Below are 46,888 nucleotides of genomic sequence, written 5' to 3'. Positions count from 1 at the left end.
AACACGTGGAATTAAGACTGTGTGACACACTTGCAAGTCTAGAAAATAATCACTTAAGGGTAAAAAGCATTACTGGCTGGGATTGGATTGTATCTAATAATTTATACGCAAATTAGTATAAGATGCATCATGATGAATTTCTTATCGGTTGCTTTTGGTGGCGCTATTGGTGCTGTGGCCCGTTATGGGCTCGGAATGTGGATATCTAACAAATGGACTCATGACTTTCCTTTACACACCTTTATAATTAATATCGCCGGAGCATTCTTATTAGGACTGCTCAACACCTTGTTCCTGGACAAACTAACAATAAGTCCGGAAATTCGATTGGCACTCACTGTCGGTTTTTTAGGCGCTTTTACTACCTTTTCAACCTTTGGCTATGAGACAATTATGCTGATCAAGGATGGTAATATTTTGACCGCTGGCATTTATACACTGGTTAGTATTATCATCGGTTTCTTTGGTGTATTTCTAGGTATGGGCCTCGCCCGCCTTATTTAAGACTGGAGGACAAATCATGTTGGAAAAAGGGAAATTATTGAAGATTTATGTCGGTGAGAGTGAAAAATTTGAAAACAAAACACTCTATCAGTATCTCGTTTATTGGTTAAGAGAAAAAGGAATCGGCGGAGCAACAGTTTCCCGAGGTGTTCTGGGCTATGGTCAGGATAAAGTACTCAAAAGCGCCAAAATACTGGAGCTGTCTTCCGATTTACCCATGGTTATCGAAACAATAGATTGCTCCTCAAAAATTGAAGCTATTATACCGGAGCTGTGCAAAATAGTCCCTAAAGGATTGATTTTTACTGTGGATGTTGACATCCACAAATATGGGAAAGAAGCAATAAATTGTACAAGTGAATACTAATTTTAGTTTATTTAAATTATTAAGAACAAAATTGGCGTATTACTTTGACAAAATTATTTATTTTTTTTGTGTTTAACCAAAAACAATCATCTGTAGTCCAACAAGGCATAAAAGTACACCGACAAACTTGATAAACTTTTCTTTGGGCATATTCTCTATAAATTTTTTACCGGCCCAAGTACCTATGATCATGCCGACTCCCATAAATAAACCTAAGGCCACTTCCTTCATTCCAATACCGATATACTTTTGGTAAACTATTGTTTTTACTATATGCATTGCAGTTGCTGTAACCGCTTCGCTGGCAATATAAGCTACGGGAGGCAGGTTCAAGGATAGAAAAATTGCTGCTCCCATCGGCCCGGCACTGCCAACTAATCCTGACAGTAAGCCGACCAAGACCCCGCCGCAAACCATAGTAATGTTTCCTGACTTGAATTGAATAAGTTTAAAATACTTTAAGACAACAAAAACAATTATCGAACCACCGATAAGACGGGTTATTATATCCGTGGGAACAATGGCAAAGAAGCATGCTCCTACTATTGCCGCAGGTACTGCTCCAACAATAAATATCAGAACCGGCTTCCATTTGATTTGCCTGAATCCTATTGAAACTCTTGAAAGGTTTCCGATAAGCTGAGCTAAGGTTAAAACGGGCACAGCCATTGTTGTTCCAATGGTGTATGTCAGCAAAGGCAATAGAAGCAAAGCTCCTCCAAAACCAGCTGCCCCTGAGATGGCAGCGGCTAAAAAGCTACCACAAAATAAAAAATATAGATTCGAAATACTTATTTCATTAAAGCTATACGTTCCAAAAAACTTTACAACTATCCAAGCGCCAAGGAGAAACCATAATAGGATTATGATTAAGCCTGCCACCCAATTTTTCGGTTTCCCGTTTTTAAAAGTCTCTTCTGCCTGTGACCGACATTCATCTAACTTGTCTTTGGGTATCAGCTTAATTGCTAGGGCAATACCAAGCGGCACAAGGATAAGATCGTAAAGGTAGCCCAATACTGGTATAAAATCAGGGATAAGGTCAATAGGGCTAAGAGCATATCCTACAACCAGAACCGGAATAATCTTGGCATACCAAGGAACATCCTTTCTCTTGCACGCAAGATATATGGCCAATACTTCTTTCTTAAGCTTTCGGGCGTGGTCTTTCGCTTTTTCTAATTGAATTTCGAGTCGGTACTTTAACATTTAAACCCCTTAAAGAAATAAAAATATCGGCATCTAAGCCGTACATAGATTATATTCCTTATCAACCATCTGCACCATATGTTATTCCTACTGCAATATTTAATCAATATTTTTATACAAATTAACCGGCATTTACACCAAATTAATGACGATGCTTTAACATAAATTTGATAATCGTTTCAATTAATGCATCAATATCATTCAGGGTGTTCATCGGCGAAAAACTTACCCGAAGGGCGCTGTCAGCTAAATCTCGACTTAGTCCAAGTGATTCCAGTACCGAAGGCCCTCTGGTATGGTTTTTGCTCTCAACTTAAATATTATCGAATTCGGCAAGGCAGAAATCACCTGTCCGATTACGCTATAAGCTACTTTTTATTTAAATTAAGCGGTGCTTATGTTCCTTATCCATTAAAAAAATCTTATCCTCAGGAAAATAAAGCCATAATTTTTGTTCCTTAGAGTGGGCTAAACAATGAAAATCATTATTCGGTATTTCCACCTGCAAAGTTTTTCCCTGGCAGTCAACAATCAATATCGTGGATACTATACCCTCGATTTTATCTATAGTCTGACATTCAAAGGTGTTGGCGGTTCCGATTTTATTCGGTAATATCCTGAGATCATGAGCGCGTATTCCCGCCATCATATTCTTTGAAAATCGACTATTCCTTTTGGCTGTTCTCAAGCAAAAACTCTCGGATTTTACCTTTAAATATCCTTCTTCTTCGCCAATAACATCCACTTCAAAGAAATTTTTGCAGCCAGTAATTCTGGCAGCCGATACTGTCGCTGGAGAACGAATAATTTCTTCCTTATCCCCGATTTGAATTGATTTCCCTTTATCCACGACCAAGATCCGGTCACACAGACGGTAGGCTTCTTCAATATTATGCGTAACCAAAAGTACAATGCCATGATAATTCTTTTTAATAATACTTAATAATTCCTTTTCCAGGATCTGCTTGACATGACTGTCCAAGGCGGAAAACGGCTCATCCAACAGCAATAGTTCCGGCTCGTTGATCAGGGTCCGGGCTAAAGCCACCCGCTGCTGCTGCCCTCCCGACAGTTGGGACGGGTATTGTTTTTCGTGGCCGCTTAGCTGCATTTTGCCGATCATTTCCGTAACTAATTCATGACGTTTGTTTTTATCCAGGTGCTGGACGCCATAGGCTATATTTTTATAAACGGTAAGATGCGGAAATAAGGCATAATTCTGAAATACATACCCGATATTCCGATGGCGGGGAAGAACATTGACTTTTGTTTCTGTATTGAACAATTCTTTGCCGTTAAGTCTTATTGTGCCTTTGTCCGGCGTATAGAGCCCCGCAACGCATTTTAAAGTCAGACTCTTGCCGCAGCCTGATGAGCCGAGTATCCCCAAAACACCATTGCCGCTGCTAAAAGAGGATTGCAGCGTAAAATTACCCAGTGTTTTTTCTATAGTAACCTCCAACATCTTGCCTCACCCCTTCTTGATCCGTTTTTCCAACCTGTTGACAATATATAAGACCGCGAAGGCCACCGTGGTCATGATCAGCACAAGGAAATTGGCCATATCATAATTTCCGGCCTGCAAAGAGTCATAGATGGCAATCGGCATGGTAAGCGTTTTACCAGGTATACTACCGGCGACCATCAGTGTTGTGCCAAAGTCCCCCAGAGCCCTGGCAAAGGACATGGTAATGCCGGAGATAATGCCCCGCCACGCAATTGGAACCATAATCGTCGCAAATATATTGAGTTCGGATCTTCCCAAAAGCCTGGCAGCGTTTATGTAATCCTCATTGATTTCCGCGAGTGCGGCTCTTGATGATTTGATCATATAAGGGATGGAAACGACAGTGGCGGCAATAACCGCCCCTGTCGTCGTAAATACTATCATGATATTGAACTGTTCTTCCAGAAACCTGCCTATCCAAGAGCTGCGTCCCAATAAGACGAGCAGATAATAGCCCAGAACGGTCGGCGGCAAGACTACAGGAAGATTGGTCAGCGTATCAATAAAATCGGATAATCTCCCTTGACGGCGAACTAATAGATAGGCTAAGGGCAGACCGCAGACAATGCCAATTAAGGTCGCGGTTAATGCCACCCGAAAGGATAAAAAGAGCGGAAAAAGATCGATATTATCCATTGTTTTAGACTTCACCCGGCAGAACAAAACCATACTTTTTCATGATCTCTCTGCCCTGCTCCCCATTCACAAATTTGATAAAATCTCTGGCCTCTTGTTCGTGCTGCGTCGTTTTCACAACAGCGATTGCTTGTTTTAAAGGGTTATGAAGCTTATCATCAAAGAGCAGGAAGTTGACCTCGTCTTTGTTAACCACCGACAAGGAGATAAAACCTGCCTCGACATTGCCTGTTTTAATCATTGTTAACGTGTCCTGAATATCTTTGGCATAAACCAATTTGTCTTTAAGCTGATCCCATAAACCCATGGATTCCAAGGCTTCCTTGGCCGCCACACCATAGGGGGCATGATCCGGATTGGCAATGGCTATTTTCTTGAACTCCGGTTTCAATAAATCGCTGGCTTCCTTAACCTGAAGCGAACTGCTTTTGAGGGTTGCCGCGCCTACCCGGCCTATGGCGTACAATTCTTTGCTGTCGGCAATAATTTTGTCCTGGGCGATCAAGTCATCCACATACTTGACGTTGGCCGAGGCATAGACATCATAAGGCGCGCCGTTGGCAATCTGCTCTCTGGCTGTTCCTGAGGACGAGAAAGTGATTTCCGCTTCATTGCCTGTGGTTTTTTCGTATAAATCGCCAATTTCTTTAAAAGCAAGAGCTAAATCGGCTGCGGCTGCCACTGTGATTTTTACGCCTGTTTTTTTTGCCGCCGTGTTATCCGCCGTATCTTTTGGCGTAGACGCTGTTGAATTACAGCCGGTCAGCGTAGCGATTAAAACAATTAGCATCAAAACACTTGCAATCAATTTTCTGTTCATAGTCTTTCTCCTTTTCATTGGTAAATGCATTGTCGGGTATCCCTACGTTTTCCCATTGTTTAGAGAACACCCTATCTGAAATATAACAGCACCGTTGCCGGTCTGAATGACTTAGATTACCACCTCCTTTTCAGTGGGAAGGCATATCCGTTTCCGGACATACCCCGAGGGCTCAAGGCCCTGGCCGGTAACCATGTATACTTTAGGCCAACCGGCTCGGAGATAATATATAATTTTAGAATAAGCATAGTGGGATGTTACTGAAATTTTCCATATATTCCTACTATTCTTATCTAACATTCTGTTATCAGTCAGCTAAATGATTATCCGGTTAATTTGTTTAATTTCGCTAAATACTTAGTTGTTCTTACCATTTGACTTACAAAAGAGTTTTCATTGTCAAACCAAGCGGCAACTCTGACCTGATACGTATTTTCTCCGGCTTTGCTGACCAATGTCTGAGTGGCATCAAATAGCGAAGCATAGGTCATGCCGACAATATCGGAAGAGACATATTCTTCCTCCGTATAGCCAAACCACTCGGAAGAAGCTTCTTGCATGGCGGTATTGATCTTTTTCTCCGTAATACCGTTCCCTTGAACGACAGCGGCAAGTGTAAGATAACACCCTACGGGAACAGGAACCCTTACAGCTGATCCCGTAAGTTTTCCGTCCAGTTCCGGAATAACTCCACCAACCGCTTTAGCTGCTTCAGCAGTAGTAGGAATAATATTGGTTGATGCCGCACGTGACCTTCGGAAATTTCCCTTTTTCTGCGGCGCATCCAACAGCATCTGGGTATTTGTAAAGCCATGGATAACCGTCATGATGCCGCTTTGGACCGGCGCATAATCATTCAATGCTCTTACCATTGGAGCTAGCGCGTTTGTGGAACAGGATGCTGCGGATATAATTGTGTCTTCCGATGTCAAGATTTGTTCATTGACACCATAGACAACCGTTGGTATGTCATTGCCAGCCGGAGCTGAAATGACTACCCTCTTTGCTCCCGCAACAATATGCGAATGCGCTTTTTCTTTTGATAAGTAAGCACCGGAACATTCAAGCACAATATCTACGCCCAATTGTTTCCAGGGTAGCTTGGAAGCCTCAACCTCACTATAGACATTAATCTTTCTGTCGTTGACAACAAGATGATTTTCATCTGCCTTTACGTTATCCGCATATTGGTATGTGCCCTGCGTCGTATCATATTTTAAAAGGTAGGCCAGCATTTCTGAATCCGTTAAATCATTCACTGCCACAATTTCGTAGCCATCCGCATCAAATAACTGTCGAAACGCCAGCCTTCCCATCCGCCCAAAACCATTAATTGCGATTTTAATAGACATACCGTAACCCTCCTGATCTTAAAAAATTACTTCTTATCCGCCAATTATCCACCGACAAAATACAGGATCAAGTTAATAATTTGCGGGAAGAATGTCATAACAATAACTGCGCGAAGAATCTGTAAGATGATGACATCCGTATTCTCCACGCCCATATCTGAAGAAATTAGAGCCATGTCTGAAGCACCCGCAGGCGTTGTAATAAGCATTGCTTCTTTTCGTGTGAAACCACAGGTCTTACTCAGTATGAAACCTGTAATAAAGCAATTTGCCATATAACCAATTATAATGATGAAAAGCGGAACCAAAAGAAATCGAAGCTCCAGCACATCAGACATAACAATGGTGCTGCCTAAATAACAACCGCTAAGAATCTGGGCAAATTTCTTTAACCATTTGGGCATGTAGGCAAAATCATAACGGAGCTTCAAAATGAGCACGGATAAAATTGAAAAGACAAAAGCGCCTGCCGGTATGCCTGTCTTGTTCCCTATCAACCCAAAGATTGCAGCCACAATCAATGTGCAAACTAAAGCTGTCCAGGATTTTGTTTTAGATTTTTGCCGTTTTTCCTTATAGGCTTCTCTAAAACCGAATTCTTCTGTTTTTTTCCTTCTATTGTCATAAGTACTGATCAATAGAGGAAAGACCCCAATCCCCAGTACTTGACGTACAATCTGCATGACAGCGACCTTTGAACCATCCGCGCCCATGACAGCGGCAATAATTGGCGTATCGCTGATTCCACCGGGAACAACGGACATAAAGGATGTAACTAAATCTAAAGGGCTCGACAAATGAATTAGCACACCCGCTACCAAATTCAAGACAAGCAGTGCTGAAATCATAATAATGGTCGGTTTAATAATGTTAGGAAGTCTTTTCACGTCACTCTTTTCCATAGAACATCCAATGAAAGCACCGGCAATTATTTGCACCAATAACTTTGTCTGGTTTGGCATATACGCAGCGTCAAAACAGATGTTTAATAATGCCGCTCCGGCAATGGCCCCGACCAATAACCCTCCGGGAACCTTTAGTTTGTTAATGAGGAGTCCCGCCAGTGTTCCAATTGCTAAAGTAAGCAGTAAATATAAATAAGTCATAACCATCCCTTTTCTTTATGTGTTGTTTCATATTATTTCGCACTTGCTTTTCGATAAATTGTGCTATATAATACGAAATAAGACAATAATGCATTTCTAAAAGCAATTAATATCTATATTAGTACATTTTCGCACATATGGTCAACGTTTTTTTACGGAATTTTATAATTTAGTTTATTTTTTAGATGCCGACTAAAGTTTAGGAGGATGACTATGAGTGAAAAAAAAGCGCTGTCAACTCAAGAAGTGGCCGACATGCTTCATGTAAGCAAGAGTACAATTTATGACCTGATTAGAAAAGGCGAAATAACTTCTTATAAAGTTGGCAGAAAGGTTCGCTTTACGGAAAGCGATGTACAGGATTATATATCACGTTCCAAGAAAGGACCGTCTGTTATTCATTCATCATCGAATGATAAATCCGATTTTAGTTTATTGGGAATCGAGAAAAAACAGGACGGTTTTATTATCTGCGGTCAGGATTTGATTCTTGATATTCTTTCCAACTATATGCGATTGCATAATATTCCGGCACTCAGGGCGTATATCGGGAGCTATGACAGTTTAGTTTCTTTATATAAAAATAAGATCAATGTTGCTTCCGCCCATTTATGGGACAGCGATACCGATCAGTATAATGTCCCTTATGTTAAAAGACTGCTTCCCGGGATTCCCACAGTAATTATTCATCTGGCCTGCCGTATGCAGGGATTGTATGTGTCTAAAGGAAATCCCAAAGGGATAACCAGTTGGGCAGACTTTGGGCGCGATGACATTACCATGATCAACAGGGAACACGGAGCCGGTTCAAGAGTTCTTCTAGACGAGAATCTAAAGCTTCTCGGAATATACGGGAGCGCAATCAGAGGGTACAAAAAAGAAAACCAGTCTCATTTAGCGGTTGCCAGTGCCGTGAGCAGCGGCGAAGCTGATGTGGCTGTGGGTAACGAAAAGATTGCCAGACAGGTTGATAATATCGAATTTATCCCGCTTAAGAAAGAACGCTATGATCTGGTTGTGAAGAAAGAGGACTTTCAAACTTTTGAAATCCAAACAATGATGAATATCATTCGCTCTACGGCTTTCAAAAATGAATTTGCAAATATTGGCGGGTATGATACAAGCGACATGGGTAAGATTGTAGCGGAAATATAAGTTATATAGAACTGTCAACAATTTAATGGGCACTGAATTACAAGAATGTTATGATAATAAGACATCCAATACCGGATGTCATCTATAAAACAGTCCAAAAAACAGGGGCAAAAAATGCACTTTTTTGCCCCTGTTTTTGCTCAACAAATCTTTTCCAAACTATTCAATAATCAGACAAACTTGGTTTAAGATAATCTGAGAAAGTAAGTCGGGTTACCCTCATTAAGAATTATGGTGCGCCACCACGGGATCGAACCGTGGACCTGCCGATTAAGAGTCGGATGCTCTACCAGCTGAGCTAGTGGCGCAATTACAGCATTTAAAATTATTAAAATACTTTACAATGTTATTCCATTTACTTTATTTGACTTTATTTGCAAGACTTTATTTGCAACTTCCATTACAGCCGCAGCCGCCACAGTCTCCTCCATTATTGGCTTTTGCCGTACGTATTTGAAAACCACCGCCATTTTCTGATTCTATATAGTCTATAATGGCTCCCTCTAAATGATCAGCAAGTTTAATATCTGTGAGTATTGAAACACCATACCCTTCATCCAAAATATCGTCCTCTGTTTTTGATTCATCCAAAACCATACCGAAATTCGGACCGCCACAACCTACACCTACGAGATACAGTCTTATAAATGAATTTTCTTTATTCTGGGCTTTGAGCACTTCTTTGACTTTTTGAGCTGCAAGTTCAGTTATTCCTACCATAATATATCACTCCTTATTGATACTAATTTAATTTAACACGTGTCTTTAGGCCTTCTCTAGTTTTACAGCACACACTTTATACTCTCCGGTCCCTGCAATAGAACATACGAATGGACTTGTAAGTTCATTTGTCGGGGTCTCGGAATAATGAAAAGACATCCAAATCACACCAGGTTGAACGCGATCGGTGACTTTTACATTGGTTATCACTTCACCGCGGCGGGAAGTTACTTTCATCTTGTCGCCGGTAGTTAGGCCCAATGCTTTCGCTTCCTGCGGATGTACCTCTGTCATTTCTTTGTCCCAAACACTTTTAATGCCAATCGTATTTTGCGTGGTGACATTGTAGTGCTGAAGAACCCTGCCGGTACACAGCAGTATCGGGTATTCCGTATCAGGCATTTCTCCAGGCGGAATATGCTCGGAAGGCTGGAACAATCCTTTCCCTCTCGTAAACTGTCCGACATGTAAATAGGGAGTCCCCGGATTCTCCGTATTTGGACACGGCCACTGTAAAGATTCCCTCTCCAGACGGTCGTAATTTATACCGGCAAACAAGGGCGATAAGGAGGACATTTCATCCCAGATCTGACTCGGATCATCATAGTTCATGGGGTAACCCATATGACTCACCATGTGGCAGATCGTTTCCCAGTCAGCCTGCCCGGCTAAGGGTTCGATAGCTTTCCGCACTCTCTGGACACGGCGTTCCGTATTGGTGAAAGTGCCGTCGGTCTCGGCGTAACTGGCACCCGGAAGAACGACATCGGCAAAGGCCGCCGTTTCCGTCATAAACAATTCCTGAACGACAAGGAAATCAAGCTTCGCCAGCGCTTCTTTAATATGGTTGGCATCGGGATCTGTTAATACAGGGTTTTCGCCCAGAATATACATGGCCTTGATACTTCCTTCCTGAGCAGCAGCAAACATTTCAGGAATTTTCAAGCCCATCTTGTTGGACAGGGAAGCACCCCAAGCCTTTTCATGTTTTTCCCGTACGACATCCGAAGTGACTTCCTGGTACCCGGAATACCCATTGGGCAGAGCGCCCATATCGCAAGCACCTTGGACATTGTTCTGCCCCCGTATGGGGCATACGCCTGTTCCCGGCCTTCCCACATGCCCTGTCAGCATAGCCAGATTGGCAATGGTCATGACATTGAAAGTGCCGCAGATGTGTTCGGTAATCCCCAGGGAGTAAAAGATCATCGCTTTATTCGTTGTGGCATAAAGACGCGCCACCCGATACAGATCATCAATACTGACCCCGGTCAGCTCAGACACATATTCCGGAGTGTATCGTTCTACAACCTGCTTCAAATTCTCATAATTTTCAGTGCGTTCCACAATAAACTGCCTGTCTTCCAGCCCTTCTTTAATAATAATATGCATTAAGCCGTTGAGGAGCAGGATGTCCGTGCCATGCTTTTGCTGCAGCCAGATATCCGCTTCCTCCGCCAACTCCGTACGGCGCGGATCACATACCACCATCTTACAGCCATGGCGGACTGCCTGGCGCATCTTATAACCGATAACCGGGTAGGATTCGGTAGGATTTGTGCCGATGAGCAGCAAAAGCTGGGCCTCATCTTGTATTTCATGGATAGGATTGGTCATTGCTCCGCTGCCGAAAGAAATATTCAGCCCCGCTACAGACGGTGCATGACAGGTACGGGCACAGTGATCAATATTGTTTGTGCCCATCACCGCCCGCGTAAACTTTTGCACAAGATAGTTCGTCTCATTCGTACACCGTGCCGAACTTAAGGCCGCAAAGGAATTAGCACCATACTTTGCTTTTATCTCATTAAAACGCTGACTGATGAGATCATAAGCTTCATCCCAGCTTGCTTCTTCAAATTCGCCATTTTTTTTGATCAGCGGTTTGGTTAAGCGTTTCGGACTGTAGATGAAATCCCAGCCAAAACGTCCTTTCACACACAAGGCCCGTTGGTTCACCGGATTATCGGGGCTGGTGAGCACGCCGACAACCTTGCCTTCTCTTACTGCCAGATCATAATTGCAACCGGTGCCGCAGAAGGGGCAAGTCGTCCTGACCCGTTCAAACTCCCAGCGTCGACCTTGTCCGGACATACTCTTTTCAGTCAGAGCTCCGGTCGGACATGCCGTCACACATTGACCGCAAAAAACGCAATTAGATTCCAGATAGGGAACATTATTGGCGGTCGTTGCCATCGCGTCGAATCCCCGGTACATGTAAGAAAGATTATCCTGTCCCGTTATTTCTTCGCATGCTCTGACACAGGAACCACAGAGAATGCACTTATTCAGATCACGAATAATGAATGGGTCACTTTGATCGATAGGATAATTGCGTTTTTCTCCTTTAAATGGGGTATCCTTAATGCCGTACCGATAGGCATATTCAGCCAGCTTGCAATCCCCCATTTTGTCACAGGTCAGACAATCCATTGGATGGTTAGCAAGCATAAGCTCCAGAATTGTTTTGCGTGCTTGGACAACTTCCGGTGATTCAGTACGCACGATCATTCCCGATACTGCCTGAGTCGTGCACGATGTTGGCATGCCGCGCATCCCCTCAATCTCGACGACACAGATCCGGCATGCTCCCAGCAGGCTTAGATCCGGAGAATAACAGAATCTGGGGATATCAATACCAGCATATTCTGCTGCCTGGAGTACTGTACTTCCCGCCGGTGCTTCAACTTCCTGTCCATTGATGTTAAGTTTGATTAACGCCATTAACTTTGCTCCTTTACAAATGAATTTAAGCATAACGAAAAGGACCCTAAATACTTCTTAGGCTCCTAAAATACAATACACCTATAACCGGTTGAACTATTAATTTCAGCACCGGTCGTTGTTATTACACCAACAGCCCCAGTTCGTTAAGAAAGGCTCTCCAGGGTGTAATTCTCTCGTTGCGCTATTGTATTTTAAGATAATATGAACCACCGGTTCATGAGCGATTTCTCATTTCCTGCGCTCTGTGGTTTTTCTAAGCTCTGCTCCTGTAAGCACTTTCTCACCTCCTGCCAAGCTGTTTCGGCACTTCATTCTGTGACAATTTTAGTATATCTATCTTGTAAAAACAGTATTAATGTCTATTGTTAATTTTTAGATATCATTTTATTATTTTAAGATGTCCTTTGTTGGTATCTAAAAATATAACCATCTCTCTATTTCTTGAAAGATGGTCGAATTCTATTTCTTCAATTATTTTTAATAAGGTAATTGATGGTAGCCCCAAGGGGAATCGAACCCCTGTTTCCGCCTTGAGAGGGCAGCGTCTTGGCCGCTTGACTATGGGGCCACAATAAACCTATTATATAGATTTGTTTGAAAAAACACAAGCATTTTAGGGCTGCATCTTCGACCAATTGTCAATTTATAACCCCTCCTACAGCTCTTCAATCAATTTAATCGCTTTTTCAAGACGGTCCAAGCATCTTTCTTTTCCTAACAATACCATAACATCAAATAAGCCGGGACTTGCCGTACGTCCGGTCAAAGCGAGTCTTGTCGGATGAATAAGCTGACCGCTCTTAATATTTAACTCCTCAATCAAATCGCGATAGGCTTTTTCCGTTTTCTCCATAGTAAAGTCCTCCACCCGAGCCAGACATTCTTGGCCTTTAGTCAGTAAAAAAGCTGCATTTTCTATCCTGAAATACTTCTCGATTCCCTTTTCCTCGTAGTTCGCAATATTTTGGAAGAAATACCTGCAAGCTTCAGGGAGTTCTTGTAATGTTCTCACTCTTTCCCGAACAGCCTGGATAACCGCCATGATATAATCCTGCTTATTCTCTGCTTCAATTTCCGAGACAATACCTTCTTTAATCAGAAAAGGCATAGCGCAATCCGTGAGTTTATCAAGGTCATATTTTGTAATATATTGACCGTTAAGCCAATTAAGCTTTGGCAAATCATAGACTGCCGCTGTCTTCGAGACTTTTGCCAGAGAGAAGGTACGTATCGTCTCTTCCGGGGTCAGAATCTCACCTTGTTCTTCTGAGGGAGACCAACCCAAAAGCGTTAAATAATTCGTGAGTGCTTCGGGAAGACAGCCCATCTCTTCAAATTCACTCACGGATGTAGCGCCATGTCGTTTGCTTAATTTACTGCGATCAGGAGCCAAAATCATGGACAGATGCGCAAACTTTGGAACCTTGTATTCCATTGCTCCACAAATAAATTGTTGTTTGGGCGTATTGGGCAAGTGTTCTTCCGCCCTGATCACATGACTGATCTGCATGGCGTGGTCATCAATGACGCAAGCAAAATTATACGCCGGTGAGCCGTTGGATTTTACGATCACAAAATCATCGTACTGGTTAAAATTAAAACTTACTGATCCCCGTATGATATCATCGACGATGATTTGGCCGGACTTAGGCAGCTTCAAACGAATAACCGGCTTTAACCCCTGCTTTAGTCGTTCCTGAACTTCCTCGTCTGATATATTACAGCACTTCCCGCTATAGCCAACCGGTATTCCTTCTTTTCGTTGGCTCTCCCGCTCTGCTTCCAGCTCTTCTTCTGTGCAAAAGCAATAATAGGCCTTCCCACTGTCGATTAAATATTTTGCGGCAGCCGTATAAAATTCTTGCCGTTGTGATTGGTAATAGGGACCATAATCGCCTCCCTGTTCCGGGCCTTCATCCCAATCAATTCCCAGCCATTTGAGGCTATGGAGAATTTGCTCAACAGAATCTTTTTTTAGCCTTGCACTATCCGTATCTTCAATGCGAAGAACAAATTTTCCATTATTTTGCCGTGCAAATAGCCAATTAAATAACGCCGTTCTTGCCCCGCCAATATGCAAATAGCCGGTTGGGCTCGGGGCAAATCGCACTCTTACCTGCTCCATCTGGACACTCCTTAACGATTATTGGAGGGAAGAAGTCGGAATCGAACCGGACTCCCGACTGTTCTGCAGCCAGGCCAACGAGTTTGCAGCTCGCGGGGGGCCCAGCCCCGTTCTTCCCCCGTTATTATACCATAATATAGATAATTGTCCCGTTCCCCGTTTGTTTGACAGTTTCAACACATATTATATGTAAAACGAGCCTCCCTAAAACTCTTAGAAGGCTCGTAATTGAATATATATTGCGTAATTTTTAAATTATGGTGGAGATGATTGGATTTGAACCCACGACCTCTTACATGCGAAGCTGATGTAGATTTCACCGTCTGGTGTTTTGATGGGACGCTGCTCGAGTCCTTCGCCGTAGCCGTCACTGTTTTGTCCAGTCACAAAGTCAAGAAGCTCCGCGGTTTCTTCTCCTGAGAGGGAATCTTTCAGCCCAGCTGTCATGACTCCCCACAGCTCGCCATCGACAACCTCCACTGACGGATACAGGCTATATACCTTTTCGTTGAGAACTTCGTCGTGGATGTACTCGGCAAGTCCTCGGTCGTTTTCAAAGAGACGGTTTTCTTTGGCGATGGCGGCGAGGATAGCATCCTCGTAAGCCACAGCTCTCCGGGAGTAATCTCTAGCGGATTGTCATCCATTCCATACTCGCCTTGAGGGTAAGTGATGATCTTTAGAGGGAAAAAGATACGCATTGTTTCGTTTGCCATTTTGATTTCCTCCATTCTTTTTTCGCTACATCAGGCAGGAGCACAAGAGGCTATGCTTTCAAAAAAGAAAAACATAGCCTCTTGTGCTCCTGCCTGATGGCATCTAAATTATAAAATTTAAAGACACCAGAATATAATGGGCTCTGGCATCTTTAAATTTTCTCGTAGTGCTATTCCAAAGATGATTTTATATAGTCAATTGGAACATCCATTCGAGCGGCCGTTTCCTCAATAGAAAGACCGCTGTCTATAAACGCTTTATAACCATATTAATGTTTTCGCCGACTTCGATGATGTGTTTATTCAGGTCATAGAAGCGAACCACTCTCTGTCCCCATGAATAAACGGATTACCCTCCTTATAGCAGAAATTGTTTTCCTATAGTTTCTTCACCAGATGATATACAGCAACTTCCTATCTTATCTTTCATACATAAAATTTGATTTAACATCGCTTTATCATTGCTGACCTCATGATCATCTTTCAACCAATCAGTCATAAGTTCAAGTATTTGAAGACAATGTAATGTATCATTGTTTTCTTCTATTTTATAATAGATCCACTTACCCTCTCTTCTGTCCTTTGTCAATCTTGCCCGTTTTAATAAAGCTAATTGCCTTGAAACCCTGGGTTGGGACATTTCAAGAGCTTCAGAGATATCACAAACGCACAATTCATGATTTATTAACAATAATAAAATGCGCAGTCTTGTTTTATCAGCGAGTATATTAAATAAGTTTACTATTTCATTCATATAAATCTCCTGTATCAAACAACTTAAAGAAAAAAAACGGACACAGTTTACGATATGTCCGATAAAAACTAAAAATTTAAAAGTCCTATAATCTCGTTTAAATTGTCTTGTTTATCTTGCTGATAGAGTGGTGAGCATTGCTCTATACTCTTTGTTGTAGATATCAGTTTGGCGGCGAAAGCCATACAGGAGAGCTCCCCGCATACCTTGCAATTTGTCTTTGGCAAATACTTATATATATCAATTGCTGATGGCTTTTTTCTCATCTTATACAAAGGAGTGAGCTCGTCTTTCATATCATATGTTTCGTTAATCAGATCCTTTATAGCATCGCTCATTTCATAGGCTTCGGATTCATTGACGATTTTGGCGACAGATAAAATATCTGGCTGGATAGTAATCATCAAAATCCCTTGATTATATGTCAAAGTTTTTGCCTGATCATTGTATTGCCCGGATTTTATTCGTCGGTTTAAATATGGCAATATATCGGCAATATCTCTAGAAAATTTTGCCTTGAACCTCATCTTTTCAATATCCGCAGTACATGGCTCAATAAATGTGATTTGCACATCTTCCAGGTAAATAATAAGCCCCCCTTATTAATTGCTACTAATCATTTTTATTACTGCTGATTATTTTCAGTGCTTCAACCAAATGATCAATATCATTCTTTTCATTAAAGTAACCAATGCCAATTCTGCACGTACCTGTTTTCTCGGTGCCTATTAATTGATGGGCACTTGGAGCGCAATGTAAGCCTGAGCGGATCATTATCCCATAATTTTGGTCCAATTCATAAGCAACTTTTTCACAGGTTTTATTCCTTAAATTAAAAGGGATAACGCCTATGGTCTTACTGCTGTCTTGAGGACCATATATGGTAATATTATCAACTTCTTGCAGTCGGTTCAGGGCATAGTCCATCAGTTCAGTTTCTTTCCTATGTATAATATCCAAACCCTCTTGTTGAACAAATTTTATAGCTTCATGCAGCCCGATAATACCGGGAACATTTAGTGTTCCGGTTTCAAGTTTGTTTGGATAATAATCCGGCTGATACTCATAAGCAGAATCACCGCCGGTACCACCAGATTTTAACGGATGGATATCACCATCCCAGTTGATGACAAGACCTCCGGTACCCATGGGGCCAAGAAGACCTTTGTGCCCGGTAAAAGCCAATAAATCAATATTATTATTGATTATATCTATCGTAAGTACACCCGCAGTTTGAGCAGCATCAACTAGAAATGGAATGTTATTATTTCTGCATATACGGCCAATTTCTGCAATTGGCTGAATCGTTCCCAGAACATTTGAAGCATGGGTCATGACCACCAAAGCTGTATTTTTTCTTATCAGGTTTTTGATATCATCTGCTTTTGTATACCCGTCTTTGGAACAAGGTATCTTAGAAATTGTGATCCCTTTGTCTCTTTCCAGAGTTTTTACGCACCGCCATACGCCATTGTGTTCCACGCTGCTGACAATGACATGGTCGCCTTCTTTTAGGATGCCTTGAATAGCCAGATTTAATGATTCTGTGATATTGGAGGTAAAGATGACTTTTTTAGGATCAGTGAAATGAAATAAACCAGCTATAGCCTTACGGGTTTGATAAACAAACTTGTCGGCTTCTATTGCTTTTTCATAAGCACCGCGGCCCGATGTACAGCCATTCTCGGTCATGAAATCATACACAACTTGAGCAACGGCTTTAGGTTTTGGGAATGATGTTGCGGCATTGTCCAAATACATGCCCAATATAAAACAGCTCCTTATTTGCAGCAGGAATTACCCTCTTCTTTTTTTGCTTGTTCCCCACTTTGTTCATTGTTTTCGGCAGGAATTTCTTCTAATTCAAAGTTGCAGCAGCAAGAGTCCTTTTTGCTTTTATTACTACCTATTATTCGACCAAACAGACCTTTTTTTCCTTCTTCGTTTTTCATAAATGATTACCCCTTTACTTTAAATTATTTTAACATGTTTACGAAAGCATATTGAAAATCAATCCCGATAATACAGCCATTACAAAAACAATCACAACAAAAGCAATAATTATTTTTTTCTTAAACATACTGGCAAGCATAGATAATTCAGGAATAGCAATACCGGCTCCGCTGATAATAAAGGCGACGACTGCACCAATGCTTACACCCTTTCCCAGCAAGGCGATACCTATGGGAATGGCTGATTCAACTCTTATATAGAGGGGCATTCCAATTAAAGCTGCTATTAAGACTGCAAACGGATTGTCCGGGCTGGCGATTCTGGCTAGAAGATCCGTAGGCATATAGCCGTATATAGCTGCTCCAATTGCTACCCCAATGATCATATAGATAAATACAGCTTTATAATCACCCCAGGCTTTTGAAAAAGCTTTTTTTAATCTGACTGAGAATTGCTTTTCTTCTACTTCCGTTTGGTAACCTGACCCCTTAATCCGGACATTTTTCACCTGATCAGCCCATCCCAGTTTTTCAAGGATTATTCCAAAAATTATCGCAAAAGCAGACGTCAAGACAAGAAATCCCACAGCTACTTTCCAACCCATAAAAGCAGTAAGCAGTGAAAACACAAGAGGGTCCATTAGAGGTGAAGCTATAACAAAGGACATTACGGTACCAAAAGGAATACCTGCCTGTAAAAAGCCAAGCGTTATCGGTACTGTGGAACAGGCGCAAAATGGAGTTACAGCACCAAATAGTACTGCCATGAGATTCCCAAGTATGCCTTTACCCGACATCCATTTTTTTAGTTTATCCTGATTGATATACATTAAAGCCAGGGCGATAATCGTACTGATGGCAATAAAAAGAACTGTTAGTTCAGCCATTATTGTAATGAAATACTTTAAGGTTACTATTAGCGAATTCATAGACATCCCCTCCATTTTGAATCCGATACAACAATTTGAATCAAATACAAGATTTAAAAGGTTTTTTCTTTATTGCTTCGACAAGGTCCCCTAATGAATCCCGCATACTTTCGATTTTCTCTGACTCAAATTCTTGGAGTAGATCCTGGATATACTGCGTATACTTCTCGATTATTTCTGTCATGACCTTAGTGCCTTTGGATGTAAGATTTACACAACACACCCGGCCATCAACAGAAGATTGTTCCCGCAAAACATAACCTTTTTGCTCCAGCCGATCAATAATCCGCGTTGCGCCGCTTTTGGTAAAATTCAAAGCACCGCCAATCTCCTGAATAGTAATATCTTTGTTATTAAGAATTTTCTTTAAGGCCATATATTCAACCAAAGACAAATCCCCGCAGCATTCCCCGTTAAATCCATGATCTCCAAATTGCCAAGACATTTCTTGGAGCAAATTATAAATATCGACAATCCTGTCATCCATTTAACCACCACCATACAATAATAGTTGACATCATCAACTATATTATATGTGGATCTAGTTGCTTATGTCAACTATTGTCAGAATATTTATTACTTGTGTTTTAATATAATAAGGCAAAGAATTAACCGGTACATTTTTTCAGCTATTTAGACTCTACGTTATTTAACTTAAAACTTTTTTTGACTAAAAGTACTACTAAAATCAAAAGAATCAACCCTATTCCATAAACGGAAAACAAAGTAAGATAACTACTGTTGCTAACTATATTGCTTCCAATCGCAGTTCCCAGTCCACCTCCACCCATCATGCAAAATGCCACTAGAGACATGGCCACGCCCCTGGATTTTTCCGCGAATCCGGTGGCAATCGTTAAAAATGTTGAATGAGCAAGCATCAGGCCAAAGCCTAATAGGCCAACACCAATGATGAAAATACCTAAGATATTTCCTAAAAAGATAAAGAACAGATTCCCAATAAATGTACAGCTCAGGCCAAGCAAGATCGTCTTTTTGCGGCCAACCTTAGAAGCAATCTTTCCGGAAACTCTTCCGCCTGTAACAGCCAGTAATCCAAAGACAGTCATAATTAAACCAATTAAAAAGTTATTAAAATCATAAGTTGTTTTGATAAATCCTCCCAGGAAAGAGAATATACCCATCAAGAAAAACCCTTCAAAGAGTACCAAAAGATATATTTTAAAACTTAAAGGATTCGTAACAAGTTTGATATATGGGGCTAAGACTTGATTGGTTTCACTTTTACTGGAAGGTATTTTTCTGCCGGTTGTCAACAAAAGCACAGTTACAATAACTGACAATAAAGCATAGACGGCAAAGACACCCCGCCAATTAAGAAAATAGGCGATAGATCCTCCAAGAAGCATGCTCAAACCCTGTCCTAAAAAAGAAATCCCTAAAAATGTTCCAATTGCCGACTGGCGTTCATTCACCGGAAAGATGTCCCCGATTAAAGCCATGGATATTGGCATTACTGACGCTGCGAAGATTCCAGTCAGCGCTCGGTAAATAACTAAATCGGTTAATCCTGACCCTAAGGCGCATAAAGCGGTGGCGACAGTAAAAAACACCATGGAAATACTGATAACCTGCCTCTTGCCAAATTTATCGGCAAGATAACCGAAAATCAATTGAAAAAGACCAAAAGGCACCATGTAAGCAGTTATAATCAGAGCGGAACTAGCAATATCAACTCCAATATCTTTAGAAATAGAAGGCAGGATCGGTGATACAACCCAATTATCTGCCATAACCACAAATCCAGCTAAACCAAGTATTAATAGTATTTTTTTTGTATTCATTGTATTTCCTCCGCCTGTTATTAACAATAGTGACTAATCAAGAATTTGAGTATTAAAATTAGTTTGTTCCCAGAGGCCCTTTCATTCCATGCTGCTTTATTTCTACTTCCTTTAACAACAAATGTTGCATGGGCAGTAATTGAACACCATCCTCAATCACCGGTTCAATATGAAATAGACAAGAAGTTCTATCTTCATCTGCCTTATTTAATGTCCTGTACTTAAAACAGCTTATTTGCCCATCAGTCTGGGGAATTCCCAGCCCGCAGTTAGAACATTTTTTCTCCATCTTTTTAGTCAGCGGACCAGCCGCCTCCTCCTAAACCCCTGTTTCAAATTTTAAGTTGTAATCTCGGTTAATATATTTTTTGCTGTTTCACAGCCTTCTTTATTTAGTGAGTAGTGCGTCCATTTTCCGACGCGACAACTACTGATAAGCCCTGATTCACATAGTATTTTCATATGATGTGACAAGGTTGATTGTCCGATATTAAGATCCTCCAATATTTTGCAAGCACATTTCTCACCACTTTGCAGCATTTCAATAATCATTAATCGATTTGGATCGCAGAACGCTTTAAATACCTTTGCATTATTTTCATACCTGTTTTCCAATTTATCACCTCATATCTATTGATATCGATATGTTATATTATCAGCGACATATCGATGTTTGTCAATGTGTTTTTTATTGTTAAATTGTTTCTATTTGATTTAAAACATTTTAATGAAACATAAGAGGTTGAGAAATGCTCTCAACCTCTTATGTTTCATTAAAAGTATCATCAGGGATTTCTTTTCCGAAGTGATTCTTTTGATGCTTTTATCGTGTCTGCAATAATACTCAACTTCTTTTTAGAAGAGTTCATTAGCAGCAGCTTTTTGAGCCAGAAGAATTGCTTTTCATAGCAGCATAAAACTGTTTTAGATTATCAGGCATAACATAGTCATGTTCAGCGATATTGCTGCTCTTGTCTTCCCCATATACTTCTTTAAGAATTGCTTCCATTATCATTGCTTTTGGAGGCACAGTATACTCCTTACCTTGATAAACCCAAACACGGCATTCTACTTCATTACCGCATAAATCTCCACAAGATTCACAAAGGCTTTCTTTGACATCCATTTGAATATCCTGTCCATTAATACGAATCGTTGGTGAACTGACAAACTTGTGGGCGTTTGCTAATTCTTCGCTGAGAACATTGATCTTATTAACAACAACATTAACCCCCGTCGCCTCAAGTACCTTTGAAACTTCAGTCAAAGCTTCGTCAAGGCTTGAATCAGTGCCCTGACAGCGTGTACACACACTCAAATCCAGATATAAAAAGTCGATAACAATCCTTCTTTTATCAACCATATTTTCCGGTGAGCTTCCGCAACACCCCGAACCACAGGAACAACAGTCTGTATTATTTGTGTTACCAGTCATTCATATCACTTCCTTAGTTTTTTATTGCCTATAGACATTTTACTTATATAGACGAAGGATATGAAAAAAGGATGCAAATTTTTGACCATTCTTAACAAGAATTACGCTAAAGAATTTATTCTGCTTTTAAGATCCAGTATTTTTTCTTCAATAATCTTAGCCGTTTTGATAAATGCAGTTTTTTCTTTCCCGGTCGGGTCTTCAAGACCCCAGTCTTCCCTGTATTTACAGGGCACGAAAGGACAGTTCACATTGCATCCCATGGTAATGACAATATCGACCTGCGGGATATCCGATATAAGTTTCGGTTTTTGCGACATGTTCATGTCCACGTTATATAATTCTTTGATCACAGCTACAGCGTCCGGGTTAATCTCATTCTTAATTTCCGTACCCGCCGAATAAGCTTCAAAGCTCTCCGCTACTGTTATCTTGGCTATAGCCTCTGCCATTTGGGATCGGCAGGAATTGTGAACACAGACAAAAGCCACTTTCATCTTTTCCGTCATTGTTTATACCCCTTCTTTATAACTTCTTGGTAACCCTTGCTGATTATAATATTTGCGTTTTAAGGCAAGCGCGGCATTCACCAGGGCTATCATCACCGGTACTTCCACCAAAGGACCAATCACCGCGGCAAAAGCCACATCGGAAGCAATACCAAAGACAGCTACAGCGACGGCAATCGCTAACTCAAAATTATTGCTGGCCGCTGTAAAGGCTAAGGTCACGGTCTGCTCATATTTGAAACCGCTCTTGTAAGACATATAAAAGCTGATAAAAAACATCAATGCAAAATAGATCAATAAGGGAATAGCAATTCTAACGACCCCTACCGGGTTTGTCACGATTTCTTCCCCTTTGGTAATAAACATGATAACGATCGTATACAGCAGGGCGATTAATGCTAAAGGAGAAATTTTGGGAATAAATACTTTTTCGTACCATTCTCTTGTTTTAGCTCTGATCAGCCCGAATCGGGTAATAAAACCGGCGGCAAAGGGAATTCCCAAATAAATCAGAACACTTTTGGCCACATCCAACATGGATGCGTCGACAATTTGTCCGCCCCAGGAAAGTCCCAGCCATTTTGGAATGAGCGTCACAAAAAGATAGATATACACCGAATATAAAAGTATCTGGAAGATGGAATTGAGAGCAACCAGGGCGGCACAGTATTCATTATCGCCTTTGGCCAGCGTGTTCCAGACGATCACCATGGCGATACAACGGGCTAAGCCAATAATAATCAGACCAATTGCAAAACCAGGCATATCTCTTAAAAATATAATTGCTAAAACAAACATTAAAATCGGTCCGATAATCCAGTTCTGAATCAAGGAAAAGCTAAACACCTTTTTATTTTGTACTACCTTACCAATCTCTTCATATCTTACCTTGGCCAGAGGCGGATACATCATCACAATCAGTCCGATAGCAATTGGCCAGGAAATCGTCCCCGTACTAAACTTCCCCAATGACACGGCCAGGTTGGGGAATAGATTACCCCCTAAAATACCAAGACCCATGGCAATAAATATCCAAAGCGTCAAAAACCTGTCTAAAAATGACAACCTTGCTTTGTTTGGCTTTTCCATTTTGGCAACCTCCTAAATATATATGCTTTTTATTAGTCACAGTCCGTATTTTTTCGTTTCAGCCATTCTGTCAATTTTTCTAAATCCTTTTGAAACTGTTCTAAATTTCTTAAATTGTTAAAGACCAGATTGTCTATAAATATTAATGATTCATCACTTTTTATTGAATAATATATCCATTGCGCAGATTTCCTATCTTCTACAAGTCCGGCATGCTTTAAATACTGCAAGTGCCTCGAAGCTTTCGTCTGGGTTATATTTAATGCTTCGTATAAATCACATACGCAAAGCTCTTTTTCATACAGCAGGTTAATGATCCTTAAGCGGGTATCATCCGCTAATGCTTTGAGAACATCATTAATATTTTTCATCTATTCACTCCTTTCTATTTGCATATTCGTTTATGCGGTTATATGATTATTATATCCTATATTTTTATCATATGTAAACTATTTAAAATTCTTGTACTTACATTTTTTTGCAAGTAAGGCTTATTATTTGTGAAGAAGCTCGGTCTGTATAATTAGTATTTAATAAAACAGGAGGGCTCTCGCCCCCCGAATAATCCATCTTATTTCAATTGGTATCAGCAGCATCCGCTATCACTGCTGCAGCAAGATTTTTTTGCCATAGGTATTTCTAATGTTTTTGCATCCTCCATTCCTAATACTTTCAGAGCTGCCTGTCGGATAGCTTTGGCTGGAATATCTTCATACTCATTGCCTTCATACTTTACCATCCGGCAGTAAGTTTTGGTTCCCAGCAAGGTTGTACAGGAATCACAGTAGTTCTCTGAGACCTCAATATTTAAGATATCCTCAATAGGAACTCCGTTAAAGAGAAGGGTATTCGATTGAGGAATCTGCGTATTGTCAAGTTTGGTTTCTATCCATTCGACCTCAATACCTTTTGGCTGTAAGGCCCTGTTTAATCGCTTCACTTCATTAGCCAGATTCTCTCCGGTATCATAACAGCGGTCACAAGTCTCTCCTTCTACGTCAAGGTGTTTCCATTCAATCTTCAGTGTTTTCATTTTCATGCCTCCTTATGATATTGTTTTAAACATGTTTCAATAGTTAAGACGGCACTCTAAAGAAAAGGGCGCACTATTTTAACACTTTAAACAGGAGAACTCCGTTCCAGGATTGTCTTTATTTCTAAACTCAATGATATTCCCGGCATGGTCTTTTTGAACTTCACAGCAGCCTTGCATCACCGCAGCTAATCTTTTTCGCGCCCGCTGGACACGGCTCTTGCTCCCTGAACTGCTTATTCCCCATTTTTCCGCAAGTATTTTTTGCTTAGTCCCCTTATAATCGCATTCCATAATGGCTTCCTGATCAGTTACCGGCAAATATTCCACCATTTTAAGCAAACACCGCGCCGTTTCCTTATTGTAGTTTTCCTGTCCGATGTCATTTAGCCCAGCTACATTTACTCTATCAGTTATATCGGCTATATCACCAATATCTTCCGTCAAAGTATATTTTCTTGCGGTTCGGTAATAATCCACAATCAGATTATGCGCAGTTCGATATAGCCAAGCTTCTACATTCGTAATCTCTTGGATTTTGGCTGCATTTCTTTGTAACCGCAATGCTGTCTCCTGCAGGATATCTTCCGCACCATACGGATCAGCTACCTTTTTCCCGATATAGTTTTTAATTTGGGGACTATACCTTAGCCACAGTTCTTCCGGAAACATTTATCCTTACCTCACAGTTTCTAAAATCTTGACGATTTCTTTTGGCTTTAGAACCTTTCCGAAAGATACCACCTTTTCATCAATAACCAGGGCTGGCGTGGACATCACACCATAGGCCATGATGTCTTGAATATCGGTAACTTTCATTACTTCGGCAGCAACTCCCGCTTCTGCCAAAGCAGCTCTGGTATTTTCAGTAAGAGTAACGCAATTTTTACAGCCTGATCCTAAAATTTTAATAATCACGATCTAAAAACTCCTTCACTAATTTAATTAAAACCCTAAATAAAACATATAAAACGCAATCAATAGAATTATTGTTCCCATTAAGAGCTTTAATACTTTACTTACGGTACCATAGCCATTAGTGGCTGAAAGCTTTTGGACAAAACCAACGGAAGTTCCGGCTATCAGAACTAAAAAGCTATGTCCGACGGAATACAACAAGAGCAGCAGTACTCCCCATAAAAGATTTCCTTCTTTGGCTACGATAGCAAGCAGGACAATCAAGACCGGGGTTGCGCAAGGAGAAGAGAAAAAGCCGCCTAAGATTCCCGCAATAAATGCCCCAATAAATCCTCGTCTGGTATTTTTGCTCAGCGCATGGGTGGAAGGAATGAAGTTAAAGATTTCCCACGTTTGCAACGCCATCAGCAGCATCAGTACGCCGAGCAGCACGTACCACCAGGAACCTGTTGTCTGCAATATCTTCCCTAAAAGAGAAGCCGCTGTCCCCAACGCAGTAAACGTAACCGCCATGCCAACCGCGAAGGTGACAGACAGGCCAAAGGCTTTTTTCGGATTCTGCTTGGCCGTCCCTCCGACATAGCCGATGACAAGCGGTACACTCGCCAGGGCGCAAGGGGTAAAAGAAGTTAAAATCCCTGCCAACAAAGCAAACAAAGGAGCCATCCACATATTTGAGGCGATAGTCAAAGAAATAACTTCCAGCCATTGATTAATCAGTGCCTGCATCACTTAACCCCCATCTCCCGGATGACGTTGAGCAGCTGTTCATTGGTCATACCGCCTTCATGGGTGGTAAAGACATGTTCTTTAGAATCACGCAAAGTATAGAGGTTCATTTGCATGGCATCCGGATCACTGGGGGTATAGGGTTTTCCCTTGGCGTCAATAAAAACCTGAGTCGGGATAACGCGAATGGGATATCCTTCAGCCAACGCCTGATATTTCCAGACATCAACAAATCTAATAATTACTTTTCCTCGTAATTCTTCGTTTAGTTCTTTTAAGACAGGTGCCATTTCTTTGCACGGCACACAGGAATCCGCTCCAAAGTCGATAATAATCGGTATTCCATAGGATTTTAACTGTTCAATGTCCAACTTATCAGTTACATGAAGTGCAAAGTCGGCATTATCTGCTATACCCGGCTGGACTGTTTTCTGAGAACTCTTGACCATCCAAATGCCTGCAACGATGATTACAATGATCAGCGGCACAACAATTTTAGCTATTTTGCTATTTTTCCGGGCACGATCATTAGAATCATTTCCCGTTTGCCTATCCACAGCAGCCACCATTATCATCCGAACAATCGCAGCCGCAGGAATTATTCTGCTTGTTGTTCTCCCCAACATAACTGATCGCTTCTTCAGGACAAAGTGCTCCACAGCCATGACACCCATGAATGCAATTCTCAGGCTGGACTACAACAGGAGTCGGCGCTTTTTGCTGATTATAGACCCCATGCTGGCACTTATCGGTGCAAGCCCCACATTCTATACATTTTTCATAATCAATAACCGGATACCACGTTTTGGACATATTTTTCTCTCCTTTTTTATCTTTATAATAGGTTATTTACTGAGACTTTCCGCTTTTTGATATATTTCTATGCTTGCTTCCCTACATCAACAAATAACCGAAAGCATTGAAGAAATAACCGATAATCAGGATACCTACGGCCACAACCCCTGTGAATACAACTAGAAGTTTTGTTTTAACCACCTTTTTAAGCATGATCATAGAGGGTAGTGACAATGCGGTTACGGCCATCATGAACGATAATGCTGTTCCCAAACCAACGCCCTTGGCTACCAAAGCCTCGGCAATCGGTAACGTTCCAAAAATATCCGCGTACATCGGGATTCCCACTAACGTCGCTAATAAGACAGAATACCATTTGTCCTGACCCAGCAGCAAGGAAATAACATTCTCTGGAATAAAGTTGTGAATTGCAGCCCCAATACCAACACCTATTAGGATATATATCCACACTTTTCTCACAATATCCCTAACTTGATCTTTAGCAAAATCCATTCTTTCCCGGGTTGTCAACTGCTCCTGTTCAACTTCCAGCATTTTATTATTGAAGACAAACGGTTCTACATACTTTTCCAGCTTCGCTTTACTAATCACGGTTCCGCCGATCACGGCCAGAATCAGACCAACCACGACATAGGCAATGGCAGTGGTCCAATTAAAAATACTTGCTATCAAAATCACGGAAGCCAAATCCACCAGAGGAGAAGATATTAAAAATGAGAAGGTAACTCCGATGGGAAGCCCCGCGCTGGTAAAACCAATAAAGAGCGGAATCGAAGAGCAGGAACAAAAAGGTGTAACCGTGCCAAGCAGAGCACCTAAGATATTGGCTGAAATACCGTTAAAGCGTCCCAGTATTTTTTTGGTTCTTTCAGGAGGAAAAAAACTCTGTATATACGAAATCAAGAAAATCAAAACAGAAAGCAAAATAAATATTTTAATCACGTCATAGATAAAAAAGTGGAGTCCTCCGCCTAAGCGGTCCTGGGTACTTAGACCGAATACGTTCTCAACCAGGAGTTTCACCAAATAAGAAAGCCATTCCATTCTAAGCAATTGGTCGTTTAACCATTCGAATACCATTTAAGTCACCTTCATTCTGTTTACTTGTTTAAATGCAACTATTTTAGTTTTTTACTGATGTTATCAAAGAAACCGGCAATGCCATCAAGGTTGCTTTCATTGATAGAATACCTCATCCATATACCGTCCCGCCTGCTATTGACCAGACCACTATCGCACAAGATCTTCATATGATAGGAAAGAGTGGATTGAGTTATGTTGAACTCTTCGAGAATTTTGCAGGCACATAGTTCCCCATTGGCTAACATATCATATATTTTTACTCTTGTTTCATCAGATAATGCTTTCATGGCTAAAGCAAAGCTTTTATAATCTGTTTCCAAGAAAACCGCCCCATTTCGTTTATATATATCGATAAATATCAATGTGTTTTATATATTATATTATATATTGATAACTGTCAATGTCTTTAAAAGTCCAAATAAAAAAAAGCTCCCTACACATTCCTTTTGTGCACGGGAACTTGTTCGCTTTTATTACCAACATACGGAATAAATGATTATGCTAATTCCCCATAGTTTGATACATAAAAAGTATTTAAACAGAGAAATATTAAATAATAGATTTTAATATTTGGGGGTACCCAAAAATGAAAGACCCTGTTGGCGCTGCTACCGTTGCAGGAATTATTGGCACAATTATTATGGGCTTCTTATCCTATATCCTTATCGCTTCGGGAATTCCTCTGACATCTCCATGGAATATAGCTGCGGATGTTTTTCTAAGTTGGAGCCAAGTTAATTCCCCTATTGGGATATTCTTAGGAATCGTCGGAACAATGGCTTTGGGCATTGGCACAACAATACTATTAGTTATCGTTATAAAAATGACCGGCAAGGATTTTGCCATTTTAAAAGGTGTCATTGCAGCGAATGCAGTTGGGTTTGCTTCCATGGGGTTTTTTATGCCCTTATTGAATATTGCCCCTCAAATACAATCCCAACCTCTTACCAATCTCTTTGCACTCATAATTTTGACGATCTTTGGCATGATAACATCTTTCATCCTTAAAAAATACGGTATATTTATTAAAAGTTAGTATCAAAGCAATTCTACTGAATCCCCAACCAGGATACGCCCTTCTTTTACAACACGGCCAAAACGTCCTTCCCGACTAACTATATATGGCCTTCCATGCTCTTTGTATTGTTCCTTCCCAACATACATGATTTTCACTTCCGCCTCGCCAAGGCGAACGATCCGTCCAACGAGCAGTTTCTCTAAAGGAACACCGGCAATTGTAACATTTTCCGTATATCCATCCTCTAAGACTTCTTTTTGCTTCTCTTCCGGCACCTTGGTCAAAGCTTCTATAGGGAAAATACTGACTTGCCGGTCCCAATCACCGCCATGGGCATCACCCTCTAGGCCCCATCCTTTTATGATCAACGCTTCCTGTACATCCGACTTAACCGTACCTCTTTCTGGGCTGATATGAATTGACAATACTTTTCCCATGACTCTTCCTCCATGAATATTTCTATATTTGACTTTTAGCCTTTTCAAATATCTGCTTCATTTCTTTTTCATTTAAAGCTTTTTGTGTAATATAAGCAATTAAAGCAATTCCCGGAATATCAATAATAAACCTTGTCAGCATAAATTTCCAACCCATCGCTGATGTTTCAAAAAGCAGCATAGGTATTTTGGTTGTTGACCATGCCCCTATGAAGATAAGCACGTTGGAAAATTTGCTTCCCTTTTTCAGAAGAACCCCAGCAATAGGAAACGCTGCATATAATGGACCTGCTGCCGCAGAACCCAGAAAAAAGGCTAAGGCTACGCCGATAAATCCTGATTTTTCTCCCATAAGTTTGATCATTGTTTCTCTTTGGACCCAAACATCCAGAAGTCCAAGAAGAATAAAGATTGGAGGCAGTACGGACAGCATCTCAAGGGTGTTGCTCCAAGTTATACTTAAAGAACTCTGTCCTATGGAAGGATAAATAACAACAAGACCCAAGTTGATAACTGCCAGAAGAGCAAAAAACTTATAACGGCTTAATAGTTGCTTCATCCCAGCACCACCCCTATCACGATTGCTACCACAAAGGAAAATAGAAACGCTAAAGAATTTCTTAATATCGCAGCCTTTTTACCAAAGTATTTTATTTCCAGAGGTATCGTCACAATACCCACCATCATCAATGTGGAAATGAATACGGCAATTTGCATAAAGCCTGCACCGCTTTTCAAAAGTGCCGCCGCCAAAGGAAAAGCAACAAAGCCCGGTATTAATGTAATTGAACCGACAATAGCGGCAACAACCATTCCAAACCAACCGGACTGTTGGCCGATCAGTTTGGATATAGTATTAGGACTTAGCACTGCCAGCATAATACCAATGATAATAAGAATAGATAAAAACTGCGGCAGTATGTTTTCGAAAGACTTCCAGGCTTTCAACAGGGCCATCTTGGTCTTTTTTTTATCTTTGAGAAACGAAAGCAGGAGAAGTCCTGCTGCCAGAACATAAAGAATAATTGTAAACACGCTTAACCACCCTTTAAATTATGAATTGTCAGATAGAAAATATCTTAAAAATCCTGACGAAATTTAGCCTTTAAAAAATGAAAGAGAAAAACCTATTTGACTTGGTCTATTAAAGTAAATTTCCAGATACAGTTATAATCTATATTCGTGATATCCGGGTGACAACTCAACACTTCCGTTTCAAACCGGTCATCTATAGTTTTAGCGAAAAGACTGTATTCGATAACACCTACAGATTTACACGGAAAATCAGGCAACCCTTTTTTTCTTCTTGCATGCTGGACTCTGCAAGTTTTTACCCGATATACCAAAACACTTTCCTCTTCAACAACAATTTCATCTTCATTCAGGGTGGAATAAAGCCTGAATAAAAGGGCCTTTTTCAATCCGGCAATACCGGAATTCTTTCCAAGTCCGAAAAATTCAATTAATCGCCTTGCTTCAATAACTGTGAACCTTCTCCATGTTTCCCGATCCATCTCAATTGCCATGTCCATACCATACTTTTCTTCGATAGATTGGAACCAAAGTCCATCATGTGCGAGCCAGTTTTTAGCATATATTTTGTTTAGTTCCAACAACTCTTCTTTCGTTAAATCGTTAATCTTATCTGCTTTATGCATGAACGCGAACCTCCAAATGTTATTAATGTATCTATTTGCACCTATATTAACGTATGTACTGCTTTAAGAGCCCGCCAAACGGGCAGGCTCCAATAAATAATATCAATTTGTTTTTAGGTTTAAAAGTTGCATGAGTCATATGTTTATATCGCTGTTATCGTTAAATTTCCTGACCGATATTCGGACCGGGTGAGCAATTAAATATTTTTTCGACCTTTAATACTACCGCTGCCTTCGGCTGCAGAGACGGCATTTTCTCTGCGACCCAGGCCTTGGCGTTATCAAATATTTTACCGGAATCCACAAAGGCTGCTTTTCCTTTGATTTGATAGGATTTTCTGCTTTGCATATCCCAAATACTGACTGCTATTACGGGATTTGTTTCAAGATTTTTCCTGGTCTTATTCATGAAATTGTCAACAATTAACACACTGTCCTCATCCAGAACTTTTACAAAACTCATCGGCATAACATTGGGCGTTCCATCCAATGCGGCTGTGGCTACAGGGAAAACATCTTGTTTGCTGAAGATTCCCTGAATCTCAGAATTAAGTTTTGGCATCTCTCATTCTCCTTACTTTTATACTTTTTTCTCCAGCAACATTTCTTTCCTGTTTTAGGAATAACAAATTGATAGTCAAAACTTTGTCTGAAAACAAAATTAATGTCCGCCGCACTCGTCATGATGCTGGTGTTCATGGCAAACAGAACCTGTAGATTTAAGGTTGCCCTGCAGGTATTGCTCCACAACGGTTTCGGCTTCGCCTGAAGCACCGGTTATGACTTCGATACCCTTTTCATTGAAGATTTCAATGGCTCCTCCTCCCATGCCGCCTGAAATGACTACATTGACTCCCATATCGTTTAAAAAGTTCGGCAAGAATCCGGGCCGGTGTCCGGGGTTCGGTATGGTTTCATTCTTGATAATTTGCTGGTTTTCTGTATCAAAGATTATAAAACCCTCACAGTGTCCAAAATGTTCGGTAACCATTTTTCCTTCACTCGCTACTGCAATTTTCATTTTTGTGTTCCTCCTCCTCTTCTTATCCTGTGCATTGGCTGTATCAACGATGTCCACTCCTAAATCTTCCAAAATGTCCGCTGGCCCGTCAAACCAATTGCCGTCATAAAGCTCAATCATTCCTTTATCACATGCAGCAGCTATTTTGGGATCGATCGGCAGCTTGGCCAGCACATTTAACTGATGCTGTTCGGCTATTTTATCAATCGCACTTTCTCCGAATATTTTATATTCTTTGCCGCATTCCGGGCACATAAAATAGGACATGTTTTCAACAAATCCCAGAATCGGTATTTTCATTGATTTAGCCATTTTAACCGCTTTGGCAACAATCATGGAAACCAGTTCCTGAGGCGAAGCTACGATAATAACACCGTCCAACTTGATGGATTGGAATACTGTCAACGGCACATCGCCCGTACCGGGCGGCATATCGATAAACATGAAATCAACGTCGCCCCAGATCACTTCCGACCAGAACTGTTTAATAACGCCGGAAAGGATCGGCCCCCGCCAAATCACAGGATCAGTTTCATTTTCCAGCAGCAGGTTGATCGACATGAGCTGAATGCCTGTTTTGCTCTTGGCGGGAAACAGACCAAGCTCGCTAGTATCGGGTTTCTGATTAATGCCAAAAGCTTTCGGAATGGACGGGCCTGTGATGTCCGCATCGAGTATGGCGGCCTTATAACCCCTCCTGTTCATGGTCACGGCCAGCATGGAAGTTACCAGTGATTTGCCGACGCCGCCTTTGCCGCTCACAATACCAATCACTTTTTTGATATTGCTCAGTTCATGCGGTTTTGCGGAAAAATCTGCTTTCTCTTTTCTGTCGGCGCATTCATCGCTGCAGGTGTTGCAATTCTGATCACAATTTTCGCTCATTTTACGTTTTCTCCTTATGATTAAGTTATCAATTTATTCTCTGTGGATAGTTATCCTGATTTTCCTTCAAAACTATAGTTTAGCTGTTCATTATCAGTAAGGTTTTATAAAAAACTTTGGTTGCAGCCCGTCCTGCCGGGCAGTCGACATCGACAATACTTTGGCCCCTGTTGATAGCTTTTATGGCTGCATTATCAAATGGAATTTTACCCACGAAAGGCAGCTCCCGTTCCTGGCAAAATGTTTCAATTTTCCGGGCAAGCTCTTTGTTGGTATCATACTTGTTTACACAGACTCCGATTTTCATTTTAAACTTTTCAGCCGTTTTGATGATTCGCTCCATGTCGCTGAGCCCAGACAGCGATGGTTCGGCAACAATCAGGACCATGTCCACTCCGCTCAGCGAAGCGATCACCGGACAGCCGATTCCCGGCGAACCATCGATAACAGCCAGATCAGCGTCAATCGCTTCCTGCTTCAACTGCTTTTTCACCTCTGTCACCAGCTTGCCGGAAGTACCGCTGCCCATCTTAAGCCTGGCTGTGGAAAAGACCCCATCTTCTTTATAAAGCATCAGCTCTCCGGCTACAGTCGGTTGAAGAGAAACCGCCCCTATCGGGCACACTGCTTCACACACGCCGCAGCCTTCGCAGGCATAGGCATCAACCACATATTTGCCGTTGCTTTCATTAATGGCCTCAAAGCAGCAGTTTTGCCTGCAAAAACCGCAACTCTTGCAGGAGTCTTCATTAATAACCGCTTTTCTCATGCCATAATAATCCGATCGCCTGGCCGGTGAAGCGTGAGGCCTGATCAGGTGAAGATTAGGGGCGTCCACATCACAATCAGCATAAGCCCTGGACTCCGCAAGCTTGATAAAAGCACCGGCGATGGTTGTTTTTCCAGTGCCGCCTTTGCCGCTAAGTATCAGAAGCTGTTTCATGCCTAGCCTCCTTCCTTACCGTCTCCAACAGGTTTAGAAACAGGTCTTTGTATTTCGGATGCTTTCTTGAGGCGATCTGTCCATTGGAATTCATGGTACCCAATTTCAAATCAAACGGGATTTTTCCCAGAATTGTAATCTGGTTTTGCAGACAAAAATCTTCGGCAGGGTTTTCTTCTTCCAAACATTTGTTGAGGACAACGCCGAATGGTTTCTGAAAAAGCCTTACGAGTTCGTAAACCATTTCTAAATTATGGACTCCAAAAATGGTTGGCTCCGCTACCAGAAGGCAATAGTCGGCGTCTTTGATACTCTCCATGACCATACAGGCACTCCCTGGAGGACAGTCTATAAAAACATCTTTGTTTTCCTTACGGCTATCCCGTAAAAGCTTTTTAATAACCGGCACCCCTGACGCTTCTCCTATATTCATCATTCCGGACACGACTCGGACATTGCCGGATATCCCGCTTTGGATCAGACCTATTTCCCTTTCTTTTTCCGAAATCGCCTTTTGTGGGCAGAAAAGCAGGCAGCCTCCGCAGGAATGACAAACTTCGCTAAAGACAATTAGCCTATCTTTAATATAAGCCAAAGCGTTAAACTTGCAGAAATCTACACAGGTACGGCAGCCGGTGCACAGTTTTGGGTCAGCATGGGGAAGCTTAACCGCTACCCCTTCGTTTTTTATGTCCTGCGGTTTAAGGAACAGATGCCCGTTGGGTTCTTCCACATCACAGTCGATATAAACAGCAGCCTCCGCTGCTGCCGCTAGATTGACGGAGACAAGGGTCTTGCCCGTGCCTCCTTTGCCGCTTAAGACAGCAATTTTCATTAGTTTCCTCCATGCCGGTGAAAACCGGGGTGAATATCGTCCAGCAAATTCAATTTTCCTTCCTTCAAAGCTTCTATATTATCCCAGATTGAGTTATTGATATTTTTATATAGTTTAATCTCCGTAGCTTTAAGTACTTCCGCCGCATTCTCTCCGCAACGCGGTGTAATGATTGCCTCCGCTCCACTGTCAACAATATTTTGCGCAGCTTTGATTCCTGCCCCGCCCTGGCTGGTAGCGGCGCTGTTATCCAGGAAACTGCTTCCTTCTGTTTCGGTATCGTAAAGGAGAAAGTATGGAGCCCGTCCAAAAGAAATACAAACGCTCGAATCCATCGAATTGTTGTCTACCGGTATAGCGATCTTCATAATCAATCCTCCTGTGGTTAAATTCAACTACTTAGTTTTCTTTGTTATCAGCCCCTGAAAATTCTGCCCAATGGTGCCTGCGGCAGCCCCCGCAACGGCAGGTTTTTTCCGATCCTTCACAAAGCTCGTAATCTCCGCCTTCTATCCGCAGGACTTTTCCGTTCACCAGCGATTCCGCCAGCTTTTTCCGGGCATCGTTATAAATACGCTGAACAGTGGTACGGGCAATATGCATCTGTTCTGCGCACTCTTCCTGCGTAAAACCCTGTATGTCAATGAGCCGTATTGTTTCATATTCATCAACCAGCATTAAGACCAAATCCTCCTGATTGATGACAGCGTTAAGCGGCCCAAAAAGACTGCTTTCCGGCAAGCAGCATACTTTTCTACCTTTTCTTGGTCTTGGCATAATTGGCTTTCCCTCTTTTTGTAAGAAAGTAACAGGAGCGTCCTCCTGCTATTTCTTGTTTATTATTTACTTTCTATTTGTTTGTTGATCGAATGGAGTCTTTTTTCAAGGAGTTCTTTTTGACTTAAAAGCAATTCCTTTCTCGATGAAGAAAGCATCATATCATCCGCCAAATTTCTGCCATAGCCTCTTCTTCGGCCCAAACCAGATCCGTTACCATTTCTGGCAGCATTCACTCCGGTACATAACCCCAAACCTTTACCACTCATTGCTCCGCGGCCTAAAGGACCTGTTCCGTCTCTTCTCGGCATAAGAATTCCCTCCTTTTTTAGTTTCTGACATATGCCCTTTATGATTATAATTATAGGCAGTTTTGAACATATGTCAATAATCTTCTTAGAATCACTTTATCTGCTCTGAATTGTAGAATCTTGTACAAATCCTATTCATAAAAAATCTGCCCAAAAGATTATTTCAGGCAGATACTTTTTTTTAAGATCTTTTCTCAGTTATAAAGAGGTAAAATTAGAAATTCTATTAATGATAATTTCCTCAGAATGGTATCGAATAAACTCTCTATCCTTTGCTAAAATACAACACTTACTTAAAATGCCAATGACAAGAGCAGATACTTGAATACTCCCGAGCGGTGGTCATCTATTTCAGAATACTTTTTCCATTGAATTAAATAATTGTTTTCCAAAATAATCGGGTTTTCTCTTCCTTTAATTGTACCTTTACCTGCATGACTGGTCCATCTCATTATCCCATTTTTTTCTAAACTGTCATTTAAGCAAAAATTCATAATATACTGTATCAGTTCTTTCAGAACCATTCCAATATGAAGGATCATTTGTAAGTAACATTGAGTAGCCCTTTTTGAAATTTGGTAACGCCTTACTTAATAGCTCAATACGTCTTAGATCATTTAGAAAGTCATATTTATCATAACTTTATGCTACTTACTTCTGCTAAAAGTATACGTATTACTCTTTTTTCTTCTTCTCCAGCTTCTTAAATCCGATATAAATCAAAACAATACAGATTACCAGACCAATGATTGCCGGTGCTATAACGGAGCTTCCCGAAGTGCCACCGAATCCCACACTCCAGAACATTTTAGCAATAGCAATAAAAACAAGAACTGATATTCCGAGCCACAGACTGCGTTTCCAGAATGCCATGCCTAAAGCAGTGAGCGATACAGGAATTAAGAGAGAAATCAGGATTTTTGCTGTTCCCCAGTCAACGGTTAAATATTCTTTTTCTATCTGTAGAAACGTTTTCACCTGATCGTTTACAACACTTGGCGTTGGAAACCAGAACATGCTGGTCAATAGCAGGAATACAGTTCCAAAGATCCCGCACCAACTTCTTTTATAAGCAAAAAAACAAAAGGGTATTAAAAACAACGGTCTTATAAACCAGCTCAACTGATTTTGATGACGGGCAAAAACCCAGTTAAAGAAGCTCTCGTTGGTGGATGCCAGAATGATGAACAGGATTGTAAGTACCCCGAAAGCAATTGCTAAAGGCTTATCATAGCGCTTTAATTTCCCATCTTTCATGTCAAATATCTCCCTATCTCAATTTTTGAAATATATCAACGGATTGCTCCGTCAAACGCAGTATCTCTTAAAATGCAATATTTTACATGACTTTCGCCGGTGCTAACCAAAACTCACCCTATCATAACTCACTGGGTCCATGCCCTTACATTCCTTCGTTCTGTTTTATGGATAAAAGCGGAGATAGCGTTTAAGCTTTTTTACTGGGTCATGCCCTAATGGAGATGATCTCCTTATCTCCGCTTTATCGGCATATTTCATGTTTCTTGCTTTGCTGCGTCATAGGCACTCGCTTTATCGGATGTCAAGGGCGGCGCTGCCGTTTATTTACCCTTGACATCCGGCACGAAACCAAAACCCTTGTAACGGACTGCTTAAGCCGTATTAAGGCTTAAGCAGCTTAACTGCGAATCGGGAAAATGAAGCTTGGGTTAATACTTAGGCTGCTTCTTTCATTTGGTTCTTCCTGTACTCGCCAAGCACCAATTCTGCCTTGTATTCTGTTTGCTTTTTCACCAGGTTATATATCACTGTTATTATTTTCTTAGAGATAACAACAAGTGCTTGTTTCTTCTTGAGGGGATTGTTTGCGCGAGTTTTTAGGTATTGGTAAAGTTCTTTCATTTCATTGTTTATGGCAACCATGGTCATGGCCATCCGGTATAAAATGCTCCTCAAGTTTTTCCTCCCGCGCTTTGAAATTGCTGTTCCACTTTTACTCTTGCCGGAGCTGTCCTCAACAAGATTGTATCCGGCCATTTTGCTTATTTGACGCGGATGGTCAAATCTCAACGGATCGCCAATTTCGCCCAGAAAACTTGCTGCACTAACAACCCCTATGCCGGGGATGCCAAGAATTATCTCGCCATATTTTGTCTGAGCTAAGGCTAACTCCATTGCGTTTTCCAGCTGCTCAAGTTGTTTCGTTAATAATTCCAGTTCCTCAATCATTAATTCTAACTTGAGCTTTGCCGATACGGTTCCATACCTTACTCCGATGGAGTTTTTCGCTGTCTCTACAAGCTGTTGTGCCTTTTTTCTGCCTACTGTCTTTTTGACTGCTTTCTTTATCTCCGCAAGTACTCCCTCAACTCCCAATTCAAGTATCAGCTCAGGGAATGGACAGGTCTTTAATATCTGCATGGACGCTTTCCCGTTTAACGGATTCTTGAATACGATTTCTATTTCAGGAAAGTATTCATCCATTACTGCCGTTATGGTGTTTTTTAAGGCGTTATGCCGCTTCATCAGGCTGATCCTTGCGTTTGTTAACACCCTCAATTCCGCGAATATATCCTGGGGCATATATACTTCGTAATACCTGCCGTCACGCACAAGTTTTGCTATGGTTAGCGCATCTTTCTTGTCGCTTTTGGTCTGGCTGTTGTCATCCAGCTCTTTGGCCTTTTTGGTGTGGTATGGATTAACCATGACTACTTTTACTTCATGCACTAGCAGATAGTTTGCCAGTGGTTTCCAATAGTGCCCTGTGGGTTCCATTCCTACGATTACGTTATTGAGTCGTTTGTTCTTGCAATTTGCTTCTATGCTTGCTAATATATTTCCGAAGCCGGTTTTATCGTTCTGGAATTTTAAGGCTTTCCCTAGTTCTATCCCGCGATAATCCACGAACCGTGCCCACTGCGTTTCTTTAGCGATATCTACTCCTACTACCAGTGTTCCAGGTGTTATTGCTTCTAATTTTAGATTGTTACGGTTCTTCATCTGCTTACATCCCCCTGATTTTCTATGTTTTTTGTGCGTTTGTCAGGCACACTTAAATCATAGCAGGGGGTTGTTTATTTCTCAAAGATCATTTTCATTCATTACAGGAATGCTTAATATTATTGCCGCTCATTCCGTACTGAATAAAATCAACATATGAATCAAGATTTGAAAGCATCCTGTCAAGGTCAGAATCTTCATCTCTATCAAATATTTCATCAAAATGTAAAAAAAGATAGCTTAAGATTTTAACCAAAAAATCTCTGGAATACTCTTTTTTTAGGCTGCCAGCCTCAATTGCCTTGTCTATCAATGCGGCAAGAATTTCTTCCGTATCGCCGCCCAGCAGGTCTTTGGCGGCGATGTATATTGGGTTGCCCTGTTCTCTTGAAAACATCCGGCTAAGCTTGTGATATTGGGGTTGCATTGCGGCAAACTCAGCTGCTAGCCGTGCCTGCAGTTTGAAATTATCAAAAATGTTCCCGCCTGCATTTAATTCCGGGTTATGATAAATCTTATCGTTGATAAATTCCCATTTTGTTTTTACTGAGGATTCAAGCAAATATAGATAAAGCGCCTGTTTGTCCTCAAAATGGTAGTAGAACGTCCCCTTGCTGATACCGGCATTTTTGATAATGGTATTTAGCGACGCGTCTTGATAGCTTTTTGCAGTAAATTCATTTAACGCAGCCTCAAGTACCTCTGTTTTTCTTTCAAACGATTTTTCATTCAATACATCACCGATCCTCTATAATGCTTTATAGACCACATGGTCTATAAAAAATAATAGCAGGCATTCCAGGCCTCTGTCAACAAAAACTACATCTAAAAAATATACTACTATAGAAAAAATCTACTCCTTTTGGTGTCATAGCTTTTTGGCCTTTCTCTATAAGGAATTGGCGGTAGTCAATACCAAATAGATGCAAAGCGGCGGCATTCTATTTTCAAAAATGCCGCCGCTCATTCACCGCTATTTTAGCTAAATTGTCATAAAGATGGTATTAATATTATTGTCTTTGATATAAGATTAGGTTTGAAGACTTCTGCTACAAAAATTCTTTCTGACTTAGAACAACTAAATATTCTAAGATGATGCTTTAATAAGAAAAGTGCTCAATAGTATTATACTTAAAACAAGTAAACAAAGTAGACATACACTGAGGCTATTACTATCGAAAGTAACATTAAAGGAAAACCCAGTTTAAAAAACATTTTAAACGTAATTGAAAAACCCTGCTTTTCCGCAAGCCCGGCAACGATCACATTAGCGGATGCCCCGATTAAAGTCCCATTTCCTCCCAAACAAGCCCCTAATGAAAGCGCCCACCATAATGGTCTTAGGTTTTCTATCCCGCCCATTTCCCCTATCTTTTGAATCAAAGGAATCATGGTGGCAACAAAGGGGATGTTATCTACAAATGCTGAAGCAATAGCAGACAACCATAGAACGGACATCGTCGTTAATGGTAACGAACCACCGGTAGCATCCAGTGCCTTTTTCGCAATCCATTCAATAATCCCTACATGCCCTAAAGCCCCGACCAGTACAAACAGTCCGGCAAAGAAAAAGATAGTTGGCCATTCGACTGACAAAAGGATATCTTCCGGCTCCTCACGGGTGATTAATAATAAAAGGCTGGCACCAGCCAACGCGATCGTCGCGGATTCCAGATGCAACATACCATGCAGCATAAAACCTATTATTGTAACAGCAAGCACAACTAAGCATTTGCGCAAAAGAAGGTGATCCTTGATCGCTCGACTTTCATCCAAGGACATAATTTTTACTTTTTTATTATCATCCACACGTAACGATTTCCGATAAATAAATTTCAAAGCAACCATCGTCGCTATAAAGATTATTACAATAGCCCCACCTAGATTAAGGATAAAATCGACAAAGGTAAGGCCTGTGGCGCTGCCGATCATAATGTTCGGCGGATCACCAATTAACGTAGCCGTTCCCCCAATATTTGAGGCAATAACTTGCGTAAGCAAAAATGGAATAGGATTTATATCGAGTTTTTCAGTTATCGAAAATGTAACAGGGACCATAAGCATTACCGTCGTCACATTATCCAGAAACGCAGATGCGATTGCTGTTAGAATTGCCAAGAACAGCATAATCAGCCATGGATCTCCCTTTGCCAGCTTCGCCGCTTTTAAGGCCAGGAATTCAAACACACCTGTGCGACGGGTAATGCCGACGATGATCATCATCCCAATGAGTAAACCTATGGTGTTAAAATCTATTGCTCCAATTGCTTCCTCTTGGTTTAGAATGCCTATTAAAATGACAAGGGCACTCCCGACCAAAGCGACCACCGTTCTATGTATTTTCTCGCTTATTATAAAAGCATAGGTGGTTAAAAAAATTACCGCTGCAACTATAACTTGAGTATTATGTGACATCTTTCTCCTCCACTTTTAGATAAAAAAAGCGGAAAGCATCAATAAAGACTTCCCACCCCAAAAGTTAACATCCTTGAGCACTAATCAGTATGGTTGCTTTAACACGTTTTAATTCATTTCAATGCGCTTTACCAAGAGCTTACAGACAACTCGACCTAACGAAAGAATATTGCATATTGTCATTTGTGTCAAGAGCTGAAAACATGCGATAAACCCTGCTCTGCTCTTGCTTACAACTAAAGAAGAACCTGAAGAAGATGTTACAACAGGTACATTGTTGCCAGCAGACCTGTAAGAGTCATAACGACGGCGTAAGGCAGAGCCAGCTTTACCATTTCCAAGTAAGACAGGCGAATCAGCGGAGCTAGAGCGGAAGTCAAGATGAACAGAAACGCCGCCTGACCGTTTGGTGTGGCAACGGAAGGGATATTTGTACCCATGTTAATGGCAACTGCCAGCTTGTTGTACTGCTCCAGCGCAATGCCTCCGGCTTCAAACGCTTGCTGTGTTTCAGTCATATATACCGTAGCGACAAAAACGTTGTCACTGATTGCCGAAAGGACACCATTGGCCGCAAAAAAAGCGACCAGCTGATTTTGTCCTTCCATGTTCAGTACCCATTGAATAATCGGCGTAAACAAATGCTGGTCATGAATAACCGCAACGACGGCAAAAAATATGACCAGCAGCGCAGTAAACGGCAGTGCTTCTTCAAACGCATGACCAATGCGCTTTTCTTCAGTAACCCCGTTGAAAGCGGTAAGCAGGATAATAATCATCAGACCAATAATACCTACTTCCGCCAGGTGCAGTGCCAAGGAGAAGATCAGCAGAACGCCGCACAAAGCCATAACAATCAGGCGTACACGTCCGCGCATATTCCTGGCGGCATCTTTGACTTTTACATCATCTTCCATAACCTTTCGCACAGACTCAGGAAGCTGGTAGCCGTACCCCCAGAAATTGGTAACTTCAAGGATAATGGCGGTCAGAAGACCAACAATCAATACCGGGATAGACACAGGGGCACATTGTATAAAGAAATCTACGAAGTCCCATTTCATAATGGAGCCAATCAACAGGTTCTGCGGTTCACCAACCAGCGTTATTGCTCCGCCCAGCGCAGTGCCCACAGCGCCATGCATCATAAGATTACGCAGAAAACCACGAAACTCGTCCAGGTCCTCATGATATTTCTCATCAACACTATGGTCGTGATTGATGTCATACTTCTCGTATACTTTTTCGCCGGAAGCAAACTTGTGGAAGATGTTATAGAAACCATAGGCCACGGCGATAATCACTGCCGTTACGGTCAGCGCGTCCAAAAACGCGGAAAGAACCGCACCCAGTACAGCGAACAGGAATGAAAGCGCGACTTTAGAGTGTACTTTAGTAAGGATCTTGGAAAACAGGTACACAAGACCTTCTTTCATAAAATAGATCCCAGCAACCATGAACATCAGAAGAAGAATAACCGGCAGGTTTGTTTCAACTTCGTGATAGACCGTTTGAGGGTTGGTAAGTCCAATCACAACGGCTTCGATCGCCAGAAGCCCACCGGCAGGAAGCGGATAACATTTTAACGCCATTGCCAGGGTAAAAATGAATTCGACAATCAACACCCAACCGGTAACATACATACCGGCGGTAACCATCAAAATAGGGTTCAATAACAGAAAAGCAAGAATTGCTCTTTTGTACCAGTCCGGAGCGTGACCCAGAAAATTTGCTCTGAATGCTTGTCCGATGCCCATTTGTTTCATATGTACCATCCTCCCAAGTGAAAATAAAAGACATAAAAAAGAGAGTAATCCAAAATGGAACTACTCCCCCCCAAGAAGTTCAATTACTTGCAGCCTGGCAATCATAGCAACTTACAAGCAGCCTTAGACCCATAGCTTTAGCGTCCTTCACTTTCACGAAGTTTGCACCAACTCGTACAACTTTATATTGTTATTTTTGCTTAAGCTTTTATATTATAACAAATAATTTTTCTTTTGAATACCCTGAATATATCCATTTTATGCTGAATTGTCCAGTTATTTATCTTAAGTATTTTGCTTTTAATATGATCCTTTCGCAAATCAGGCTATCTCTCATCCTTTGGAACATGGAAAAGAAAAGCGACATGGTTAGCTCCACCATTACGTAATTGAACAAAATCTTCTTCCCCTTGACAATCCACACTCGTCAACGTCTTTATTCCGATCTCATCGTCTGAAAGCGTAAATATACCTACTATATATAAATCACCATATTTAACTGTGATTACATCGCCCGTCCCAAGTTCGAGCCGGTCCTTCGTATCGGGGTATAATAAATGAGCCTCAACATTGTTTTTAGCGATAACCCCCATATAGTATTTTTTGCCGCACATAAATTCCCCAAAAGAAATCTCATTCTCTGGATTTTGTATTGCCGCATGGGCATATTCATTTGCTAAACTTGCACGTCCGGATTTAACCGCGTCAAGTATCTGCCTTTTCCATTCTTCCATTAGAAAACCTCCTACTTACCTTAAATACCGAAATATCTTAATAGTAATTATACCAAAAATTAAGTAATGCTCAAACCTTCGTAGTCAAGCTAATTCCTCATTATAGATCATAAAACTTATGAATAAAGGACATTAGCCAGCTATTGATGGTTTCAATGATAGGTTAATGTCCTATAATTTACTTGCTTAATATTTTTACCCAAATATTCATATCTTCAAAACCGCCGCAAATATTGCAGTTGTTAATAAGCCTACCGCGATACATATAGCCCAGCTTGCTTAATGACCGATTAATTCCAAGATTATTAGCCCTTGCAAGGCTATATGATGTAGCAAAACCATTACGTTTCAATTGCGTTTCCAGTTGGAATATTAATTCGCTTAATATGTTTTTTCCACTATACTTCGGATAAGTGGCGCAATCAGTTATTTCAGCATTCATGTGTCGTTTATCTAGAACCGCCGAAGCAATACTAATAATTCCAGCTCCCTCTTCCGCCACCATAAACAATACATAATCCCGCATGACTTCTTGAAGATACTCTCTGCTAAAAATAGGAGTTGGATAGGTTTCAAATACCGTTTGAAAAAGCTGAATCATCTGGGGAATATCGTCCGGAACGGCCTGCCTCATCGTATAGTTTTTATTCTTAGTCAGCTCGAATTTATTGGTATTCTTAACGCAATAATCAATAATTCTGTTTTCTTTCTCCCCATAGAGTGAGTTTTCCCGTTTCTTATCAAGAAAAAACGACATACAGGTTGCATCCTCTCCCTGAAAAAAACCGTCGATAATCCCCTCCGCTACAAATCCGCATTCCTCAAAGATACTAAGATCTTGTTTATGACAATTCGCAATAATTTTACCCAGGTTTTCTTTTTTGGAATAATCAATAATCTCTTTGATTATCAACTCAGACAGAAGAGAATGACTTAATATTTTAAGCCTTTTATTGCGATAATCCACGTACATGTCCACACCCGAAAAGTTTGTATAAAAATTCTTACAGTCGTCTTGTTCTATATTCATGGAAGCCCTCCCTCTTGTTGAGTCTTACGTTTACACTTGGGATCAAACATACTTGTTCATCTCTGTATAACTTTTCTAATCCCCGAGATTCTTTATTCTTGAATTTACCGCACGTGCCGCATTTTTGGCACTGGTGCGTTTTATTCTTTGGTTCTGTATACGCGCAAATCACACCTTCGAAATTTCTAAGAATAACCTTTTCAGGAGAATATGAAATCAAGTATTGTGGATTGACCGGAATCTTCCCTCCACCTCCCGGAGCGTCCACAACAAACTGTGGAATGGCTAACCCTGAGGTATGTCCACGCAGCATTTCCATGATTTCTATTCCCACGGAAACCGGAGTTCTGAAATGCTCTATTCCTTCTGAAAGGTCACACTGATAAAGGTAATATGGTCTGATTCTGGAGCTTACCAGTTTTTGCACCAAATCGCGCATAATATACGAACAATCGTTAATGCCTTTTAGAAGCACCGACTGGTTGCCTAAAGGTATTCCTGCGTCAATCAATTTTTCGCAGGCCTCCCTGGCCTCAGCTGTCAGTTCCTTGGGGTGGTTAAAGTGCGTATTCAGCCAAATTGGATGGTATTTTTTCAGCATTGTGCAGAGCTTATCAGTGATTCTCTGAGGCATGACAACCGGTGTTCTAGTGCCTATGCGAATTATTTCCACGTGTTTAATTTCCCGAATTGATTTTATAATTGCTTCCAGCTTGTCATCAGAGAGACACAATGGATCCCCGCCCGACAAAAGCACATCCCTGACTTCTTTATGCGCTTTAATATAGTTGATTGCCCGTTTGATATTATCCAGGGAAAGCGCCTTATCCTCTTGCCCGGCAAATCGTCTTCTTGTACAGTGGCGGCAATACATTGAACACTGATCAGTGATAAGCAACAGCACACGATCGGGATATCTGTGAGTAAGGCCGGGAACCGGCGAGTCGGCTGTTTCATGCAGCGGGTCACTACAGTCGAACTTGGATATTTTGGTTTCATGAATCGTTGGAATTGCTTGCCGTCTTACCGGGCAATGTTCGTCATTTGGATCCATAAGTGTAGAATAATAGGGTGTTATTGCCATGCGTAATTTTTTTAGACTTACCGCCACTCCCTGACGCTCATCCTGAGTAAGCTTGACCACCTGTTCCAATTGCTCAATCCTTGTGATTCTGTTGGAAATCTGCCACTGCCAGTCCTGCCATTGTTCTTCCGTTACATTTTTATATAAGGGTATATCACTATAATTTCTTTGCATATTATTTAATTCCCCCTTCAGATTCTCATCGAGGATTGTCATCCTCAACATTTGTGGTATACAAAACAAAAAGCTGCAGAGAAGTATCTGCAGCGTATGCCAATAATATATACCTTAACTAAAGGTGTCATTAAGCATATCAATCACCTTCTCTTCCAACGCTTACGAGATTAGCTGACGGATTCGGGTCGAAAGAGCTTAACCCTACCAAAGCAACCGCTTTGGATTCACCCCTATTGTTTGGGTCTCCCGTTCCTTACGGATTCAGCGCATATACTTATTCAGTTTTGGTTATCTGTATAAATAATTAAAGGGCAGACAGCCAAATATATCTTTAGCCTCCCACCCCAGAGCCTGCTTCTCTTGAAAATGGTAAAACCATTCCAACCGAAACTAACTTTATAAAATTCTTTTATTTAGGTAATAATCAAGTTTAGCTTTTTTTATAAGTTAACATAAAGCTATTCGCATGTCAATTTAAACTGTCAATATTTGAATGGTAAAATTGTAGAAAAGAAAGCTATATGGCACAGCATGCAGATGATTTTCCCCTGATACTATAGCCCAAACAACCGCCGATACATTTCTTTTCGTCCCAGAACCTGCATCCGGGGCATTGCTTAAACGGAGGGTTACTGTATCTTTTACTGTCAATCTCACGCAGAAAAAAATCGTTGACATCTTGAACGGTATTAAAGTCTTGTATATTCACACTCAGATAATCTTCAAAAACGAAACATCGGGCGACGCTCAAGTCGGGCCTTATATCCATAACCGGCGAACATATCCCCTTGTGAATCAGATCAAAACCCGAGTAGATGA

General features: G+C 41.1%; 53 protein-coding genes, 3 tRNA genes, 3 pseudogenes, 3 riboswitches and 1 other annotated feature (1 of these 63 only partly in view). Of the genes and pseudogenes, 4 read left to right on the top strand and 55 right to left on the bottom strand.

Going from position 1 to position 46,888, the window contains the following annotated elements:
* The first annotated feature begins 129 nt into the window (after positions 1-129).
* Together crcB and NC238_04720 are read left to right on the top strand one after the other, a co-directional pair.
* The gene (gene crcB / locus NC238_04725) at positions 130-504 is read left to right on the top strand and encodes a fluoride efflux transporter CrcB (GenBank protein MCM1565258.1); all 375 of its coding nucleotides are present in this window, start codon (positions 130-132) and stop codon (positions 502-504) included.
* A gap of 16 nt (positions 505-520) precedes the next feature.
* On the top strand, positions 521-871 hold the full coding sequence (locus NC238_04720; protein ID MCM1565257.1) for a DUF190 domain-containing protein: 351 nt from the start codon (positions 521-523) through the stop codon (positions 869-871).
* A gap of 72 nt (positions 872-943) precedes the next feature.
* On the opposite strand, the gene NC238_04715 is transcribed toward NC238_04720, so the two are convergent.
* From NC238_04715 to NC238_04685, 7 genes and pseudogenes are all read right to left on the bottom strand, one after another.
* Positions 944-1,582, bottom strand: a complete 639-nt coding sequence (locus tag NC238_04715; GenBank protein ID MCM1565256.1) for a sulfite exporter TauE/SafE family protein — start codon at positions 1,580-1,582, stop codon at positions 944-946.
* A 111-nt stretch (positions 1,583-1,693) separates the two neighbouring features.
* Positions 1,694-2,080, bottom strand: a pseudogene (locus NC238_04710) (YkvA family protein).
* A gap of 379 nt (positions 2,081-2,459) precedes the next feature.
* Positions 2,460-3,545 carry an ABC transporter ATP-binding protein gene (locus tag NC238_04705; protein MCM1565255.1) on the bottom strand — a complete coding sequence of 362 codons (1,086 nt, stop codon included), beginning with the start codon at positions 3,543-3,545 and terminating at the stop codon, positions 2,460-2,462.
* A gap of 6 nt (positions 3,546-3,551) precedes the next feature.
* A complete protein-coding gene (gene modB, locus NC238_04700; GenBank protein MCM1565254.1) occupies positions 3,552-4,223 on the bottom strand; it encodes a molybdate ABC transporter permease subunit in 672 nt (223 codons plus the stop codon).
* Between the two features lie 4 nt (positions 4,224-4,227).
* The gene (gene modA / locus NC238_04695) at positions 4,228-5,043 is read right to left on the bottom strand and encodes a molybdate ABC transporter substrate-binding protein (GenBank protein ID MCM1565253.1); all 816 of its coding nucleotides are present in this window, start codon (positions 5,041-5,043) and stop codon (positions 4,228-4,230) included.
* Positions 5,044-5,149: 106 nt separating this feature from the next.
* A riboswitch (molybdenum cofactor riboswitch) is annotated at positions 5,150-5,277 on the bottom strand.
* 89 nt (positions 5,278-5,366) lie between these two features.
* On the bottom strand, positions 5,367-6,395 hold the full coding sequence (gap, locus tag NC238_04690; GenBank protein ID MCM1565252.1) for a type I glyceraldehyde-3-phosphate dehydrogenase: 1,029 nt from the start codon (positions 6,393-6,395) through the stop codon (positions 5,367-5,369).
* 44 nt (positions 6,396-6,439) lie between these two features.
* Positions 6,440-7,501, bottom strand: a complete 1,062-nt coding sequence (locus NC238_04685) for an AbrB family transcriptional regulator (GenBank protein ID MCM1565251.1) — start codon at positions 7,499-7,501, stop codon at positions 6,440-6,442.
* A 213-nt stretch (positions 7,502-7,714) separates the two neighbouring features.
* Here NC238_04685 and NC238_04680 point away from each other — a divergent pair, with 213 nt between their 5' ends.
* Positions 7,715-8,656: a helix-turn-helix transcriptional regulator gene (locus NC238_04680; protein MCM1565250.1), complete on the top strand. Its 942-nt coding sequence runs from the start codon at positions 7,715-7,717 to the stop codon at positions 8,654-8,656.
* Positions 8,657-8,888: 232 nt separating this feature from the next.
* On the opposite strand, the gene NC238_04675 is transcribed toward NC238_04680, so the two are convergent.
* From NC238_04675 to NC238_04540, 28 genes and pseudogenes are all read right to left on the bottom strand, one after another.
* Positions 8,889-8,964: transfer RNA gene (locus NC238_04675), tRNA-Lys, on the bottom strand.
* 76 nt (positions 8,965-9,040) lie between these two features.
* A complete protein-coding gene (locus tag NC238_04670) occupies positions 9,041-9,376 on the bottom strand; it encodes an iron-sulfur cluster assembly accessory protein (GenBank protein ID MCM1565249.1) in 336 nt (111 codons plus the stop codon).
* Between the two features lie 45 nt (positions 9,377-9,421).
* Positions 9,422-12,100, bottom strand: coding sequence for a formate dehydrogenase subunit alpha (gene fdhF, locus NC238_04665; protein MCM1565248.1), 2,679 nt, complete (start codon positions 12,098-12,100; stop codon positions 9,422-9,424).
* A gap of 496 nt (positions 12,101-12,596) precedes the next feature.
* Positions 12,597-12,671, bottom strand: a tRNA-Glu gene (locus NC238_04660).
* A gap of 87 nt (positions 12,672-12,758) precedes the next feature.
* Complete coding sequence (gltX, locus tag NC238_04655) at positions 12,759-14,228, bottom strand: glutamate--tRNA ligase (protein MCM1565247.1); 1,470 nt, start codon at positions 14,226-14,228, stop codon at positions 12,759-12,761.
* A gap of 22 nt (positions 14,229-14,250) precedes the next feature.
* Positions 14,251-14,346, bottom strand: a tRNA-Cys gene (locus NC238_04650).
* A gap of 55 nt (positions 14,347-14,401) precedes the next feature.
* Positions 14,402-14,944, bottom strand: a pseudogene (locus NC238_04645) (hypothetical protein).
* Positions 14,945-15,114: 170 nt separating this feature from the next.
* Positions 15,115-15,287: pseudogene (locus tag NC238_04640) on the bottom strand (glyoxalase).
* A gap of 15 nt (positions 15,288-15,302) precedes the next feature.
* Positions 15,303-15,698 carry a metalloregulator ArsR/SmtB family transcription factor gene (locus tag NC238_04635; GenBank protein MCM1565246.1) on the bottom strand — a complete coding sequence of 132 codons (396 nt, stop codon included), beginning with the start codon at positions 15,696-15,698 and terminating at the stop codon, positions 15,303-15,305.
* A gap of 68 nt (positions 15,699-15,766) precedes the next feature.
* Positions 15,767-16,270 (bottom strand): Fe-S cluster protein, encoded by a 504-nt coding sequence (locus tag NC238_04630; protein ID MCM1565245.1) that lies wholly within the window; start codon positions 16,268-16,270, stop codon positions 15,767-15,769.
* A gap of 40 nt (positions 16,271-16,310) precedes the next feature.
* Complete coding sequence (locus NC238_04625; GenBank protein MCM1565244.1) at positions 16,311-17,465, bottom strand: aminotransferase class V-fold PLP-dependent enzyme; 1,155 nt, start codon at positions 17,463-17,465, stop codon at positions 16,311-16,313.
* Between the two features lie 14 nt (positions 17,466-17,479).
* The gene (locus NC238_04620; GenBank protein ID MCM1565243.1) at positions 17,480-17,650 is read right to left on the bottom strand and encodes a hypothetical protein; all 171 of its coding nucleotides are present in this window, start codon (positions 17,648-17,650) and stop codon (positions 17,480-17,482) included.
* 38 nt (positions 17,651-17,688) lie between these two features.
* Positions 17,689-18,579: a permease gene (locus NC238_04615; GenBank protein MCM1565242.1), complete on the bottom strand. Its 891-nt coding sequence runs from the start codon at positions 18,577-18,579 to the stop codon at positions 17,689-17,691.
* Between the two features lie 40 nt (positions 18,580-18,619).
* Complete coding sequence (locus tag NC238_04610; protein ID MCM1565241.1) at positions 18,620-19,066, bottom strand: MarR family transcriptional regulator; 447 nt, start codon at positions 19,064-19,066, stop codon at positions 18,620-18,622.
* Between the two features lie 142 nt (positions 19,067-19,208).
* Positions 19,209-20,384 (bottom strand): MFS transporter, encoded by a 1,176-nt coding sequence (locus tag NC238_04605; GenBank protein ID MCM1565240.1) that lies wholly within the window; start codon positions 20,382-20,384, stop codon positions 19,209-19,211.
* A gap of 339 nt (positions 20,385-20,723) precedes the next feature.
* Complete coding sequence (locus tag NC238_04600; protein ID MCM1565239.1) at positions 20,724-20,999, bottom strand: metalloregulator ArsR/SmtB family transcription factor; 276 nt, start codon at positions 20,997-20,999, stop codon at positions 20,724-20,726.
* Positions 21,000-21,252: 253 nt separating this feature from the next.
* Positions 21,253-21,819 carry a DUF2703 domain-containing protein gene (locus NC238_04595; protein ID MCM1565238.1) on the bottom strand — a complete coding sequence of 189 codons (567 nt, stop codon included), beginning with the start codon at positions 21,817-21,819 and terminating at the stop codon, positions 21,253-21,255.
* Between the two features lie 101 nt (positions 21,820-21,920).
* Entirely contained in the window at positions 21,921-22,328 is a 408-nt protein-coding gene (locus tag NC238_04590; protein ID MCM1565237.1) for an arsenate reductase ArsC, read from the bottom strand.
* A 3-nt stretch (positions 22,329-22,331) separates the two neighbouring features.
* Positions 22,332-23,417, bottom strand: coding sequence for an ACR3 family arsenite efflux transporter (arsB, locus tag NC238_04585; GenBank protein MCM1565236.1), 1,086 nt, complete (start codon positions 23,415-23,417; stop codon positions 22,332-22,334).
* A gap of 32 nt (positions 23,418-23,449) precedes the next feature.
* Positions 23,450-23,788: a metalloregulator ArsR/SmtB family transcription factor gene (locus NC238_04580; GenBank protein MCM1565235.1), complete on the bottom strand. Its 339-nt coding sequence runs from the start codon at positions 23,786-23,788 to the stop codon at positions 23,450-23,452.
* Between the two features lie 215 nt (positions 23,789-24,003).
* Positions 24,004-24,450: a DUF2703 domain-containing protein gene (locus tag NC238_04575; GenBank protein MCM1565234.1), complete on the bottom strand. Its 447-nt coding sequence runs from the start codon at positions 24,448-24,450 to the stop codon at positions 24,004-24,006.
* 78 nt (positions 24,451-24,528) lie between these two features.
* Positions 24,529-25,122 carry a sigma-70 family RNA polymerase sigma factor gene (locus NC238_04570; GenBank protein ID MCM1565233.1) on the bottom strand — a complete coding sequence of 198 codons (594 nt, stop codon included), beginning with the start codon at positions 25,120-25,122 and terminating at the stop codon, positions 24,529-24,531.
* 6 nt (positions 25,123-25,128) lie between these two features.
* Complete coding sequence (locus tag NC238_04565) at positions 25,129-25,368, bottom strand: thioredoxin family protein (GenBank protein MCM1565232.1); 240 nt, start codon at positions 25,366-25,368, stop codon at positions 25,129-25,131.
* Positions 25,369-25,395: 27 nt separating this feature from the next.
* Positions 25,396-26,097 carry a sulfite exporter TauE/SafE family protein gene (locus NC238_04560; protein MCM1565231.1) on the bottom strand — a complete coding sequence of 234 codons (702 nt, stop codon included), beginning with the start codon at positions 26,095-26,097 and terminating at the stop codon, positions 25,396-25,398.
* Positions 26,097-26,654 carry a thioredoxin family protein gene (locus NC238_04555; GenBank protein MCM1565230.1) on the bottom strand — a complete coding sequence of 186 codons (558 nt, stop codon included), beginning with the start codon at positions 26,652-26,654 and terminating at the stop codon, positions 26,097-26,099. The genes NC238_04560 and NC238_04555 overlap by 1 nt, the downstream gene beginning before the upstream one ends.
* Positions 26,647-26,910: a 4Fe-4S binding protein gene (locus NC238_04550; GenBank protein ID MCM1565229.1), complete on the bottom strand. Its 264-nt coding sequence runs from the start codon at positions 26,908-26,910 to the stop codon at positions 26,647-26,649. The genes NC238_04555 and NC238_04550 overlap by 8 nt, the downstream gene beginning before the upstream one ends.
* An 81-nt stretch (positions 26,911-26,991) precedes the next feature.
* The gene (locus NC238_04545; protein ID MCM1565228.1) at positions 26,992-27,993 is read right to left on the bottom strand and encodes a permease; all 1,002 of its coding nucleotides are present in this window, start codon (positions 27,991-27,993) and stop codon (positions 26,992-26,994) included.
* Positions 27,994-28,031: 38 nt separating this feature from the next.
* On the bottom strand, positions 28,032-28,316 hold the full coding sequence (locus NC238_04540; protein MCM1565227.1) for a metalloregulator ArsR/SmtB family transcription factor: 285 nt from the start codon (positions 28,314-28,316) through the stop codon (positions 28,032-28,034).
* A 266-nt stretch (positions 28,317-28,582) separates the two neighbouring features.
* Here NC238_04540 and NC238_04535 point away from each other — a divergent pair, with 266 nt between their 5' ends.
* Positions 28,583-29,032, top strand: coding sequence for a hypothetical protein (locus NC238_04535; protein MCM1565226.1), 450 nt, complete (start codon positions 28,583-28,585; stop codon positions 29,030-29,032).
* A 2-nt stretch (positions 29,033-29,034) separates the two neighbouring features.
* On the opposite strand, the gene NC238_04530 is transcribed toward NC238_04535, so the two are convergent.
* The 20 genes from NC238_04530 to NC238_04435 all read right to left on the bottom strand — a co-directional run.
* Positions 29,035-29,451, bottom strand: coding sequence for an MOSC domain-containing protein (locus NC238_04530; GenBank protein ID MCM1565225.1), 417 nt, complete (start codon positions 29,449-29,451; stop codon positions 29,035-29,037).
* A gap of 22 nt (positions 29,452-29,473) precedes the next feature.
* Positions 29,474-30,010, bottom strand: coding sequence for a permease (locus tag NC238_04525; protein MCM1565224.1), 537 nt, complete (start codon positions 30,008-30,010; stop codon positions 29,474-29,476).
* Positions 30,007-30,486: a permease gene (locus NC238_04520; protein ID MCM1565223.1), complete on the bottom strand. Its 480-nt coding sequence runs from the start codon at positions 30,484-30,486 to the stop codon at positions 30,007-30,009. Before NC238_04520 ends, NC238_04525 begins: the two co-directional genes overlap by 4 nt.
* Positions 30,487-30,578: 92 nt before the next feature.
* Complete coding sequence (locus NC238_04515; protein MCM1565222.1) at positions 30,579-31,109, bottom strand: DUF6125 family protein; 531 nt, start codon at positions 31,107-31,109, stop codon at positions 30,579-30,581.
* Between the two features lie 160 nt (positions 31,110-31,269).
* Complete coding sequence (locus NC238_04510) at positions 31,270-31,671, bottom strand: pyridoxamine 5'-phosphate oxidase family protein (protein MCM1565221.1); 402 nt, start codon at positions 31,669-31,671, stop codon at positions 31,270-31,272.
* A gap of 99 nt (positions 31,672-31,770) precedes the next feature.
* Positions 31,771-33,015, bottom strand: coding sequence for a P-loop NTPase (locus NC238_04505; protein MCM1565220.1), 1,245 nt, complete (start codon positions 33,013-33,015; stop codon positions 31,771-31,773).
* Positions 33,016-33,094: 79 nt separating this feature from the next.
* The gene (locus NC238_04500) at positions 33,095-33,958 is read right to left on the bottom strand and encodes an ATP-binding protein (protein ID MCM1565219.1); all 864 of its coding nucleotides are present in this window, start codon (positions 33,956-33,958) and stop codon (positions 33,095-33,097) included.
* Entirely contained in the window at positions 33,936-34,793 is an 858-nt protein-coding gene (locus NC238_04495) for an ATP-binding protein (GenBank protein MCM1565218.1), read from the bottom strand. The genes NC238_04500 and NC238_04495 overlap by 23 nt, the downstream gene beginning before the upstream one ends.
* Positions 34,793-35,161 (bottom strand): NifB/NifX family molybdenum-iron cluster-binding protein, encoded by a 369-nt coding sequence (locus NC238_04490; GenBank protein MCM1565217.1) that lies wholly within the window; start codon positions 35,159-35,161, stop codon positions 34,793-34,795. The genes NC238_04495 and NC238_04490 overlap by 1 nt, the downstream gene beginning before the upstream one ends.
* Positions 35,162-35,192: 31 nt before the next feature.
* Positions 35,193-35,570: a DUF134 domain-containing protein gene (locus NC238_04485; GenBank protein MCM1565216.1), complete on the bottom strand. Its 378-nt coding sequence runs from the start codon at positions 35,568-35,570 to the stop codon at positions 35,193-35,195.
* 62 nt (positions 35,571-35,632) lie between these two features.
* Positions 35,633-35,881, bottom strand: coding sequence for a DUF5320 domain-containing protein (locus NC238_04480; protein ID MCM1565215.1), 249 nt, complete (start codon positions 35,879-35,881; stop codon positions 35,633-35,635).
* Positions 35,882-36,556: 675 nt separating this feature from the next.
* Complete coding sequence (locus NC238_04475; GenBank protein ID MCM1565214.1) at positions 36,557-37,138, bottom strand: hypothetical protein; 582 nt, start codon at positions 37,136-37,138, stop codon at positions 36,557-36,559.
* 438 nt (positions 37,139-37,576) lie between these two features.
* Complete coding sequence (locus NC238_04470) at positions 37,577-38,863, bottom strand: IS110 family transposase (GenBank protein MCM1565213.1); 1,287 nt, start codon at positions 38,861-38,863, stop codon at positions 37,577-37,579.
* Positions 38,864-38,957: 94 nt separating this feature from the next.
* Entirely contained in the window at positions 38,958-39,596 is a 639-nt protein-coding gene (locus NC238_04465; GenBank protein ID MCM1565212.1) for a TetR/AcrR family transcriptional regulator, read from the bottom strand.
* Between the two features lie 398 nt (positions 39,597-39,994).
* On the bottom strand, positions 39,995-41,278 hold the full coding sequence (locus tag NC238_04460) for an ArsB/NhaD family transporter (protein ID MCM1565211.1): 1,284 nt from the start codon (positions 41,276-41,278) through the stop codon (positions 39,995-39,997).
* Between the two features lie 260 nt (positions 41,279-41,538).
* Complete coding sequence (nhaB, locus tag NC238_04455) at positions 41,539-43,044, bottom strand: sodium/proton antiporter NhaB (GenBank protein ID MCM1565210.1); 1,506 nt, start codon at positions 43,042-43,044, stop codon at positions 41,539-41,541.
* Positions 43,045-43,129: 85 nt separating this feature from the next.
* A riboswitch (cyclic di-GMP riboswitch) is annotated at positions 43,130-43,221 on the bottom strand.
* Positions 43,222-43,370: 149 nt separating this feature from the next.
* On the bottom strand, positions 43,371-43,778 hold the full coding sequence (locus NC238_04450) for a hypothetical protein (GenBank protein ID MCM1565209.1): 408 nt from the start codon (positions 43,776-43,778) through the stop codon (positions 43,371-43,373).
* Positions 43,779-43,956: 178 nt separating this feature from the next.
* On the bottom strand, positions 43,957-44,808 hold the full coding sequence (gene ablB / locus NC238_04445) for a putative beta-lysine N-acetyltransferase (GenBank protein MCM1565208.1): 852 nt from the start codon (positions 44,806-44,808) through the stop codon (positions 43,957-43,959).
* Positions 44,783-46,066 (bottom strand): lysine 2,3-aminomutase, encoded by a 1,284-nt coding sequence (gene ablA / locus NC238_04440; GenBank protein ID MCM1565207.1) that lies wholly within the window; start codon positions 46,064-46,066, stop codon positions 44,783-44,785. The genes ablB and ablA overlap by 26 nt, the downstream gene beginning before the upstream one ends.
* 143 nt (positions 46,067-46,209) lie before the next feature.
* Positions 46,210-46,346, bottom strand: a riboswitch (cyclic di-AMP (ydaO/yuaA leader).
* A gap of 56 nt (positions 46,347-46,402) precedes the next feature.
* Positions 46,403-46,455 (bottom strand) — a sequence feature (sodium ion sensor (DUF1646 type); this cis-regulatory element may regulate processes involved in with the transportation of sodium ions).
* A gap of 131 nt (positions 46,456-46,586) precedes the next feature.
* Positions 46,587-46,888, bottom strand: the end of a protein-coding gene (locus tag NC238_04435) for a radical SAM protein (protein MCM1565206.1). It continues 679 nt past the right edge of the window; only the last 302 of its 981 coding nucleotides appear in the window; its start codon lies off the right edge, out of view — the gene reads right to left on this strand; the stop codon is at positions 46,587-46,589.

The sequence above is a fragment of the Dehalobacter sp. genome (assembly GCA_023667845.1).
In the GTDB taxonomy this organism is placed as follows: domain Bacteria; phylum Bacillota; class Desulfitobacteriia; order Desulfitobacteriales; family Syntrophobotulaceae; genus Dehalobacter.
The sequence above is the reverse complement of the archived record's forward strand: the minus strand, read 5'-3'. Positions and strand labels throughout refer to the sequence as shown.

Bases quoted from the DNA above. Each gene is read 5' to 3' on its own strand.
- modA (MCM1565253.1), bottom strand. From the start codon at position 5,043: ATGAACAGAAAATTGATTGCAAGTGTTTTGATGCTAATTGTTTTAATC.
- NC238_04670 (MCM1565249.1), bottom strand. From the start codon at position 9,376: ATGGTAGGAATAACTGAACTTGCAGCTCAAAAAGTCAAAGAAGTGCTC.
- nhaB (MCM1565210.1), bottom strand. From the start codon at position 43,044: ATGAAACAAATGGGCATCGGACAAGCATTCAGAGCAAATTTTCTGGGT.
- NC238_04500 (MCM1565219.1), bottom strand. From the start codon at position 33,958: ATGAAACAGCTTCTGATACTTAGCGGCAAAGGCGGCACTGGAAAAACA.
- NC238_04705 (MCM1565255.1), bottom strand. From the start codon at position 3,545: ATGTTGGAGGTTACTATAGAAAAAACACTGGGTAATTTTACGCTGCAA.
- NC238_04570 (MCM1565233.1), bottom strand. From the start codon at position 25,122: ATGTTTCCGGAAGAACTGTGGCTAAGGTATAGTCCCCAAATTAAAAAC.
- NC238_04560 (MCM1565231.1), bottom strand. From the start codon at position 26,097: ATGCAGGCACTGATTAATCAATGGCTGGAAGTTATTTCTTTGACTATC.
- NC238_04590 (MCM1565237.1), bottom strand. From the start codon at position 22,328: ATGACGGAAAAGATGAAAGTGGCTTTTGTCTGTGTTCACAATTCCTGC.
- NC238_04580 (MCM1565235.1), bottom strand. From the start codon at position 23,788: ATGAAAAATATTAATGATGTTCTCAAAGCATTAGCGGATGATACCCGC.
- NC238_04605 (MCM1565240.1), bottom strand. From the start codon at position 20,384: ATGAATACAAAAAAAATACTATTAATACTTGGTTTAGCTGGATTTGTG.
- NC238_04530 (MCM1565225.1), bottom strand. From the start codon at position 29,451: ATGGGAAAAGTATTGTCAATTCATATCAGCCCAGAAAGAGGTACGGTT.
- NC238_04535 (MCM1565226.1), top strand. From the start codon at position 28,583: ATGAAAGACCCTGTTGGCGCTGCTACCGTTGCAGGAATTATTGGCACA.
- NC238_04460 (MCM1565211.1), bottom strand. From the start codon at position 41,278: ATGTCACATAATACTCAAGTTATAGTTGCAGCGGTAATTTTTTTAACC.
- NC238_04475 (MCM1565214.1), bottom strand. From the start codon at position 37,138: ATGAAAGATGGGAAATTAAAGCGCTATGATAAGCCTTTAGCAATTGCT.
- modB (MCM1565254.1), bottom strand. From the start codon at position 4,223: ATGGATAATATCGATCTTTTTCCGCTCTTTTTATCCTTTCGGGTGGCA.
- gltX (MCM1565247.1), bottom strand. From the start codon at position 14,228: ATGGAGCAGGTAAGAGTGCGATTTGCCCCGAGCCCAACCGGCTATTTG.
- NC238_04720 (MCM1565257.1), top strand. From the start codon at position 521: ATGTTGGAAAAAGGGAAATTATTGAAGATTTATGTCGGTGAGAGTGAA.
- NC238_04525 (MCM1565224.1), bottom strand. From the start codon at position 30,010: ATGAAGCAACTATTAAGCCGTTATAAGTTTTTTGCTCTTCTGGCAGTT.
- NC238_04575 (MCM1565234.1), bottom strand. From the start codon at position 24,450: ATGAAAACACTGAAGATTGAATGGAAACACCTTGACGTAGAAGGAGAG.
- fdhF (MCM1565248.1), bottom strand. From the start codon at position 12,100: ATGGCGTTAATCAAACTTAACATCAATGGACAGGAAGTTGAAGCACCG.
- NC238_04470 (MCM1565213.1), bottom strand. From the start codon at position 38,863: ATGAAGAACCGTAACAATCTAAAATTAGAAGCAATAACACCTGGAACA.
- NC238_04510 (MCM1565221.1), bottom strand. From the start codon at position 31,671: ATGCCAAAACTTAATTCTGAGATTCAGGGAATCTTCAGCAAACAAGAT.
- NC238_04480 (MCM1565215.1), bottom strand. From the start codon at position 35,881: ATGCCGAGAAGAGACGGAACAGGTCCTTTAGGCCGCGGAGCAATGAGT.
- arsB (MCM1565236.1), bottom strand. From the start codon at position 23,417: ATGGAAAAGCCAAACAAAGCAAGGTTGTCATTTTTAGACAGGTTTTTG.
- NC238_04610 (MCM1565241.1), bottom strand. From the start codon at position 19,066: ATGGATGACAGGATTGTCGATATTTATAATTTGCTCCAAGAAATGTCT.
- NC238_04450 (MCM1565209.1), bottom strand. From the start codon at position 43,778: ATGGAAGAATGGAAAAGGCAGATACTTGACGCGGTTAAATCCGGACGT.
- NC238_04550 (MCM1565229.1), bottom strand. From the start codon at position 26,910: ATGTCCAAAACGTGGTATCCGGTTATTGATTATGAAAAATGTATAGAA.
- NC238_04495 (MCM1565218.1), bottom strand. From the start codon at position 34,793: ATGAAAATTGCTGTCTTAAGCGGCAAAGGAGGCACGGGCAAGACCCTT.
- NC238_04490 (MCM1565217.1), bottom strand. From the start codon at position 35,161: ATGAAGATCGCTATACCGGTAGACAACAATTCGATGGATTCGAGCGTT.
- NC238_04615 (MCM1565242.1), bottom strand. From the start codon at position 18,579: ATGAATTCGCTAATAGTAACCTTAAAGTATTTCATTACAATAATGGCT.
- NC238_04620 (MCM1565243.1), bottom strand. From the start codon at position 17,650: ATGAAAAACGAAGAAGGAAAAAAAGGTCTGTTTGGTCGAATAATAGGT.
- gap (MCM1565252.1), bottom strand. From the start codon at position 6,395: ATGTCTATTAAAATCGCAATTAATGGTTTTGGGCGGATGGGAAGGCTG.
- NC238_04635 (MCM1565246.1), bottom strand. From the start codon at position 15,698: ATGAATGAAATAGTAAACTTATTTAATATACTCGCTGATAAAACAAGA.
- NC238_04485 (MCM1565216.1), bottom strand. From the start codon at position 35,570: ATGCCAAGACCAAGAAAAGGTAGAAAAGTATGCTGCTTGCCGGAAAGC.
- NC238_04685 (MCM1565251.1), bottom strand. From the start codon at position 7,501: ATGACTTATTTATATTTACTGCTTACTTTAGCAATTGGAACACTGGCG.
- NC238_04505 (MCM1565220.1), bottom strand. From the start codon at position 33,015: ATGAGCGAAAATTGTGATCAGAATTGCAACACCTGCAGCGATGAATGC.
- NC238_04515 (MCM1565222.1), bottom strand. From the start codon at position 31,109: ATGCATAAAGCAGATAAGATTAACGATTTAACGAAAGAAGAGTTGTTG.
- NC238_04545 (MCM1565228.1), bottom strand. From the start codon at position 27,993: ATGGTATTCGAATGGTTAAACGACCAATTGCTTAGAATGGAATGGCTT.
- ablB (MCM1565208.1), bottom strand. From the start codon at position 44,808: ATGAATATAGAACAAGACGACTGTAAGAATTTTTATACAAACTTTTCG.
- ablA (MCM1565207.1), bottom strand. From the start codon at position 46,066: ATGCAAAGAAATTATAGTGATATACCCTTATATAAAAATGTAACGGAA.
- NC238_04595 (MCM1565238.1), bottom strand. From the start codon at position 21,819: ATGACTGGTAACACAAATAATACAGACTGTTGTTCCTGTGGTTCGGGG.
- crcB (MCM1565258.1), top strand. From the start codon at position 130: ATGATGAATTTCTTATCGGTTGCTTTTGGTGGCGCTATTGGTGCTGTG.
- NC238_04680 (MCM1565250.1), top strand. From the start codon at position 7,715: ATGAGTGAAAAAAAAGCGCTGTCAACTCAAGAAGTGGCCGACATGCTT.